The following is a 57671-nucleotide window of genomic DNA, read 5'->3' as shown; positions in this document are numbered from 1 at the left end:
TAACAAAATCGTTAGTTTCTCCCGTCAAACAGCACCAGTTGCCGCTTGATCCTAAAGGAGATGGGGTTATATCAGCCTTATCAACCAAATGATACGAGGAGTCTGGAAGGACTCCACTTTTTTAGATAACCAAGAAGTTGTAATAGATAATTTATTAGTTTGTAAATATTGCTGCAAATGCTTGTATTAAAAAGAATTTTTTTAATTTTATAAGTATAAATACTGAGAAGATAAGTTTTAAATTAATTTATCTTATTAAAAAATCGAATCTTGCAAAATGGAATCTAATAAAAAACTGAATGACCTGATAATAAATCTCAAACCAAAAGTTATTAGATTCACTGGCGAAAAATTTCCCAATGAACTATGGAATAGTGGTTTTCAAATAAAAAAAAATAAGAAAATATCTAGCTAAAAATTTAATTAAATGCTTGAAAAAGGATTTTTTGGCATTTTTTTTAAACATTTTTTTGACAATTCCTGAAGTACTTTAAATTCACTTTTATTTAAATTCCACTTGAATACATTCGATACATCTATAACTTGAGATTTTTTTCGCATTCCAACGAGCGGAATAGCTCCTTGATAACAACACCAATTAATTGCTACTTGCGCTTGGGAAACTGATCTTTGATTTGCAATTCTTTTTAAACACCTCCGCAATTCATATGTTGGTTTTTTATAGTTTTCAAATAATGCACTGCGAATAAAACTTTTTTCTTTATTCTGTTCTTTATCTGGATCAATACAAAGTATTCCAAAAGACAAAGGACTATAAGCAAAGAAATCAATATTATTTTCGTCGCAAATCTTTTTTACCTGATATTGTTTTCCTAAATCGGGGGCAAGCAAAGAAAACTGTATTTGAACACTTTTTAGGCTCTGATCTCTTTTTGCTAGGAAATTAATTAATTTCATCAACCTTTTAGGGCCTATATTTGATAAGCCTATTTGAAAATCAAAGCCTTCATCTTTTAAATCACAAAGATTATTCAACAGCCCTAATTCCTGCCAAGGATTGTATTTTGCAGTTGACCAATGTAATTGCACTACATCTAATTTGTTATTAAGTCTCTCTAAACTTTTCAAAAAAGGTTTATTCAAACCTCTGTTTCCTATTCTCCAGGGATAAGGTGCAAGTTTGGTTGCTACTTGAATTCGTTTTTTCTTTGCTGAAGGAGTATTTAGTAAAAATTTTCCAATCAACAATTCACTTCTACCCTGAAGATTCCCAGTACCGTAAGAATCTGCGGTATCAATTAGATCGAATCCCCTTCGTAACGCTTCATTAAATGTCTCACGTAAATCATCGTCATTTGTAGATTGGTAATTCCAGAAAAGCTTATTCCCCCAAGACCACGTACCTAATCCAATTCTTTTCTTCACTAGCAAATTTAAATAAAGAACTTTATTAGGTTATCTAAAAATATTAACTTCTTTAAAATATTTCAAAAAATAAGTTTTAAAGCATTAAAAATCAATTTCTCTTGACATTAGGAAATTATTCTCCAAAGTAAGAGAAATAAAAATAAAAAATTGTTCATTACCGTTTGCGGACAAAAAGGGGGGGTAGCCAAGACCTGTACAAGTATTCACCTTGCTAGTGTTTGGCATTCTGAAGGTAAAAAAGTTTGCATAGTCGATGCCGACAAGAATAGATCTGCTTTAGCATACGCATCAAGAGGCAATCTTTCATTTCCAGTTTTCCCCGTCAGTTCAGCTGCTAAAGCATCAAGATCATCAGAGATTGTAATAACTGATGGCCAGGCTAGCAGTGATCAAGAAGAACTTAAACACTTGGCGTATGGTTCAGATTTAGTTATCTTACCTACAACTGCAAAAGCAAGATCAGTAGAATTAACTGTTGAACTAGCTAATTTATTAAGCAACTTAAAAGTTAACCATGCTGTAGTAATAGTAAAAGTTGATTTTAGACAGCAAAAAGCAGCGCAACAAGCCAAAGCAGCTCTAGAAAATTTTGGTTTATATGTTTTTGATACATTTATACCCTTGCTTTCAGCATTTGATAAAGCAGAAGCCTCGGGGAATGCTGTATTTGAAGCTGTAGACGATTTAGGTAGATCAGATCCTCGTCGAATGACGGGCTGGTCTGCTTATTGTTCAATTGCCTCACAAATTCCATGCCTGATTTCGAAGCCCTCATCCGACACCAACAACTTAAACAACCAACAACAAATAAGCGCTTAAAAGTAGTTGATTCTCCTAATTTTGAAGAAGAAAAAAACGAAGAAGCAATAATTAGACAATCTGGATTATTAGTTAATTTTTTTGGAGGTTTTTTAGGCTCTGTAATTGGAACTTTAACAATACTGTTTCTTTATATGAATGAATATCTACCATTAGATTTACTAAAACTTAAGTAGTATATTCGCTATTTATTTCAACATATTTTTTAGAAAGATCGCACCCCCAAGCTGTGCCTTTCGATTCGCCAGAATTTAGATTAATCATAATTTTTACAATATCATCTACCAAATATCTACCTTTCATTCTGGACTTAATATAGTCTGTGACTTTTTGTGGATCATATTTATTTAACTTGCCTTTTTCCAAAATGTGGGCGTTTCCTATATACAAGTCAACCTCATTTAAACTAAATTTAACTCCAGAATTACCTGCAGCAGAAATGATTCGTCCCCAATTTGGATCACAACCATGTATCGCAGTTTTTACCAAGGCAGAATTACAAATAGATTTCGCGAGCATAATTGCATCATCTGTATTTTTTGCTCCTTGAACCAAAACTTCTAATAAACAATTTGCTCCCTCTCCATCCCTTGCAATATTTTTTGCCAAGTTCTGACATACAATATCAATCCCTTGTTGGATAATTGGAAAAAACCTTTTTTCAATTTTCTCTCCTGCATTTATTCCAACAAAAGAATCATTTGTGCTTGTCTCTCCATCAACTGATATTGCATTAAAAGATTTTTGAACCGCAATAGCAATCATTTTGTCCCATTCTTCTTTTTGAATACCCGCATCACAGGTTAGAAAAGCAAGCATTGTAGCCATGTTGGGGTAAATCATTCCTGAACCTTTTGCAAATCCTGCTATTTTTATTTTTCTACCTTGAATAATCGTCTCTATTGACACTTTTTTCAAAGTCAAATCAGTAGTTAAAATTGCTTCTGCTGCATTTTTAAAATTAATACTTTTTAAATCACTAACTAAATTCGGTAAATTTTTTACTAAATCATTTATTTGTATTGGAACACCAATTACACCAGTTGAGCACATTAAAACTTCTTCTTCTTTTATTCCTAAAAGTTCCGCAATCTTTCCTGTAGCAATTTGAAAATGTTGAATACCAAGATTTCCTGTACATGCATTTGCTTGACCAGAATTAATTAGTATTGCTCTTCCAAAACCTGAAGTTGTTTTAATCCTTTGCTCACAAATATCCACACAAGAAGCTCGAACTATTGATTGAGTAAACATCCCACTAAAAATACTTCCTTCTGGAGCGAGTATTAGTGCTAAATCTTTTTTATTAGAAGCTTTTAAACCAGCAGATATCCCAGCAAAAAGAAACCCCTTGGGTGTTACCTTACTGTCATCAGCAAACGACCAATTGGAATCTAACTGGCTCAAACTTTTTGGTATTTTAATTCATACTAACTACTCTTTAATACTAAAGAAACTAAGTAATTAGATTATTATTAATTATATGGATATTCTTCAAAAATTAAAAAACAACCAAAGAAGGATTGGTTTAACAGGAGGTATTGCAAGTGGGAAGACAACCATAACTAATTACATAAGAAAACATAAAAACATACCAATATTAGATGCAGATCATTTTTCAAGAGAATTAATCAAACCAAACACATATGGATATAAGAAAATTTTAGATTATTTTGGAAATAAAATTATTGATAATAAAAGTAATTCAGCAAGGGAAATAGACAGAAAACTTTTAAGGAACATTATTTTTAAACATTCAGCAAGCAAGGAATGGATTGAAAAACTACTTCACCCCTTAATTAAAGAAAGAATGATAAAAGAATGCAGTCAATACAGAAATAATCAAACTATAATATTGGTTATTCCATTATTGTTTGAAGCAAAATTTGAAGATATTTGCACTGAAATATGGTTAGTTAAATGTCCTAAAGAAATACAAAAAAACAGACTTATCACAAGAGATAAAATTAGCGAAAAAGAAGCATATGAATTGATAAATTTTCAATTAAGTTTTGAAGAAAAAAGAAAACTCTCAGATATTATTTTAGAGAATTCGGATGATCAAAATAAATGGATCAATACGATAAAAGAGCTTCTTTAAGCTTTAGCTATTTAATTTTTCCATAAGAAGTTTATTTGCGAGTTTAGGGTCAGCTTTACCTTTTGTTCTTTTCATAAGTTGACCAACAAAAAAACCAAGTAACTTAGTTTTGCCATTTTTAAATGCTTGAACTTCATTTGGATGTTCATTTATAAGTGCATCAATTATTGGTGAAATACTTGAAGAATCAGATATCATTGCCAACCCTTTTTCTTCAACTAATTTTTTCGGGGAAATATTTTTTTGAATAAGTTCAGGTAAAATTTCTTTTGCAATTTTTCCACTAATTATATTTTTTGAAATCATGTTAATCATTTCAGCAAGATTTGCAGGACTAAGCTTTAATTCACTAAAACTTAGTTTGTTTGATTTTAAATAGCCCACAATATCACTTGTTACCCAATTTGAAGCTAGTTTAGCCTCAGCACCATTTGCTACTGTTTCTTCAAAAAAGTTTGCCATGCTTATTTCATCAGAAATTACCCTTGCATCATATGCAGACAACCCAAATTGACTTATGTATTTATATCTTTTCTTTGAAGGTAATTCTGGTAGTTCTTTAAACCATATTTCTTGTTGGGCTTTTGTTATTTCAATTGGACCTAAGTCAGGATCAGGAAAATATCTATAGTCACTGCTACCTTCTTTTAATCTCATACTTTTCGTTAATTGCTTAGCTTCATCCCATAACCTTGTTTCTTGGAAAATTTTTCCTCCATTTTCATAAACTTCTATTTGTCTGGCTATTTCATAATCACAAGCCTTTTGAATTGCAGAAAATGAATTCATATTTTTTATTTCCACTTTGGTACCAAAAGGAGCATTAGGTCCTTTTCTAACTGAAATATTGACATCGCAGCGTAATGAACCCTCTTGCATATTTCCGTCTGATACCCCTAGATATCTAACTGTTCTTCTAATCTCTGAAGCATATTCAGATGCCTCTTTACCTGATCGAATATCTGGTTTACTTACAATCTCACAAAGTGCTATTCCGGCACGATTGTAATCAACTAAAGAATACTTAGACCCAGCTAATCTATCACTTCCTGAATGGACTAGTTTTCCAGCGTCTTCTTCCATATGTAGCCTTTCTATACCAATTTTTTTGATATAAGGTTCTTTGTCCTTTTCAATTATTTCAACCTCTAACCAACCATTTTCAGCTAGTGGCTCATCAAATTGTGAAATTTGATAATTTTTAGGAAGATCAGGATAAAAATATTGTTTTCTATCAAATTTACAATGTTCTGCAACGTTTAAATTTAATGCTAAAGAAGTTTTTACAGCATACTCAAGAACGGTCTCATTCAGAACTGGAAGAGTTCCTGGCAACCCACAAACTACAGGATCTATATGGGTATTAGGTGCATCACCAAAAGCTGTTGACGCAGATGTGAATATTTTACTTTTCGTATTAAGCTGTACATGAGTTTCCAAACCAATCACAGCTTCCCAAGATTCCAAATTGTTCATTATTAAAAGTCTCTTTATTAATATTATTGGATATAAAGGAAAAGAGGACCAAAACACAAATAAAAATATTAATTTTTAAATGGCACAAGAAACCAAAAATTCAATATTAATAATTGGAGGCGGACTTTTGGGTTTATCTATTGCTTATGAATTTTCTAGAAATAACTTCAAAGTTTTAGTTTTAAGCAAAAACAGAAATGAATCGGCTGGATTTGTTGCTGCAGGAATGTTAGCTACTCATGCCGAAGGGCTCGAAGATGAATTACTAAAATTTGGCCAAGAAAGTCAAAATCTAATTCCAAAGTGGATACGAAGTATTGAACAAGATAGTAATATTAAATGCGGTTTAAAAAAATGTGGCATAGTAGTTCCTTTTAAAAACAAAGAAGATCTTGAAAAGTTTCCCACTTATGAATATGGAAAATATTTAAATCACAAAGATCTTCAAACAGAAATCAATGGAATGAATTCTATTTGGAAACATGGTTTACTTTTTGAGCAAGATGGTCAAATAGATAACCGAAGAAAACTGATGCGTGCTCTTGAGAGAGCATGCTCCTTGAATGGAGTCGAATTTCAAGAGGGATCAGAAGTAGAGGATTTGACATTCGAAAAAAACAAAATTACAGGTGCAACAGTTTTATGTGCCACTGGGGAAATAAAAAAAATTAACTGCGAAAAAGCAATTATATGCAGCGGTGCGTGGAGTAAAAAAATTTTTAATAAGATTCCAGTCTTTCCTGTAAAGGGACAAATGCTATCAATACAAGGTCCAACAAATTTTTTGAAAAGGGTTATTTTTGGTCCAAAAACTTATCTAGTTCCCCGTGATGATGGACTTATTATAGTTGGAGCGACAGTTGAAAAAGATTCAAAATTTAATCAAGGTAATACTCCTAATGGAATAAAACAACTGCAAGAAGGCATTCGCTCTTTATTGCCAGAAGCTATTAATTGGCCACAAATGGAACATTGGTGGGGCTTTAGACCTTGCACACCAGATCTAAAACCAATAATTGGAAAATCAAAAATTGAAAATCTTTATATAGCTACAGGACATTACAGAAATGGAGTTTTATTTTCTGCAATAACGAGTGATCTTCTTTTGAAAATAGTTCAAAATAAAAATCTCAAAGAAATAGAGAAAAGCTTTTTAGAAAAATTTAGTTTAGATAGATTTGCGATTTAAATTTTAATTTTCAGATCGCCATTGCGAATCAGAAGTTTCCCACTGACATAATTCCTCTTCGTTAAACCATAGATCAATTTCAAATTTTGCTGTATCTTCTCCATCAGAACCATGAATAATATTCCTCCCAATATCAATAGCTAAATCGCCTCTAATTGTTCCAGGCTCTGCTTCCAGAGGTTTTGTTGCACCTATTAGTTTTCTAGCACTCAAAATAACTCCTTCGCCTTCCCACACCATTGCTACAACAGGGCCGCTTGAAATAAAGTCTACTAAATCACCAAAAAAGGGTCTTTCTCTATGTACACCATAATGATTTTGAGCAAGTTCTTTTGAAGGAATTAATTGCTTTAATCCAACCAATTTAAATCCTTTTTTTTCAAATCTGCCAATAATCTCAGAAACATATCCTCTTTGAACTCCATCTGGTTTAATTGCAATAAAGGTTCTCTCTTTAGTCATTTAGTTAATAATCACTCTATGTATATTCAACTTTTGGGTGGTAACTTGGCAAGTAATCATTAAAATAAAAGATATTGTTTTAAGTTATTTTCAAAAACATTTATTAATCACTAAGAAATAAATTGACCAATTTTGAGCCGAAAAAATTAAAGAATATTTGGACTATTGAAGATAGTATTTCGACTTATAACATAGACAAATGGGGAGATAAATATTTTTCTATAAATTCCAAAGGAAATATATCAGTAACTAAAGATATAAAATCTGAAAATAAGATTGATCTTTTTAAGCTTGTCAAAGAACTTAAGAGTAGAGAAATAAATCCTCCATTAATCATAAGATTTAATGATATCTTGAAAGATCGAATAGATGCATTACATGACTCTTTTTTAAAAGCAATAAAAACCTATAAATATAAGAACATTTATCAAGGCGTTTTTCCTGTCAAATGTAATCAACAGAAAAATGTCCTAGAAAAGATAATAGAGTTTGGTAGCCAATGGAATTTTGGTTTAGAAGTAGGAAGTAAATCAGAACTATTAATTGGCCTTGCACTTCTTGAAAACCAAAATTCATTATTAATATGCAACGGATATAAAGATAAAAAATATATTGAGATTGCTACTTTGGCCAGAAAACTCGGCAAAAATCCAATAATAGTTATTGAACAACGAGACGAGGTAAAAAGAATTATTCAAGCAGTTCAAGAACTTAACGCGACTCCATTGATAGGAATTAGAGCAAAGTTATCAAGTAAAAGTAGTGGTAGGTGGGGTAAATCTATTGGAGATAATTCCAAATTTGGATTATCAATCCCAGAAATTATGTTGACAATAAAAGAACTAAAAGAAGCAAATCTTATCAACGAAATGAAATTGCTCCATTTTCATATAGGCAGTCAAATAAGTGATATTGCTGTGATCAAAGACGCATTACAAGAAGCGAGTCAAATATATGTTGAACTATGCAAACTAGGAGCCCCAATGCAATATATCGACGTTGGGGGTGGATTAGGAATAGATTTTGATGGAACTAAAACCTCCTCCAACACTTCTACTAATTATTCTCTCCAAAATTATGCTAACGATGTAATTGCAACTATTAAGGATTCATGTGAATTAAATAATATCAAGCATCCAACCATAATCTCAGAAAGTGGAAGAGCAATAATTAGTCATTGTTCAGTTCTAATTTTTAATGTCTTAGGAACAAGTCATGTCAGTTCCAAACTACAAATTTTTGATAAAAAAAATCAACAATTAATAATTTCAAATTTACTTGATACTTTCTATGAATTAAAAAAACTTAAAAATAAAAAAATAAATTTATCTCAAATAATTGAACTATGGAATGATGCAAAAAAGTTTAAAGAAGATTGCTTAGTTGCTTTTAGATTAGGATTTTTAAGTTTGGCAGAAAGAGCTTATGCCGAAGAACTTACTTGGGCTTGTGCAAAAGAAATTTCTAATAACCTGAATAATGATGAAATCAATCACCCTGATTTATCTGAAATTACAGAAACTCTTGCATCAACTTATTATGCAAATTTATCTATCTTTAAATCTATTCCTGATAGCTGGGCAATAAATCAGATTTTTCCAATAGTACCAATACATAGGCACTTAGAGGAGCCGTTCTGCAAAGGCAACTTTGCAGATTTAACTTGTGATTCAGATGGGAAACTAAACAATTTTATTGATAATGGAAAAATTAAATCACTACTAAATTTGCATAAGCCAGAAGAAAATAAAGATTACCTAATTGGAATTTTTATGACTGGAGCATATCAAGAAGCATTAGGAAACTTGCACAATTTATTTGGCAATACCAACATTGTTCATATAGACATAAATCAAGATAATTCATATAAGGTCAGAAATATTATTAAAGAGGACAGTAAATCTGAAATTTTACAATTATTAGATTACAGTTCAGCTTCTTTGGTTGAATCTATAAGAATTAATACTGAATCAGCAATTGATCAAAAAAAATTAACTATTGAAGAATCAAGGAAATTAATGGATCAAATCGAAATTAGTCTCAGAAAAAGTAGTTATTTATCAGAATGATTAGCTAATGTTTTTTGCAAATAATTTTTAGCATAATCTAAAGCATCACTTAACTTATCAATATCTTTAGCACCTGCTTGAGCAAAGTTAGGCTTTCCTCCTCCACCTCCTGAACAAATTCTTGCAATCTCATTAATTAATTTACCTGCATGCAATCCTATTTTTACTACATCATCACCTAAAGAAACTACAAATAATAACTTTCTATTTTCTGGATTTGGTATTCCCCCAAGAATCACTATTGCTTTATTTCCTAAATGAGAAGTTAAATTAAGTGCTGCAGATTGCAAAGAATTCCCATCTAAGCCATCAATCTGATTTACTAAAATTGAAAAAGAATTTACTATTTCTGCGGATGATTTTATAGAAGAGCATTTAAAATATGCAATTTCATCTTTCATTTTTTGTATCTCTTTATTCTTATTAATAAGCTCTGCTTGCAAATTATTAACCCTTTCAAAAAGTTGATTAGGATTTGCTTTTAACAAATCACTTAGTTGGTTTACTAATGCATTTCTATCACTGAAATAGTCTAATGCTGATTGGCCTGATAATGCTTCGATTCTTCTGACTCCAGCTGAGATTCCTTCCTCACTAATTATTTTGAAAGAACCTAATTCGGATGTAGTTTTAACATGTGTGCCACCACAAAGTTCCATTGAAACTCCTGGTACATTAACGACGCGCACTTCATCATCATATTTTTCTCCAAACATGGCGACTGCGCCCTTTTCAAGAGCCTCACTCTTGGACATATTTTTTATTTCTAGGGCATGATTTTCCATAATCCAAGAGTTAACTAAAGTCTCAATCTTAGAAATTTGATCTTTAGAAATAGGATTAGAGGAATTAAAGTCAAATCGTAATTTATTAAAGGCTACTAATGAACCTTTCTGTCCAACACTTTCATTAATAACTGATTTAAGTGCAGATTGTAATAAATGAGTAGCTGTATGATTTGCAGCAGCCTTAGCTCTATTAGAGGAGCTAACATTAGTCTTAACTTTTTGTCCAATAGTTAATTTTCCTTTTTTGATCGTTCCATAATGTAAAAAAACATTTTTCTTTCGCATGACATTATCAACCAAGACCTCAACATCGTTTGAAAATATCGTTCCAATATCACCAACTTGCCCGCCAGATTCTCCATAAAAAGTTGTCTGATCAAGAACAATTAAAACTTTCTGACCTTCATATGCTTCCTTAACTAATGTTGAATCCAAGAATATACCCTTTATTTCAGCTTCCGAAAGGAGTGACTTATAACCATTAAAAACAGTTTTGTTAAAAAGATCTATTTCTCGCTCTAATGATCCCTCTAATGTCAAATCAATATTGCTTGAAGCAGCTTTAGCTCTCTCTTTTTGTACATTCATTTCTTTTTCAAAACCCTTTACATCAACACTGATACTATGTTCTTCAGCAATTTCTACAGTAAGTTCTAGAGGAAATCCATAAGTATCATAAAGTTCAAAAGCTTTAAAACCAGAAATTAATTTCTGACCTGAAGAAATTAAATCATCTAGCAATTTCTCTCCTCTTTCAAGAGTTTCCCTAAATCTTATTTCTTCAATTTTTATCTCATTCAAAATTAAATCATTATTATTTTTTAAATCAGGATAATTATTTTGCATTAAGTTAATTCCGACAGTAGCAATATGAGGTAAAAATTCATTTGTTATACCTAATAATCTGCCATGTCTGACCATTCTTCTAATAAGCCTTCTTAATATATATCCCCTACCAAGATTACTTGCTGATACTCCATCAGAAATTAAATGAATAACAGCTCTTGTATGATCACCAATGATTTTTAAAGAAATTTTGTTTTTATCATCTGAAGAAAAATAATCAATATTTGCAATCTCACAAATTTTTTGAATAATAGGAAAAATTAAATCTGTCTCATAATTATTTTGCTTTTTTTGCAGTATTTGAGCCATCCTTTCAAGACCCATTCCTGTATCAATATTTTTACATTTTAGATCTGTCAATTTTCCATTAGGATCACGATTATATTGCATAAAAACAAGATTATAAAATTCAATAAAACGATCTCCATCTTCTAGATCAATATTCTGCAGACCCTTTTCAGGATGAAAATCATAATAAAGTTCTGAACAAGGTCCACATGGACCTGTTTTGCCAGATGACCAAAAATTATCTTCCTCACCTAGTTTGACTATCCTATCTGGATGAATACCAATTTCATCTCTCCAAATTTTTGCAGACTCTTCGTCTTCGTGAAAAACACTCACAATTATATTTTCAACAGAAAGTTGATAAATATTAGTAACTAATTCCCAAGCCCATTGAATAGCCTCTCGTTTAAAATAATCTCCAAAAGAGAAATTACCAAGCATTTCAAAAAAAGTGTGATGTCTAGCTGTAACTCCAACGTTTTCTATATCGTTTGTTCTGATGCACTTTTGGCTAGATGTAGCCCTTTTTGATGGTCTTTCTTTTAAACCTAAAAAAACTGGTTTAAAAGGTAGCATTCCAGCAATTGTGAGCATAACCGTAGGGTCATCTGGAATCAAAGATGCACTTGGAATGATTTTATGTAATTTTTCACTGTAAAATTTTAAAAAAGCATTTCTTATCTCATCTCCAGTAACTATTTTTTTAATTAATTGAGATGTCATTTATCCAGAATAAGAAGATTAAAAATTAAAGAAAAGCGTAATTTCGGTTATTTCGCAAAGATAATCACGCGAATTTATATTCTATATAACTAAAGTTAATTTATAAAGCTAATTATTCTATGATAGCCTCTGCCCAGACAAGTAATTCTAAATTGGCACAAACTAATGACAAGTTGACGGTTCAATCTCAAAACTTTGCTGATGATTCTTGTGCCATAAGATCTTTGGATTGGGATCGCAGTAGATTTGATATTGAATTTGGTTTAAGAAATGGAACTACTTACAATAGTTTTATTATTAAAGGCGAGAAACTAGCAATCATTGATACTAGTCACGCAAAGTTCGAAGAATTATGGTTTGAAGAATTACTGAAAAAGGTAAATCCGCAAGAAGTTGATTATCTAATTACTAGCCATACAGAACCTGATCATTCTGGTTTAATAGGTAATCTTTTAGAATTAAACCAAAATATCACAGTAGTTGGATCAAAATTAGCACTTAAATTTATTGAAGACCAAATACATATTCCCTTTAAACGTCTAGAGGTTAAGAGTGGAGAGTTTTTAAATCTCGGAACTAATCCTAATAGTGGTTTAGAACATAATATTGAATTTATAAGTGCACCAAATTTGCATTGGCCAGATACCATATTTTCATATGATCACAGCACAAATGTTCTCTATACATGCGATGCTTTTGGACTCCATTATTGTTCTGACGAATTTTTTGACACTGATCAAAAAGAAATATACGATGATTTCCGTTTTTATTACGATTGCCTTATGGGTCCAAACGCTAGAAGCGTTATGCAGGCAATTAAAAGAATAGATAAACTACCTGAATTAAAAACAATAGCTGTTGGTCATGGGCCTTTGCTCCATAATCAGGTCAATTTTTGGAAAGGAAAATATCTAGAATGGAGTAGCAATAAAAGCAAAGGCAATGATTTTGTGTCAGTCTGCTACATAAGCGACTATGGTTATTGTGATCGACTCAGTCAAGCGATATCTCATGGAATAAGTAAAGCAGATGCACAGGTTCAATTAATAGATTTAAGATCTTCTGACCCGCAAGAATTAACAAGTTTAATTTCCGAATCAAAAGCAGTAGTCATTCCCACATGGCCTGTAAACTCAGATAATGAATTAAAAGAATCTCTCGGTACTTTATTTGCAGCACTTAAGCCAAAACAATTTACTGCAGTTTATGATGCATTTGGTGGAAATGATGAACCTATAGATTCCTTAGCAAATAAATTAAGAGAACTTGGTCAAAAAGAAGCTTTCTCTCCCTTAAGAGTTAAAAATATTCCAGATCCGATTGTTTATCAACAATTCGAAGAGGCTGGAACTGATTTGGGTCAATTGATCAATAAAAAGAAGAATATTGCCTCTATGAAGAGCCTTGATTCAAATTTAGATAAAGCGTTAGGTAGATTAAGTGGAGGATTATATGTAGTAACAGCTAGTCAAGGGGAAGGTTCAACATTTAGACAAAGTGCAATGGTCGCAAGTTGGGTTAGTCAAGCAAGCTTTTCACCACCAGGTATTACAGTTGCAGTAGCAAAAGATAGAGCTATTGAATCATATATGCAAGTTGGTAAAGGTTTTGTTGTGAATATCTTGAGAGAAGATAACTATCAAAAAATGTTCAGACATTTTTTAAAAAGATTTGCCCCTGGAGCTGATAGATTTGCGGATGTAGATGTAATTAGCAACATCGCTGAAGGAGGACCTGTTCTCTCAGATTCACTCGCCTTTTTAGATTGTAAAGTCAGTTCAAGACTAGAGACTCCAGACCATTGGATAATTTACGGAATTGTTGAAAATGGTAATGTTTCTGACTTATCATGTAAGACAGCAGTTCATCACAGAAAAGTTGCTAATCACTATTAAAAAATAAGTCTTTGAAATGTCAGATATTAATATAGGCTTAGTTGCAGAAAATCAAAATTTATCAGAATTTGAAATTACTGAAAATTTTTCTTGTGTAAGATTCTTAGACCAAAATAAAGAAAGATTTGAACTTGAATTTAACCTTGAAAAAGGAACCTCTTTTAATACTTTTTTTATTAGAAGTCATGAGGAACTTTTTATTATTCATCCACCTGAAAAACAATATTTAAATACCTTTAATAAAGTAATCTCAAAGTTTTGCGATCAATTTAAATTAGATAAAATCAACTTCATTTCTGGTCATATTAATCCCCAAATTATTGAAACTATAAAAAATATAAGTACCCAATTTCAAAACACAACTATTACTTGCTCTAATCCAGGTTATAAACTTATTAGCGAACTTTGGAATCAAAGAAATCCTACCTTAGAAAACTTTATTGAAATTCAATTACCTGAAATAAACATAATCAAAAAAGAACATAATTTAGAATTAGATAACATTTCACTTGAGTTAATTCCTATACCAACAGCACGTTGGCCTGGTGGCCTGATAATTTATGAACGTAATCAAGAAATACTTCTTAGTGAAAAAATTTTCTCTGCACACATTGCAACTAAATATTGGTCTGAAACGAATCGAGTTAGTACAGAAATTGATAGGAAACATTTTTATGATTGCTTGATGGCACCAATGTCTAATCAAGTAGTATCAATAACTGAAAAAATTTCAGATTATGACATTAAAACTATTGCACCATTACATGGTCCCGCGATCGAATACAGCTTAAAAAGTTTTTTAAATGACTATATTAGATGGGGAGAGAATCTCTCAACAAATAATCCTAAGATCGCTCTGATATATGCAAGTGCATATGGAAATACAGCCTCAATAGGTGATGCATTGGCTAAAGGGATAAATAGAACTTCTGTAGAAGTTGAAAGTATTAATTGTGAATTTACACCTAATGATGTACTTGTAAAATCTATCCAAAATGCTGATGGATATTTAATAGGCTCACCAACATTGGGTGGTCACGCTCCAACTCCAATAGTTAGTGCACTAGGAACATTATTAGCAGAGGGTAATAGAGATAAGCCAGTGGGGATTTTTGGGAGTTTTGGCTGGAGCGGCGAAGCTATAGATTTACTTGAAACAAAATTAAAAGACGGTGGTTTTAAGTTTAGTTTTGACCCTATAAGGATTAAATTCAGTCCAAATAAACCAAAGATTAAAGAGTTAGAAGAAATAGGAACTCACTTTGGAAGAAAAATCATAAAAAAAGCAAAGAAAAAACCCAGAAAATCAGATACTGGAATGATTACAAGCAAAACTGATCCAAAGCTACAAGCTCTTGGGAGAGTAATTGGTTCTCTTTGTGTCCTTACAGCCTCTAAAGGCAAAGATGAGAATAATATTAAAGGAGCTATGCTTGCATCTTGGGTTAGTCAAGCAAGTTTTTCTCCGCCCGGGTTAAGTATTGCAGTAGCAAAAGATAGATCGGTAGAGTCTCTTCTGCAAATAGGAGATTCATTCGCATTAAATATTCTTAGTGAAAAAGATTTTAAAGAACCTTTAAAAAGATTCACAAAGCCCTTTGCACCTGGAGAAGATAGATTTGAAGGAATAAATATTGAATTAACTCCTAATGAGCAGATAATCATTCCTGAATCGCTCGCATGGTTAGATGCTTCTGTCAAAGAAAGAATGGAATGTGGGGATCATTGGGTAATTTACGCCGAAGTACAACACGGTAATATACTAAAATCCGATAGTCTAACGGCAGTTCATCACCGCAAAACAGGTGCTAACTATTAAATTATTTTATCTAATTTATGACTGAAACAAAAGATCTAATAATCATTACGGCTAGTTGTGGTAAAAATCTAGAACTTTCTGAAAAATTTCTTGAAAAAAGTAATGAACTTAAAATAAGTTCTGAAATTTTAGATCTTACCACCCTTGATATTCCATTATTTAATCCAAGAATTCACAGCAAAGAAAATATTCCGAATGAAATAAAAGATTTAAAAAAAAAGCTTTTCAAGATTGAAAAGTGGGTGATTTGTGCTCCTGAATATAATGGATCTATACCTCCCATTCTCTCCAACTTCATAGCATGGCTTTCTATTTCTGGAGATGACTTTAGGAATTTATTTAATGGTCAACCGATTGCAATTGCAACATTTTCTGGTGGCATAGGGTTAGAACTACTTACCTCATTACGCATTCAATTAGTGCATTTAGGAAGTCAAGTATTAGGAAGACAACTTTTATCCTCATATAGTAAACCTATAGATACAAAAACTATTGAAGATATTATTCAAAGACTTGTACAAATGAAAAAACTAAAAACATAAAGATTTAAAACCTAATAAAATTTCATTCTTTTTCATTCCAAACTTTCAAAATTTCTCTAGCCATAGGCAGTGCATGAACAGATCCTCCACCAGGAGTATTTTGTGCAAAAGCAACTATAAGTAATTCGCTTTTTTCAGAGGGAGTAAAGCAAACGAACCAAGCGTGATCTAATCCGCCTTCACCATCTTCAGCAGTTCCTGTTTTGCCTGACACTGGAGGTAAATTTGAAACTCCGTAATTAATTGATACTCCTGTGCCAGACTCTACTACTTTCCTGAGACCACTTTTAATCAATTGAATATTTTGTGGATCAATGTCAATTGGAACACGTTTTTTATCCAAACGACTTTCTACATCTTTTTTAGTCAGATGTGGAGTAACTAGATAGCCTCCATTAGCAATCGCTGCATATGCTCTAGCTATTTGAATTGGAGTTACTTGAACAACAAATTGTCCAATAGACATACTCGCAATATCTTCTGGAACCCAAGGAGTTCTCCCTGGTTGCCCCCATCCTCTACCTTCTTTAGCCCATTTACTACTAGCTACTAATCCTATATTTTCTTGTTCAGAAATTTCAATTCCAGATAAAGAATTAAAACCAAGCTTTCGAGAGACCTTATAAATTTCATCAACTCCTGCTCCATAACCTATTTGGTAAAAAAATGTATTACTAGACACTCTTAAAGCATCTTCGTAACCTATTACCCCAAAACCTAAATCATTGTGCTCTCTAAAACATTGACTCCCATAAGTTATACATGGTTTTGTATCTAACATGGTATCGCTAGGAAATTTTCCGCTTTCCAAGCCAGCTAAAGCTGTTACAATTTTCCAGACACTCCCTGGATCATAAGCATTTAATGCTCTATTAAAAAGAGGTTTTTCAGAAGAATTAAATATATTATTGTATTCTTTTTCAGGCTTAAAATCCTTTGAAAAAAAATTCAAATCAAAATTAGGCCTACTTACCATCGCTCTTATTGCACCATCTCTTGGATCCATCACTATTATCGCTCCAGCTTTTTTATCTTTAAGAACATCCTCAGCAACTAATTGCAGATTAAGATCTATTGTTAGTTCAATATCATTACCTTGTACTGGAGGTCTTATACCTAATGATCTTTGAAAATTTCCTAATGAATTTACTTCAACCATTTCGCCGCCCCATTCACCTCTTATAAAATCTTCGTAAAAATATTCAATTCCTGTTCTTCCTATTAAGTCATTTAATTTATAACCCTTCTTAGATAAGAATTTATATTCTGATTCAGTAATTGGCTGAGTATAACCAATTACATGAGCAGCAAGGGACTTATAAGGATAATTTCTAATTACTTTGGTAGCTATTTCAAAACTTTTTAATTTACTTTCATTTTCCTTGAACTTTATTAATTGATCAACATTTAAATCATCAAGAATATTTACTGAGAGTTTTTTATTTTTTTGACCATCTGAATACTTTTTTTGAATTATATTACTATCAATATTTAACAATTTAGAAATACTTGATTTATGTTTTTCCCAATTGTTTTTTTTAATAGATTGAGGCTTTATTATTAAAGAATATTTAACTCTACTATCTGCCAAAACATTACCATTTTTATCTAGTATTCTTCCGCGTATTGGCTGTGAAGCAATAAGTCTGATCCTATTCTCATCTGACATCTTCTTAAAAGATTCATAATTTAAAAGTTGTAAAAAAATTAACCTAAATAGAATCAATAAAAACGAAATAGAAGAAAAAATAACTAAGACTAAAGGTTGCCTCTTTAATGAAATGATTTTTTTATTAGGACTTGTTTTTATCAAAAATATAAAATTTATTTAAATATTTTTTTTTCCAATAAAGCAATAGTTAATTTTATCTCTTTAAGCTTTGTGATTAAAGTGTTATAGTCACCATCTTCAGTGTTCAAATTAAACTCATCATTATCAATATTATTTGAATCTAAATTTTCACTCATAAAGATTATATTTTTTAAGCAATTATACCAATTAATTTAATCTTAAATAAGAAATTTATTTTTTCAAATTTCTATTAACTAAAGATACTTAAAAAATATCAAGAACAGATTAATTTAATTGATCTATATTTTGTTCAAAATAAGGATTACAACTATTCTTTGATATCCCTAAAGACCATCCAATAAATGAAGAAATAAATATTGTAACGATTAACGGCAATATTGCTTTTTGAGTATTATCAAGACTCAACCATTCCCTCCAGCTGCTAAAAAATCTTTCTCTTTGAAATTTTCTTTTTTCATTTTCTAATAATCTCGCTTTTTTGGCGAAAGATTTTTTTACCCACTTTTCGAAAGGAATCTTTTTTATAATCGCCATTTTCCTCTCCACTTCTAATATTTGTCCAGAGCTAAGATTAGGATGAAATGTACTGATCAATTCAAGAGTTTTTAAAAACATCTCAACAGTTGCATCTTTTATGAGCTTTTGCTCATGACTTAAATCAGCCCATTCTATTTCTGGATAAAAACGGTTCCTATTTGGTGAAATTTGATCCTCTGACATTTGACCAGGTTCTCGAAGCCATCTATTAGTATTTTCGTCAAATCTCCGCCAATATAAAAAAGGATTAATAAAAATTGTTTTACCAGAAACTTTGACCACATCTTGTTGAAGATGATTAGTTATCTTTCTTTCAGAATTTTTCGATTTTATCAAAAGTCTAATTTAATAATCTTATTAAAGATTATCTTTTATTCACTATTTTTCCAGAAATTTGAAAAATTATTTTATGTATATTCAGTTATCGATAACTGCCAACGCTTCTTTAAATAATTACAGTATTCGCAATTTGAGGAGGGTTTTGGAAAAACATCCGAACTCAATAAATTAACGGTATCAATTATCTTCTTTTCTACCCATGAAGTAGAACAATCTAATTTAATTAGATGTACGTCAAAATTTAATTGGTTATTAAATAACTCTTCATTTTTTTTTCCATTAAAATATAAAAGAAAAGCTTCTTTAGCTACTTGAAAACCGTTTTTTTTAAAAAGCCACTGATACATTTCTAATTGCCTCTTATAAGCTTTTGCATATTCGTATTTATTAAAAGTCTCAGACCAATCAAAATTATTTCTAGATGTTGCTTTTACATCAACAATAATAAGATCACCATTTTTTTTCTGCCAAATATCATCCACAGCTCCACCAAAATCATAATTATGTTGATTTGACTTATACCTTATCCCTTGAAAATTACTTCTCCAACGTTCTAAATCTTTGTGTTTAAAAGGAACAGCATCAATACCATGTTCAATAAACAAAGGGTGCGGCTCCTGAATTTTTCTGTAATAATCAAATTCATTTTTACACAAATTATCTACAGCTATATTTAAAGTAAATGGTAGTGATGGCGGTTTTATTTTATATTTTTTGTCAAGTACGCAACATCTTGGACAACTTATATATTTTTCAACAGTAGATCTACTTAATTTAATAATCTCGTTCATTACAATTTATATCTCATTTAAAAATATTTTTTACATACAATATAAAGTATTAAATTTTTTTAGAAAATTTGTTAAGTTACTCCCATTAAATGGTGCTAGTTTTAAAAGAAAAAGCAAACATCAGTTTTTGAAAAGGTTGCTTTGGGTCATACTAACAGACATTTCTTGGGCGAGCATGAAATGAGCATGAGGTAGGCATGGATGTCTAATAATAACAATATTTGAACTATTCAAAAAACGATAAATCTATTGAGATATCTTAAATAGTATAAAAATTACCTTTTTTACTAATAAAATTTAAAAATAAATCAACATTAGCGCAAGGCAATAATATATATTTTTATTGTCCATCAAAAAAAAAGATGATAATTTTATATATTAATTTGAAATTTATTTAATGAAAACAGATCAAGAAATTTTTTGGGCAGGTGATTTCGGTAATAATTATGTTGAGAGGAACTCAGACCATTCCTGCGTAAATAATTTTTCTAAAATTTTAATTGCAAATAAAATCAGCATTAATAGCGCACTTGAAATTGGCGCCAATATTGGTTTAAATCTTGATGCAATCAAGTCAATTTTTCCAAAATCAGAAACCTTTGGAATCGAAATCAATAAAAAAGCATTTTCAATTCTCACCAAAAAACATCAAGGTTGGTGTGGATCCATTTATGAATGGAATTCAAATAAACAATACGAACTTACCATTTCGAGAGGTGTTCTTATTCATCAAAATCCTGATCTCCTGCCAGAGTTTTACGCAAAATTGTATAAACATTCAAGTAAATATATTCTGATAGATGAATACTTTTCTCCTTATCCAACGGAAGTGACATACAGAGGTCATGAAGGTAAATTATTTAAACGAGACTTCGCTAAAGAGTTTTGGGACTTATATCCATCTGCGCGACTTATTGACTATGGTTTTTTCTGGAAGCATGATAGTTGTTTGAAAAGCGATGATTCAAATTGGTTTCTCTTTGAAAAAAACAAATATTAATCTGAGCAATTTTTTTATTTAACAGTCAAAGAAATTAGATACTCATAATTCATATCGCAATAATATTTACTAAGTTTGATTTTGAAGAGTTCAAATCCTCAGCATTAGAAAAAGTAAAATAATTGCCACTAAACTTTAAAAAAGAACTGTTTTTGAAAAGTTTTTTAATCTTGTCATAAACGCAATAAAAAAATTTAGGGTGAAAGTTCGCATTATCTTTTTAGAGAATAAAAGATAGAAATCAAAAATAAAAATGTAGAGAAAACCCATTTTTAAGACTTCTCCATAGACAGTCACATTTTGCTCAGAGTGATACAAAGGTGAGCAGAATCACGTCAGATCCATTGCAAATAAGTAAAAAAAGAAAAGTTATCTTCCGGTGAGCACACTTTTTTATCCTATAACTGAGTTCTCTACTTTTGGACTATTCCCACTCAATAGTTCCAGGAGGTTTACTTGTTATATCATAAACAACTCTATTAACTGAATCTACTTCGTTTACGATTCTATTTGCAATCCTCTCCAAAATCTGAAAAGGAATTTTTGACCAATCTGCTGTCATACCATCCTCACTTGATACACAACGTAAAACTATTGGCCATGCATAAGTCCTTTTATCTCCCATCACTCCTACAGTTTTAACCGGTAGCAATACTGCAAAAGCTTGCCAAATATCATTGTAAAGACCTGCTTTTTTAATTTCATCTCTTACTATCCAGTCTGCATCTCTTAAACAATTAAGTTTTTCATTATTTACCTCTCCCAAAATTCTTATAGCTAATCCAGGGCCTGGAAATGGATGCCTTTTTATAATTTCATCCGGCAAACCTAGAGCAGCGCCAACTTTTCGGACTTCATCCTTAAAAAGTTTTCTTAATGGCTCAACTAATTTAAATTGTAAATCTTTTGGCAAGCCACCCACGTTATGATGACTCTTTATTTTTACAGCTATTCTTTCACCAGTCTTAGGGTCTACATTAGTACCAGCACTTTCAATTACATCAGGATAAAGAGTACCTTGGGCTAAATACTGAAAAGGTCCCAATCTATTACTTTCTTCCTCAAATACTCTAATAAATTCTTCACCTATAATTTTCCTTTTTTGTTCTGGATCAGTAATCCCTTCTAATTTGGCAATAAACCTTTCTCTTGCATTAATATATTCAACTTTTATTTTAAATTTCTTATCAAAAAAATTCATTAAAAATTCTGGTTCACCTTTTCTCATGAAACCTTGGTCTATAAACATGCATGTAAGTTGATTCCCAATTGCTTTATTAAGAAGAAAAGCAAGAGTTGAGGAATCAACTCCTCCCGATAAAGCAAGCAAAACTTTTTTATTGCCAACTTGCGCTCTTATCCTGGGAATAGTTTCTTCTATATAGGTTTCGGTTGTCCAATCAGCCACACAACAAGAAATTTTATAAACAAAATTTTTAATTACGGTCATCCCAAACTCTGAATGAATAACTTCAGGATGAAATTGTACACCAAATAATTTCTTTAAATCATTTGAAATTGCTGCATGGAGTGTGTTCTCGGTATGCGCAATTTTATTAAATCCATCAGGCAAACAATTAATAGAATCACCATGACTCATCCACATAATAGATCCATCTTCTACATCAGAAAGGAGGTCAGATTCTTGGTTTAAATTTATTGGAGCTCTACCGTATTCAGCTTTTTTGGTTGCTGAAATAACAGACCCTCCAAGTTCTTTGACCATTAATTGCATTCCATAGCATATGCCAAGAATAGGAATACCTAAATTAAAAATTTTTTCATCACACTTAGGAGCATTTTGTTCATATACAGAATTTGGCCCTCCACTCAAAATAATCCCTTTAGGATTAATATTTTTAATTTCCTCAATTGAAATGTAATTACTTACTACAAGAGAAAAAACATTAGTTTCTCTAATTCTTCTTGCAATTAACTCAGAATATTGAGATCCGAAATCCAAAATTAATATTGAAGGATCTCTTTCTTTTTTTAAAATTATTTGACTCATGTATAAAAGTTAACTCAATTTATTTACAAAAGCATAATGCTTCACAAATTAATCTCATTGAAAATAAGAAATATAATTATTACCGTTAATTCCAGCCCACCTAATTTTCCTTTTTCTATCAAAAATAATTGATGCGATTTCCATATCGGTTTTTACATACCTATTTACATAAGTAGAAGAACGCTTTTCGATCGTATTTGATAAATTCTTGAATAATTTATCAGCTGAAGATTTATTAAATCTCTCAAGAAGTTGTAATGCATTCTCAAGATTATCTAACTGAGATAATTCAAGTATTATTTCAGGAGGTAACTTTTCTCGAACGGCTAAATAAATAAGAATCTCAATTCTTGCATCAGCCAAATGATTATGTGTATGAAAAATACCGCCTGCTAATTTAATTAATTTCCCGTGATAACCAAAAAGAATTACAGTTTTAACTTTTTTTATTGCAGCATCAACTAATAATGGTCCTATCCAATTTCCAACTTTGATAATTGGCAAATTAACATTATAAGTTTTAGCCAAATTTAACCCATTTTCACCAATAACAAATATCACTTCCCCTTTAAAAGGGTTTTGAATTAACTTAGCTAAATTATTTTTAGCTTCTGCTAATTGATCAGGTGAAGCACTCGAATAAGTCTCAGCAGAAGTCCCAATAATAGATAATCCATCAACAATACCAAATGACTTATTACTAGTTCTTTCTGCTAAAAACTCCCCATTTGGGAAAATAATTTCTAATTTCAAATTAAAACCGTCAGGAATACTATCTAACAAATTTTCATATAAAACTTCTTTAGCAAAATTAGAAATGCATATCTCTGATGTATCTTCTTTTATGCCTACACCAGATCCTGCAATAATATTTATTGGAATTTTTTGAACAGGATTATTAAAAGAAATTTTTTCTAAAGAGGCTATTGTCCATATCTCTAAGTTTTGTGTAATGTCAAGATCTAAGCCAGACTTTGCAAAAGTAATTCCTAATGAATGCGAGTCATCTTGAAGTAAACCAACAGAATGAATCTCGATTTTTATTTCTTTTTTTTCATTAGGAATTTTTATTAGTTCATAATTCTTAAATGGTAAACCTGCTAGTTTATTTAATGCTGACTTAGCAGCTCCAGCAACCCACAAAGGTAAAGAAAATCCTTTTTTCAAATCAAGTAATTGAAAAATATATAATGAGAACTAATCTAAGAATGACCTATTTAATAAAAAGTGGCCATACAACAAAAATTATCATTGATGATTCCTGGACCCACGCCAGTTCCAGAAAAAGTTTTACAAGCATTAAGTAAGCATCCAATAGGCCATCGCAGTAAAGAATTTCAAGATCTCGTAGAGAGTACAACTAAAAATTTACAGTGGCTTCATCAAACTCAAAATGATGTTCTAACAATCACTGGTAGTGGGACTGCCGCAATGGAGGCTGGAATAATAAATACCTTAAGTAAAGGAGATAAAGTAATTTGTGGAGAAAATGGAAAATTTGGCGAAAGATGGGTAAAAGTTGCAAAAGAATTTGGTCTTGAAGTAATAAAAATTGATTCTGAGTGGGGAACTCCACTTGATCCAGGAGAATTCAAAAAGATATTAGAGGAAGATAAGCAAAAAGAAATAAAGGCGGTTATTTTGACTCATTCTGAAACATCAACAGGTGTAATTAATGATTTAGAAACTATCAGTTCATATATTCGTGCACACAACACAGCTTTATCTATTGTTGACTGCGTTACAAGTCTTGGAGCTTGCAATGTACCAGTAGATGAATGGGAATTAGATATCGTTGCCTCTGGATCACAAAAGGGGTATATGATACCTCCAGGGCTTAGCTTTATAGCAATGAGCCAAAAAGCATGGTTAGCTGCAGAGAAATCTAATCTGCCAAAATTTTATTTAAATTTAAAATCCTACAGAAAAAGTCTTTTAACTAACAGTAATCCATACACCCCAGCAGTTAATTTAGTTTTTGCTTTAGATGAAGCTTTAAAAATGATGAGAGAAGAAGGCTTAAATAACATTTTCCTAAGACACAATAAACACAAATTAGCTATGAGCAATGCAGTAAAGGCTTTAAATCTAAAATTATTTGCTGACGAAAAATATTTAAGTCCTTCAATTACTGCAATAAAAACTGAAGGAATTGATGCTGAAGAATTTAGAAAAACAATAAAAAATAATTTTGATATTCTACTTGCCGGTGGTCAAGATCATCTGAAGGGGAAAATATTCAGAGTCGGACATTTAGGTTATGTGAATGATAGAGATATTATTACGGTAGTTTCTGCGATAAGTAATACACTTCTCAAACTCGGTAAAATTACAGCACAACAAGCAGGTGAAGCGTTAGTAGTAGCATCAAAATATCTAGAGGGAAATTAAGTTAAGTACCCGGCTCTTCAACATTTCCACCTAATTCAACAATCTTTTTTCTTAGAACGATTGATTGTTTTTCATCACCTTTGGTTTGAGCTATTGCTAGGGCAAACTCTAATTTTTCGAGCTGGTGGCCACCCTCAAAAAAAGATAATTTTTTCTTGATACGGTTTTTATTATCTTTATAAGAAATTTGTGAAGACATAAAAAATCATGCTTTAGTTAATATTATGCCAACAAAAGGGGACATTACGAGAGGAAACAAAAAATATTATTTGACTATAAACTTAAACAAAAAAAAAAATTTCTAATATTATGTTCAGAAATCCTTGAAATTTATGCCTAACATAAATTTAATCTATTACCTTTTTGCAGGTTGTATTTTTGGAGCTTTAGCTCTAAAAACAGGAATTCCTGCGGCTCCTCTAGCAGGTGCGTTAATAGGGGCAAGCTTACTTAGCATAAGTGGCAAAGTCGACATCGCAGAGTGGCCGATTGGAACAAGAACAATTTTAGAAATCGGCATTGGAACAGTCATTGGTACGTCATTAACAAAAGACTCATTAATTGATATCCAAAATTTATGGAGGCCAGCTATATTAATAACTTTTACTTTAGTTATTACTGGATTAGCAATTGGATTATGGACAAGCAGATTACTTAATATAGATATCATTACAACAATTCTAGGAGCTGCACCAGGAGGAATTAGCGGAATGAGTCTTGTAGGATCTGAATACGGAGTGGGAGCTGCAGTAGCAACTCTACACGCAGTAAGATTAATTACTGTGCTTTTAATTCTTCCTTTAGTTGTGAAATGCTTGAATATATTTGGAATAATTAAATCTTAAATTTCTATAGACATATTAATAATAAAAGATATTTTTAAATAGAAGTTAAAGGGCTAATGCAAAAATTTAAGAAGAGAAAACTGATTTTATTAGCTTTGGGAATTTTCACTCCTATAACCCTTACTACGTCAAGAGTAAATGCAAGTTCATTTGGAGCAGAAATTTTTTGTACTATGAGAGATGGCGGAAATGACCATGAAAGTAGTTGGGATGCAGCTTATTCATATATAAAAAAACAAAAAGGAGGAATTTTCAAAGTTTCACCTAAAAATGCAGCAGCGCAAATAACAGAAACAGTTATAAGAGAAAAAGAAGAATTGAGTTATTGCGTTGAATATTTAGATAATCTTCATCCCAATAGAAAACTAATACGAGATTTAGAAAAAGAAGAAAAAAGAAAAGAAAAAGAAGAAAAAGATAAAGAATTGAGAAGAAAAAGATTAGAAAAAGAATTAGAAGAAGCTAATGATGAAACATTTACTGATGAAACACTAGATAGATACAGTTATTAAGGCTTTGAAAAATAATAATTTTTTTAAAATTTAATAAATACTATTTTGTATCTAAACATACTAAATCGCATTCTTACTGGCAAATTTAGACTAATAAAGCATAAATAAATATTGACTTTTAATATATTCAAGCCATGATTTATTTAACTAAATGTTCTGAATGCATATTAATGATGCGGTTTTTTTAGAGGATTTATGTCCAAAGTTCAGATTTAGACAATGGCGAAAATCTATTCATAGGTTTACAGGAAAAAGTTGTATATATTGCGGAAAACCATCTGAATCTATTGACCATGTAATACCAAGAAGCCAAGGAGGCTTAAGTACAACAGAAAACTGCGTCCCTGCATGTCTTTCCTGTAATGGAGATAAATCAGATGAAAATGCTTTGTATTGGTATAGAAAGCAAAAATTTTACGATCCTCGACGAGCAATGGCTATAAGAGCTTGGTTAGAGGGTGATTTAAGATTAGCAATTAGATTATTACAATGGGCTAATCCAAATTTTAAGGTAAAAAATAAAAATTACTTAACAGATGAATCAGAATATAAAGCAGCTTGACTACCAAACATTACATATTTTTTTAGCGTTATAAATCTCACATATATTTTCCAATTCTCTTGGCGATTCTGGGAATATTAAAATTATGGAAAATGAAATAAGAATGACAAATAACTTTTGGTAGAATTTAAAATTAACTACATTTACTTCTTTCTCTACAAGACGGGGATAACTTTTGATAATATAAAAAGTTTTTGATTTTAAATCGGGCTCAAGAGCTGTCTTCATCGTCAATTAATACATATGTACTACTTTAACCCAGCATGAATAAACCTGCAAGTCAACTCGGAAATAAAAACAAATTTTTAATCTTTGGATGTGGGTTCAGCGGTAGTTTTTTTGCAAAAACTATTAGAAAATTTGGTTGCACTGTTTTAACAAGCTCAAGATCTGCAAGCAAAGATCCAAATAGTTTTATTTTCAATAGTGAAAACGGTGTAGTTCCTGATGAAGAAATTTTTGATGGAGTCACTCATATTCTTAGTTGTATTCCTCCTGACAGAAATGGCAGAGATCCCGTATTGGACAGTCTTCAAAGTAAATTACAAGATTTATCACTTGAATGGGTTGGATATTTATCTACCACAGGAGTATATGGAAACACCGAAGGTGGTTGGGTTTCTGAGATAGATGAGCCTAATCCTTTTCAAGAAAGAAGTTTTAATAGATTAAATTGCGAAAAAAAATGGATTGAATCTAGCTTGCCCGTGCAAATTTTTAGATTACCGGGTATCTATGGACCTGGAAGATCAACATTTGAAGCAATCAAAAATCAAAAAATTCGAGTTATTTTAAAAAAAGCTCAAGTATTTTCAAGAGTTCATGTAGCTGATATTACACATGCAATTATTTATTTACTACAAAATAAAAATTACTTAAAGTTTCACCAAATAATTAATATTGCAGATGATAAACCATGTTCTCAGATAGAAGTTATTCAATATTGCTACGATTTACTTGGTTTAAAAATGCCAAAGCCAATATTGTTTGAAGATGCAAAAGATGAATTATCACCTATTGCTCAATCTTTTTGGATGGAAAATAGAAGAGTATCGAATAAACTTTTATGCGAAACACTCGGATATAAACTAATTTATAAAAACTATAAAATGGGCTTAAGAAATTGCTATTTAAATAGTTAAAAAATAAATTTAAAAACTTTTTATGATTTTTCAAAATACAAATAAAAAATTAAAGGTAGTATTAAGCGTCGGAGATGAGTCAGGCATTGGACCGGAAATAATCTTAAAAGCACTTTTTTCTAATGAAATACCAGAAAATATTGACTATATATTAGTTGGATCAAAAAAAAATCTACAAAATACATTTACACATCTTAGGTCCTTAGGATTAGAAAACCTTGCAAATCCTGATAATTTAAAGATACATGATCTCGAAATTTCTTCATCTGATAATGACCCTAAATTAACTCACGGTAATTCAAGTTTTTATTACCTAACAAAAGCAATAGAAATTGTAAAACAATATCCCAATTCAGCACTTGTAACTGGACCAATTTGTAAAAAATCATGGTCTCTAGCAGGTCATTTCTTCACTGGTCAAACCGAAGTACTAGCAAAATCTTGTGGAGTAAAAAACGTTGGAATGTTGTTCACAGCAAAATCACCAATTACAGGTTGGAGATTTAATACTTTACTAGCTACAACCCACATAGCCCTTTGTGAAGTCCCCAAGAAATTAACTACAGAATTAATTCACTCTAAATTAGATCTTTTCAAAGATTTTTGTAATACCTATATTGATAGACCCACTTTAAAAGTAGCCGGATTAAACCCTCATGCCGGCGAAGAAGGTATCCTAGGCCATGAAGAACAAGACTGGCTTAATGATGCATTACTAACATGGAAAGAGAAAAATAAAAATATTAAATTATTAGGCCCTTTATCACCAGATAGTTGCTGGAATTCTTCCGTAAAAGCCTGGAATGACAAAAATGCTGAAAAGCATGATGGCATTCTTGCTATGTATCATGATCAAGGTTTAATACCAATGAAAGTAATAGCTCTTAATTACTCAGTTAATACCACAATCGGTTTACCTTTTATAAGAACATCTCCGGATCATGGAACGGGATTTGATATTGCTGGTAAAGGAATTGCTCAATCACAGAGTATGATTGAGGCTATAAAGGCTGCTATAGAAATGACTAACAATTCAAGACTGCTTAACACGCATTAAAACTTGACCAAATTCAACGGGTGTCCCATTTTCGACAAGAATCTCTACTATTTCAGCATTAAATTCAGATTCAATTTCATTCATTAACTTCATTGCTTCCAAAATACAAATAGTTTGACCAACCTTAACGTTATTTCCTACTTCGACAAATGGCTCCTCGTCAGGCGCTGCAGCCCTATAGAATGTTCCTACCATAGGAGAAGTAATTTCGACAAGGTCAGAACGTCCTAGGGGCGCTACCTGAGGCTCTTCAGGCTCATTAACGATAGGGATATTATCATTAATATTTTTTTTGTTAGCAATAGTTTGCCTGTCAAATGAGGTATTAGGAACTAAATTATTAGTAACTTGGTTCTGATCAAATAGATTCCTTTTTATTTCGAGTTTAAAATCTTCTCCCTCTAGAGAGAACTCTTGTATATCACTTGTAGAGATTTTCTCTATTAAGCGATTTAAGTCTTCATGATCTAATTTCATAGCCATTAATTTTCACGTCCAAGATAACTGTCATTACGAGTATCAATCTTAATCATTTCTCCAACAGAAATAAATAAAGGAACCATAACTTGAGCACCTGTCTCCAGAATAGCTGGTTTAGTACCGCCACTAGCAGTATCACCTTTAACTCCAGGATCAGTCTCTGTAACTTTCAAAGTAATAGATATTGGAAGTTCTACTTCTAAAACTTTACCATTATGAAAAATTACATTAACCTCCATTCCCTCTTTTAAGTACTTTGCGCCTTTACCGATTTGTTCCGAGGTGAGTCTTGTCTCTTCAAAACTTGTCATATCCATAAAAACATAATCACCAGACTCCACATAAGTATGTTGCAGGTTAGACTTCTCTAGGATAGCCTGCTGTACTGATTCTCCGGCTCGAAAAGTTTTTTCAACCACGTTGCCGCTTTGAACTGATTTTAATTTTGTTCGCACAAAAGCAGAACCCTTACCAGGCTTGACATGTAGAAATTCTACAACACGCCAAACTTGCCCATCAATTTCGATGGTTGTACCTGTGCGAAAATCGTTACTGGAAATCATTCCTGTATTACATCCCCAAGGATCATAAACCTGCAAGAGTGCTATGCAAAAATTCTTATCAAATCAGAACAAACTTTTCTTAATTCTATCAATTGTATTTTTACAGTTTTTTCTCTTCAAACCGATTCAAGTATTAGCTGATTTACCTACTGGAAATGCAGTAAAAGACCCTAATGCAATCCTCAGAAACGCACTCCCTATCAAGCAAGTTGAATTGCAAGAAATTCAACACAAGTTGGAAGAAACTAGTGACCTTGTAAGAGGAGGAAGATGGCCCGCTCTTACGAAAACTGTTACAAAATGTCAATCTTTACTAAAAAAATACCAAAGTAAAATTATTAAAGAATTACCAAATGATAAAAAGAAAATTGCAGAAAAAACATTTTTAGAGCTCAAAGAAAATTTTGATAGCCTTCAAGATTACGCCAAAGCAAAGGATAAATATTTATTTATAGCGACCCGGAGAGATGCTTTAGATAAAATAGGTGGACTAGAAGAATATTTTCTACCAAATGAATTTCCATACTCTATTCCCCAGGAATTTGATAATTTACCAAGATTACTAGGCAGAGCAAAAGTCAATATAAAAACCTCCAAAGGAGATATGCAAGCTATTGTGGATGGATTTAACGCTCCACTTACAGCAGGAGCATTTATAGATTTATCTTCAAAAAACTTCTATAAAGACTTACCTATAAACAGAGCAGAAGAATTTTTTGTACTGCAAACAGGTGATCCAATAGGTGAAGCTATTGGTTATGTAGATCCTGAAACAAACGAAGAACGTCACGTACCCTTAGAAATTAGAATTCCTGATGAAAAGGATACTTTTTATAATCAAACTTTCGAAGATTTAGGTTTTTATACAGAGACTCCAACCTTACCTTTTGCAACACTCGGAACTCTAGGATGGTCCCATTCGAATACCGCAGTTGATGATGGTTCGTCGCAGTTTTTCTTCTTTTTATATGAGGCAGAATTAAATCCAGCAGGTCGCAATTTAATTGACGGAAGGAATGCTGCTTTTGGTTACGTTGTAAATGGATTTGATGTATTAGAAGAGCTTACTAAAGATGACAAAATAATTTCAATTGAAGTTTTAAAAGGGATTGAAAACCTTAAATTAAATGCATAAAGAAACGTTAGAAGATATAGGAGAAAAAGAATTAATAAATAGGCTAGGAAAATTTATGCCTAAAAATCAAGTTTCAGATGATTGCGCTTTAATCAAATCTAAAAATGAAAATTTACTTGTTAATACTGACTCTTTAGTAGAAAATGTTCATTTCAATGATATTACTATTTGTCCTCAAGACCTTGGTTGGAAAGCAGTTGTTAGCAACATATCTGACTTATTATCAAGTGGAAGCAAAAAAACTATAGGTATTACTATAAGTCTGATTTTACCTGCTAGAACTGAGTGGATCTGGGTTGAGGAACTATACAAAGGAATAAATAAAGCATTAAAAAAATATGGCGGGATTATTCTAGGAGGAGATTGCTCTAAGGGGGGTGAAAAAATCATTTCAGTAACTGCATTTGGGATTCAAGGTGAGCTTGAATTACGAAGAAACGCATGTAAATCAGGAGATATAATTTTAACTACAGGAATTCATGGTCTTAGTAAACTAGGATTTTTGATACAAAATAAATTTAATTTCGATAATCAATTTTCTCTTGATGAAAGATTAATCAATAAGTCCATTGAACATTTTTGTCGCCCTAAAGTTTACCCAAATTTTCTAAATAATCTCCTCAAATCCCGTTCCAATAAAAAAATAAGGAGAATAGGTTGTACTGATAGCAGTGATGGTCTATTTCAAGCCTTACAAGATTTATCTATAGCTAGCAACTGTAAAGCGATCATAAATTATGAACAAATGCCTAAAGATAAGGATTGGCCCAAAGGAGATAAATGGGACGAATATTATTTATTTGGGGGTGAAGATTACGAATTAGTCTTCTCATTGCCAAAAAAATGGGCAAAAAGTTTGTCTAGACTCGATAAAGATATTTACGAGATTGGTTTTTTTGCTGATGGTGAACCATCAATAGAATTTAAAAATAATAAAAAAAACAAATTATTTAATAAAATGCCTTTCAAACACTTTTAATTATTCCCAATTTTTAGCAACAATCTCTGCTAAATCTACAACTCTCTGACTATAACCCCACTCATTGTCATACCATGCAAGGACTTTGACAAGGTTATCTCCGATGCACATAGTGAGATCACTATCTACAATTGATGATTCATTAGTACCCGCATAATCGCTTGACACTAATGGTTCATCTCCATACTTGATAATACCTTTCATTGAACCTAAAGATGCCTCTTTAAGAGCATTATTGACTTCTTCGGAAGTGACAGCTTTAGAAGATTCAAAAACGAAATCTACTGCTGAAACGTTAGGAGTCGGAACTCTCATTGCAATTCCCGTTAATTTGCCTTTCATTTCTGGGTATACCAGTGCTACCGCTTTTGCGGCACCAGTAGAAGTAGGAACAATATTTGTAGCAGCGGCTCTAGCCCTTCTTAAATCTCTGTGACTATTATCTAAGATTCTTTGATCACCTGTATAACTATGAATTGTAGTCATCAAACCTTTGTTAATTCCGAAAGTTTGGTCTAGAACTTTAACCACTGGAGCTAAACAGTTAGTTGTACAACTAGCATTACTCAAAATATCATAATCTTTGTGTTTATATTCATCAGCATTAACACCAACAACATAGGTACCAACACCATCACCTTTACCCGGAGCAGTTAGGATGACTTTTTTTGCTCCTACATCTAAATGCTTACTTGCACCTACGTCGGTATTAAAAACTCCAGTTGATTCAATGACCAAATCTACTCCCCAATCTTTCCAAGGAAGATTAAGTGGGTTTCTATCGGAGAAACACTTAATTGTCTTGTTATTAATTACAAAAGTATCATCAGTATATTGAATATCAACACCATCAAGTTGACCAAGAACTGAGTCGTACTTTAATAGATGAGCATTAGTCTTTGGATCAGAGGTAACGTTAATTCCAACTACTTCAATATTGGTGTAAGCCCCTCTACTAAGCCAACAACGCATAAAGTTTCGACCAATTCTGCCAAAGCCGTTAATTGCAACACGCAAAGTCATAACTAATAATTTCTAATGATTAACCTAAGTTGCTGATCATACTGAATTTTGTGCAATAACGTAAGGTTTTTTTGATTTATTAAGCAAATAAGTTTAGTTTTGTATTAATTCAAGGAAAAAAAACTTTTTTTTTTAAGAAAAAATAGCAAAATTTTATCTAGAAGTTATTTTGATTTAAGAAAAAGATAAACATTGGATAAAGAATTGCTGTTGAAAAGTCATTTTCATTTTATTGGGATCGGAGGTATTGGAATGTCAGCATTAGCAATAGGTTTACTTAAAAAAGGTTGTTCAGTTTCAGGATCTGATTTAGTTAAAAACAATGAAACTAATAAATTAGAGCAATTAGGTGCAGTAATCTTTACTTCTCAAGTTCGACAAAATATTGAATTTGTAATTTCAAAATTTACCAACAAATTGATTAATTTTGTTGTAAGCTCCGCGATTAAACCAAAGAATGAAGAATTTTCTTACTGCAGAGAAAAAAATTTATCAATAAAACATCGCTCAGAGATACTTGCAATGCTAATGCGCACATATACTTCATTGGCAGTAGCAGGGAGCCACGGAAAAACATCAACCAGTACATTTCTTTCTACAATCCTTGAGTTATGTACGCATAATTCTTCTTCAATAACTGGAGGAATAATTCCTATCTACAACTCTAATTGCCATTTAGGAAATACAAAATACTTAGTAGCTGAAGTTGATGAATCTGACGGAACAATTAATAAATATCAATCTGATATTGGAATAATCAATAACATTGATTTTGATCATTGCGATCACTTTTCTAATTTAAATGAAGTCGTATCTTCTTTTAAAAGTTTCGCTACAAACTCTAAAAAATTATTACTTAATTTTGATTGTGAAACCTCAAGAAAAAATTTTTATTCTAATTTTAAGTGGTCAAACACCACAGCCAAAAACATAACTTATGCCATAATACCGACTCAAATTAATTCAAAATATACGATTGGAAAATATTATGAAGATGGAAATTTTATTAGTATTTTAAAAATTCCAATTCCAGGATTACACAATCTATCTAATGTCACCGCAGCAATAGCAGCTTCAAGAATGATAGGTGTAGAGTTTATAGAAATTAAGAAAAATATAAAATACCTTAAACTACCAAAAAAAAGATTTGAATTCAGAGGCCAAATAGATGAAAGACGTTTATATGATGATTATGCACATCACCCAAACGAAATAAAAGAGTCGATTAAATTAGGAAAATTAATTATTAAGCACAAAAATAATCATGAATGTCAAAAAAGTAGATTAATAGCAATATTTCAACCTCATAGATACTCTCGAGTAAAGCAATTTACTAAAGAATTCGCTGAAGAACTATCAAAAGCAGATGTTATTTATGTAACAAGTATTTATGGAGCAGGAGAAAAAAACGAAGATAAAATTTCTTCGAAAATTATCACTGATCTAATTTATAAAAAAAATAAAAATGTTAGTTACATCAATAATCATCATGAAATTACAAAGAATTTCTACGAATTAACTCAAAAAGGAGATTTAATTTTGAATATGGGAGCTGGAGATTGTCATAATTTCTGGTCGCTTTTAAATGGGAAAAACAATTAAATAAATAATTTCATGAATAAAAACATTTTTTCTGAGAACTGTAATTTATGTAGTTATACAACTATAAAAGTGGGAGGAGTAGCTGAATATTTTGCTGAGCCAAAAAACATTGACGAATTTTTATATCTAATAAAATGGGCTAATTTAAACAAACAAAGATGCCAAGTAATTGGGGCTGGTTCAAATATTTTAATAAATAATATTTTCATAAAGGGTTTAGTTGTCTGTACAAAAAAAATGAAGTCATTAATGATAGAGCCTTATTCAGGAATTGTTGAAGCGGAAGCAGGTGTAATGCTCCCAAAATTATCTAATTCTCTTGCTAAAAATGGATTAAAAGGAGGTGAATGGGCTGTCGGAATTCCAGGAACATTAGGAGGAGCAATTTATATGAATGCTGGCACAGGTAATTTTTCACTAGCAAAAAATCTTATTTCTGTAAAAGTTATAAATAATAAAACTAATCAAAAACTTGAAATTGAAAAAAAAGATATCAATTTTAAGTATAGATTTAGCTCTTTTCAAAGAAATGATTTGACAATTATTAGTGCAAAACTACATTTTGAACCAAATGGGAATCTAGAACAAATAATTCAAACAACCAAAAATAACCTTAAATTAAAAACAGAAACGCAACCATATCATCAACCAAGTTTTGGAAGTGTTTTTAAAAATCCTGAAAATAATTATGCAGCAAAATTAATTGATGAAATGGGTTTAAAGGGATTTAAAATTGGTGGTGCAGAAATTTCTAAAATGCATTCAAATTTTATAATCAACACTTCTTCAGCTAGTTCAAAAGATATTTATGAATTAATAACAGTAATTCAACAAAAAGTACTACAAAAAAAAGGAATTTTTTTGCAACCGGAAGTAAGAATGATTGGTTTTGACTATCCTAACTAAAGAAACTTATTTAAAAAATGGCGGGTTTTGGACTTCCTAACTTTGGACAACTTACAGAAGCTTTTAAAAAAGCTAAACAAATTCAGCAAGATGCTCAAAAATTGCAAGATGAACTTGAAAATATGGAGATTGAAGGAAAAAGTGATGATGAAATGATAAAGGTCTGGATAAGTGGAAACCAACTTCCTTTAAAGGTAGAAGTGCAGGAAAATATTTTAACTTCAGATAAAGAAAAAATAGAGCAAAACATTTTACAAGCTATTCAAAAAGCGCATGAATTATCTACTACAACAATGAAAGAACGGATGAATGATTTAACTGGTGGATTAAATCTTAATCTTCCTGGTTTTGATAATAGTGAGTCTTAGCAGACTCAATCATATCTTTATAAAAAGGATATCTTTCGAAAGATTTATTTAAATTACAACCCTCATCATTTAAATGTAAGCAGTTACGAAATTTACACCTAATTTCTTCATCGATTACCTGTTTATATATTTCTGAATAAAGATTTGGTAAAAATCTTATATCAACATCTAGAGGTTGCATATTAAAGCCAGGAGTGTCAACAATATAACTTTGATTTGATATTGAAAATAACTCAACATTTCTAGTAGTGTTTTTACCTCTTTTAATTTTACTGGAAACTGGAGCAGTACTATTTTGAAGACCTGGAATTATCATATTAAGCAAAGTAGTTTTACCAACGCCGGATGGGCCCATGAAAATTGAACACTTTTTTTGGTTTAACTCAACTAATAAATTTTGTAGATAATCAGAATTCTGTAAATTTAAAGTTGTTGCTTCATAACCCCATTGCCTAAATTTATCAAGTAAAAATAATCTTCTTTTATCTGAAATTAAATCACACTTTGTCAAAACTAATGACACTTCAACTCCCATTGATTCTGCTGAAATCAAAAATCTATTCACTTGAGATAAATTCAACTCTGGCTCTTCAACAGAAAAAGTAATGTATATGTTAGAAATATTTGCAACTGAGGGCCTAGCTAACAAATTTTTTCTTTTTTTTAAACTTGTAATTACTGCTCGCTTGCTTCTTAAATCAATATTTTCAATAACTACTTCATCTCCAACATAAATTAATTGATCTTTGAAATTTATAGACTTCCTCACCTTACATAAAAATCTCTCACTATTTTCAAAGTTTTCTTGATTTTTTAAGTCAACTAAGAAAAAATCATTAAATTTTTTCGTAACTAAACCTAAATTTTTACTATGAGTTTTCATTTAAAATTTTTATTTTTATAAATTTTTCATTTTCTTTGATTTGTTTGAACAAACACCTCATTTCTTTTAAATTATTTAATACCATTTCTTCTGGTTCACCTTTATCTATTTCAACTATAAGTTGTTCATTTTTTGATAAATTCTCTAAAGCCAATTTAATTTTGACGACGTTTAAAGGACATGGAACAGATTTAAGATCCAAATACTTTAAAGGAGTCATTAGGATTCTTTACCAAATAATTTACTAAATAGTCCACTATTTGAATTGATATTTTTATCTGAATATTGAGAAGCTAAACCCTCTAAAAGCTTTCGCTCTTCGTCAGTTATACGGGTTGGCAATTTTACCTTTACTAGAACTTCATGATTACCTCTAGCAACTGGATTTCCAAGTCTAGGTACGCCTTTATTCTCAAGTGAAAGAGTTGTATTTGGTTGAGTGCCACTTGGAATTTTTAAATTAACATTTCCATCAACTGTAGTAATTTCAACAGTATCTCCTAATATTGCCTGTAAATAACTCACAGCAATTTCTGAGTAAATAGTCACACCATCTCTTTTAAGTTTTGAATCATCTTTAACTTTAATAAAAACATAAAGATCTCCAGGTGGACCTCCTTTTAAGCCGATATTTCCCTCTCCAGAAACCCTTAATTTAGTACCAGTATCAACTCCTGCAGGAATATTAATTCGTAATTTTTTTCTAACTTGCTTAACACCATTACCTCCACAACTTAAACATGGATCTGCAATTATCTGACCAGCTCCATTACATGAAGGACATTCAGCAACTTGTGTGAAATTACCAAAAGGTGTTCTTGTAGCTCGTCTAACTTGACCACTTCCACCGCATGTTGAACAAGTTTTTGGACCAGTTCCAGGTTTGGCACCAGTTCCCCTACAGACTTCACATTTCTCAAGATGAGGAATCTTAATTTCTCTTTGTTGCCCAAATATTGCATCTTTAAAGTCGACATTAAGGTCATACCTTAAATCATCTCCTTGTTGAGGGCCTCTTCTTTGAGCTCTTCCTCCCTGTGGATTTTGTCCCCCAAAGCCATTAAAAAAGGTTTCAAATAAATCTGCAAAGCCTCCCATATCTCCCATATCGGGCATTCCAGCTGCACCTCCAAGGCCTGCCTCTCCAAACTGATCATATCTAGCTCTTTTTTCAGGGTCCGCTAATGCTTCATAAGCTTTGCCAATTTCTTTAAATTTATCTTCAGCACCTGGTTCTTTATTTACATCAGGATGATATTGCCTTGCTAATTTTCTATAAGCCCTTTTTAAGGTATCTGCATCAGCATCTCTTGAAACTCCAAGTATTTGATAGAAATCAGCCATTAAATAATGCTCAAGTAAAAATTTGGAATTTATACATCTTCAGAAGTATTTTCCTCTGAATCAATATCCACTTCAACTTTATCCTTTTCTAATTGCTCTTGTGAATTTTGTTTTCCAGGTCCCATAGAAACTTTAACCAAAGCATGTCTCAAAACCTTACCTTCAAGATGATATCCTCGCTGCAATTCTTCAATAATAAAATCTTCTTTAAACTCTTCACTAGGCTCTCTTAATACAGCTTCATGCAAGCTTGGATCAAATTGCTGACCAACAACTCTCATAGGTGAAACGCCCTGTTGTTTTAAAACTTCTACCAATTGTTTATACAATCCTTGATAACTTCTATGAAGAGCTTGAGCTTCTTCACTTTCAGGTTTAAGTTGTTGTCTTGCTCTCTCGAAATTATCAACAATAGGGAGTATTGAAGTCAAAGTCTTTGAAACAAGTTGAATTTTTAAATCGTCCTGATCTCTCGACTGCCTTTTTCTAAAATTATCAAAATCTGCTGAGATCCTTACATATTGATTTTTTAATGTTTCATGCTCTTTTTCTAGTTGCTCTAATCTTGCATCATTATTAGAAATAGAATTTTTTAATTCTTCGGTATTTATTTCTTCTATTTTATGAGAAGAAAATTCATTATTTTCAGCAGCTAATTCTTGCGCAGGTGATGAATCTCCAAGAGCATTATCCTGATCTGAAAGATCATTTTCTTTATTCTCAATATTGTCTGATTGATTTTCAATCATTTCACTAAAATTTAATAAAACTATTCTCCAATAAAGTGAAGCACAAAACAAGTTGCGGAAGGCCGCACAAATATTTAGTCAGGAACAAACCTTAATGCTAATCCATTGTTACAGTATCTTTTGCCAGTAGGCAGTGGCCCGTCATTGAAAACATGTCCTTGATGACCTCCGCATCTAGAACAATGATATTCGGTTCTGGGGACAATTAACTTAAAATCAACCTTCATTTCTACTGATCCTTGAATTGAATCCCAAAAACTTGGCCATCCTGTACCACTATCGAACTTTTTATCTGAAGAAAAAAGCGGCAAATCGCAACCTGCACAGTGAAAAATCCCTTTTCTTTTCTCATTATTTAACTGGCTACTGAAAGCTCTTTCAGTCCCTTCCTCCCTCAGAATATAATAAGATTCTGGACTAAGCCTAGATTTCCATTCGTCTTTTGAGAAATTCCACTCTTCTTTAGAAGCCAGTGAAGAAGCTAACACTTGCATAGGTTTAAAGATTATTTTTAAGATTGACATAGTAGGAATTAGAATAAAAGTTCTTCTTGATAGAAATTGATTCATATATTTAAATATCAAAAAAGTAATGAATTTCATTCAGCCTAATTCTATTAAAAATATTCATAAATTAAGTATTGCTCCAATGATGGATTGTACTGATAAACATTTCAGAATGATAATGAGAAAAATAAGTTCTGAAGCTCTTCTGTATACAGAAATGATTGTGGCCCAAAGTTTAGTGCATACAAAAAATAAAGAAAATTTTCTAAATTTTAATGGTGAAGAACACCCAATATCGATTCAATTTGGTGGGGACGATCCTAGAATTCTTAAAGATGCAGCCCGAATGGCACAGGAGTGGGGTTACGACGAAATAAACTTTAATGTTGGTTGTCCTAGCCCAAGGGTCTGTTCTGGAAATTTTGGCGCTTCACTTATGAAAGACCCTGAAAAAGTAGCAAAATGTATAGAATCCTTAAAAAATAATTGCAACTTACCGGTTACGATCAAACATAGAATCGGTGTAGACAATGATGATAGTTTCGTTAACTTGAATAATTTCGTAAGAACTATCGCAAATGCTGGTGCAGACAGATTTACGGTTCATGCAAGGAAAGCCATACTAAAAGGTCTAAATCCAAAACAAAACAGGACAATACCTCCATTAAATTATGGAATGGTAAAAAAATTGAAAAAATTAAATCCAGAAATATTAATAGAAATCAATGGGGGCTTAACAAATATCGATGAATCTTTAAAAGCTTTAAATGATTTTGATGGGGTCATGATTGGACGATCAATATATAAACATCCCTTAAGATGGTCTGAAATTGATCAAAAGATTTATGGAATCAATACAAAACCTAAATCTGCATCAAAAATTATATTCTCCTTAATTCCATACATAGAAGCTCATTTAAGTAATGGGGGAAAATCTTGGGATATTTGTAAACATCTTATAAATTTAGTTGAAGGTATACCCAAAGCTAAAATTTGGAGAAATCAAATTTCAAATAAATCTATAAAAAAAGAATTAAATATTGAATATCTATTTAAATTAACAACAGCTCTTGAAGAAATGGGCTACTAATTTGTATCGTTTGAAGCATTGCTCTCATTGGAGACTCCCCTTTTTCTCCTGCTCCTACCGCTTTCATATTCAGAATTTTCAGAAGAATTTCCATAGCTTCTGTCTTCCCAACCTTCTGCTCCAGAAGATTTATTAGTATAAGAGCTATTGGATTCAGCATTACCGCCGCCGTAGCCGCCGCCGTAGCCGCTACCACTATTACCGCCGCCGTAGCCGCTACCACTATTACCGCCGCCGTAGCCGCCGCCGTAGCCGCCACCACTATTACCGCCGCCGTAGCCGCCACCACTATTACCGCCGCCGTAGCCGCCACCACTATTACCGCCGCCGTAGCCGCCGCCGTAGCCGCCACCACTATTACCGCCGCCGTAGCCGCCGCCTCTTCCTCCTCTACGTGAGCCACCAGAACCTCTTGGCTCAGCTTTATTAATTCTTAATGGCCTACCCATAAGTTCCGTGCCTTGCAAACCATCAATAGCTGTTGACTCAATCGCTTCATCAGCCATTTCAATAAATGCGAATCCTCTTTTCCTTCCAGTGTCTCTCTCCAATGGAAGAGAACAATTTAACACTTCACCAAAAGGGGCAAACAACTGTATAACATCTTCACGCTCTGCGCGGAACGGCAAATTGCCAACAAAAATACTCACTTTAAACTCAACAAAGAAAATTTACCTTATAAAAAAACTACAGTAGGTAGTCTCATAACGTTGCCTTGTTATTCTACTTCAAAGCATACCCTTGTTGTAGAAAAATAATTGAGATTCAAATTGACAATTTTTTTTTCCAATTATTTACCTCTTTTTCTACCTGAACAAAACCTGTACCACCTTCGCTATTTCTTGATTTAACGACATTCAGAGGTTTAAGGTCCACAAAAACATCCTCATCAAATTCGGGATGAAAATTTTTAAACTCGTCAATTTTGAGATTTTTAAGTAACACTTTTCTCTCCAGGCAATATTTAACGATTTGACCAACAACTTGATAGGCGGTCCTAAAAGGAACATCTTTACCAACTAAATAATCTGCTAGATCAGTAGCATTTGAAAAGTCGTTTTCTACAGAATCAGATAGATTTTTTTCATTAAATTCAATACCCTCATTAATTAAAATAGTCATCGCTTTAATACAAGAAGATATTGTTTCTGCAGTATCAAATATTGGCTCTTTATCCTCTTGAAAATCTTTATTGTATGAAAGTGGTACCCCTTTGACCATTGTTAATAACGCCTGGAGATGCCCATACACTCTTCCTGTCTTACCTCTTATCAATTCTGGAACGTCAGGATTTTTTTTCTGCGGCATTAAGCTGCTTCCTGTGGCACATTTATCTGTTAATTTTGCAAAAGAAAATTCATCAGTTACCCATAATATTATTTCCTCTGAAATTTTACTTAAATGAGACATCAACAAAGCAGAGGCAGAAACAAACTCTATACAAAAATCTCTATCACTAACTGCATCAATACTGTTTTTATAAATCTTTTCAAAACCCAATTCTGCAGCTGTAAAGTGCCTATCTATTTTTATTTTTGTTCCAGCTAAAGCTGCAGCTCCTAACGGAGAAATATTAACTCTTGAGCGTACTTCTTTATACCTTTCACGGTCTCTTTGGAGCATTTCTATATAAGCCAATAAATGATGGGCCAAAGATAAAGGTTGAGCTCTTTGCATGTGGGTATATCCAGGAATTAAGGTATAGATATTGGATTTCGCAATATTTAAGAAGGATTTTTGTAAATCAGTTATTAAAATTTCAATATTATCAATCTCTTTTCTTAGCCACAATCGTATATCTGTGCCAACTTGATCATTTCTACTTCTACCTGTATGTAATTTTTTTCCAGTTTCACCAATTAAACTTATAAGCTTTTCTTCTATACAATAGTGAATATCTTCAGAAGGTGGGCCAGGACTAAATTTACCCTCCAAATACTCAACTTTTATTGATTCTAATCCATTTATAATTTGCAAAGCTTCAGAAGAGGATAAAACTTTAGTTTTGCCAAGCATTTTTGCATGAGCAATCGAGCAATCTATATCTTCTAAAATAAGCTTTCTATCAAAACCAATTGAGGCATTAAACTTTTCAATAAAAGGGTCAAGTGCATTATCAAACCTTTTACTCCAAACTTTTGCCATATCAATTAGAAATGTTAAGTATCTCTACTAAAGCATTTTTTTATATAAGTGACAAAAATATCTATTTCAATTGAAAAATAACCATTGAGGCATCATCTTCAAGATGTCTATTTTGACCTGTAAAATCGTCTAGCTTTTTAAATATTTTATTTAATATTTCTTGGGATGTATAAGACTGTTTGCACAATTTTGTAAGAGTTTTAATTAATCTTTCCTCATCAAATCTTTGTCCTAAAGAATTAGAAGTATCAATTACTCCATCTGTATAGTAAAGAACTAAATCATTTTGATTAAGCTTGATTTCGCCACAATGATATTCAGCATTTTTTTGTAGTCCAAGTACAAATCCTTTTGCATCTAGTCTAATAATTTTCTGATCTGAACTTTTCCAAAGCAGAGGGGGATTATGTGCTGCATTAGCGAATCTCAATTTTCTAGTTCTAGGATCATAATCTGAGTAAAATAATGTCACAAATCTATGCGATTGATCTAAATCATTTATTGCTAATTGATTCAAATCATGCAAAATTCTATCTGGAGGAAGACCTGTAAGAACCTCTGCACGAAGCATGCCTCTTAACATAGTCATTAAAAGACCGGCTGGAATCCCTTTACCCATGACATCACCTATTACAAAGGCCCATCTTGATTTTTCTTTCCTTTTTTCAGAAATATTAGTCTTTAAGCACATAAAATCATAGTAATCTCCACCGAGCTGAAGAGCTGGTCTACAATGTGCAGCTAAGTCTATACCATGGATACTTGGACAATAATCCGGGAGTAATTGAGATTGAATTTCAGCACCAGTGGAAATTTCTCTATCTACATTCTCATGCTTTTTCTTTGTTTTAATTAAGTAGTAATTTTCTAATCCAACAGCTAGACAATTTTCAATAAAATTAAAATTACTGTCTTCAGTGATCGACGGTCTAGAAATATCTTCGCTAAAAATATAAATAAATCCTCTACATTTGCCTCTGGATATTATTTTTTTTGCTTCAATTTTATATTCTTTAAATTTATTTTTTAAAGCATTTTCAAAAGTTACAATTTCTTTTATTTTAAAATTTTTTGAAAAATGAAATTGATCCAAAAAACCATTAATCGCTTCTTGAGTTGTTGAATATTCATAATTAACAGAAATTTTAATATTTTCATTCCATATCTCCCCCTCGTAATTTAAAGGAATAATTAAAATTATATTCTCAGAAAAAATATGTTTAAAAATTAAGCAAACATAATCCAATAATTTATTTATGTTGGAAAATGATTTTAAATAATATGCTAAAGAAGATGCAATTTCAGCAAATTTATATTTATTTTTTTGGGTGAATTTAGGATCATTTTCTAAAAAATTTTGGACAACTTTATTCGAAAATATTTTTTCTTTTTGATTATTTGCCAAAACAAATCTAATAGATAAGTATGTTTTAACATTAAATTTAAGTTTTTAAAAAAAATTAATTAAATTTTTATTTATCTGCAAGCATAGCCTCTACAAATTCATAACTATTAAATGGTCTCAAATCTTTTATACCTTCTCCAGCTCCAATAAACCTTATTGGTAAATTTACTTCTTCAGATACTGCTAAAGAAACACCTCCTCTAGAAGTGCCATCTAATTTAGTAATAATTGCCCCACTTAAATCTGCTGATTTAGCGAAACTTTTTGCTTGTTTTAAGCCATTTTGTCCCTGACTTGCATCTAAAACTAATAATGATTCAACAAGTGCATCAGGGACCTTTTTATCAATAATTTTTTTTATTTTTGCTAATTCATCCATCAAATTATTTTTTGTTTGCAATCTACCAGCTGTATCAACAAGTAATAAATCAACATTTCTTTTTTTTGCAGAATTAATTGCATCAAAAACTACAGCAGCTGGATCAGCATTTTTTGATTGATTAGATATAACGTCAACATTACTTCTATCTCCCCACACTTTAAGTTGTTCTACTGCGGCCGCTCTAAAAGTATCAGCAGCAGCAATCAAAGTTTTATAATTACTTTTTGATGACAAATATGCTAATTTCCCTAATGTAGTGGTTTTACCAACACCATTAACTCCCACTAATAACCAGACATTTAATTTACCTTTTTGGGGAACTAAAAGATCAGAACCCGAATTTTTTATTGGTTTATCGATAATTAATTTTAATTCCTTCTTCAAAAATTTTATTCCTGCTTCTCCACCCACGACTTCCTCATTTAATTTTGTTCTAAGAGAACTTATAACTTTATCGGTTGAATCAATCCCTACATCAGCTCTTATTAATAGAGTCTCTAAATCATCAAGAGATTCAGGAGTAAGAGGATCATCTCCCAATTTATCCAATAATTCAGTAACAAATCCTTTGCGGGTTTCTTCTAATCCTCTCCGTAATTTAGTTAACCAATCAATTTCATCAATCGATATTTGATTTAATTTTTTTCCTTGAGCAGCTAATACCATTGCCGACCAAGTAAAATTATCATCAAATTCTCCTAATTCTGGTTCAGCAATAGTTTTAGACTGTTCATCAATATTTTCTTTATTAGGAATATCAATTGAATCTTGCTTTTGTTCTTCCTGTTTCTCTAATTCTTGCTTTTGTTCTTCCTGTTTCTCTAATTCTTGCTTTTGCTCTTCCTGTTTCTCTAATTCTTGCTTTTGTTCTTCCTGTCGTTTTTTTAAAAGCGCATAAGCTTGTGCAGCCCATTCACGAGAATTATCAGAATCAGTATTAGTCATTATTATCTATTGTCCGTAATTAAAATTTTCTAAATACTATTTATTTATATCAAATAATTATGACAATTAAATTGTTTGTAATCTCCTTAAAACTCCATTAATAAATTTTCTTCCTTGCAAATCACTATATTTATTAGCTAAATTAACAGCCTCATCGCAAGCAACGGCGACAGGTGTGTTCAAAAAATTGATATCCACGTAGGCTAAACGCAAAATATCCCTATCAATTCTTGGTAATCTTTTTAATCTCCAGCCATCCATTACTTGATCAATATCAGAATCAATACTTTTAAGATTATTTATTATATTACAAATCCTTTGATTTACATCCTCTCTAATATCTATTTGACCGCTGGAAACAATTAATTTTGGAAAGTCTAAAGTAACAGAAAGTGTATTCATCACGGTTTCAATTTTTTTTAAAGATTTTTTTAAATCATCTCGAACATTTGAATAAGAGGAATCAACACCTTCTTGTAATTCACTATCTAATATTTTTTGTGAAGCATTCTCTAACTCTGACTCGCAATTATCTAATTCCTCTCTGCAATGGTTTAAAAGAGAATCCAAAGCAGATTCAAAAATTTCTTCTATCTGAAATTTATTTAACTTAAAATTACCTTTATCTTTTATAAGACCAAGAGAAATTAAAGATAATTCTCTAGAAAGGGATCTATTATGCATCAATTAAGAGGAAGTATTAGTGGAAGCTCGTAATTGAGAAAACAATTTTGAAAATGTTGGATTTGTCGTGTTATTTTTTTCATCTGGATTTACTATCCCAGCAGAAATTATTGTTCTAAAAGCATCTTCAACCGAAATATCCAAATCCTTAACAGAAGACTCAGGAACGAGTGTATACCAACCAGTAGTTGGGTTTGGTGCTGTAGGGATAAAAACACTAAGTAACTTTTCTTTCAATTCTGGCTGTAGGGAAGGCCCTACGTCACCAGTTACAAAGCCAACACTATATAATCCCTCACGAGGATATTCAACTAAAACAACTCTTCTAAATCTATTAGATTTATTACTTAAGAAAGTTTCTAGCAATTGTTTAAGAGTTTTATAAACGGCTCCAGCTACTGGAATTTTTGATAGGGTACCCTCTCCAAACTCTAATAACCATCTTCCTACAAAATTTCTCGCCATCAAGCCTATAAGCAAAATAGCTAATAAAGGAACAGTTAAACCTAAGGTTAGATTGATTAAATCTTGTAATAAGGGATTTAAAGTAATAAAAGGATTTAGTTGCTTTGGAACTGAAGTAACTAAAGTTAAAACAAATTTACTAACTAATGATGACAGCCAGATTGTTGTTGCTAAAGGAATTACAACTAACAAACCCGCAATAAGATCATTTTTGAGATCTTGTTGAAGCCTAGATCCCAAATTCGAATCTTGATTTTGATTAGATTCAACCAAAATAATGTATTAACTATATTAACTTTACTAATAATTTAACTGTTTTTACTAAGTTAGGATATATTTTTCTTAAATATATCTAATTTATTTATAAGTTTTTCTCCAAAATAACTTTTACAGGAAATGCTATAAAGAAAAAAGAAATGATTGATAACATTCAAAACAAAAAAGAAATAAGTAAAAAATTAAAAGAACGAGCTATTTTTGAGGGTTTTACAGTTGCTGGATTAGCTTCAATACCAGGTAGTTCGCGCTTAAAATTAAGAACTAATGCATTAGAAAGATGGTTATCAAATAACTACCATGCTGAAATGAAATGGATGGAGGCAGAAAAAAGAAAAAATATAGGCTCACTTTTTGAAAATGCAAAAAGTATTTTGAGCGTTGGATTTACTTACATTAATTCACAAAACAATAACAATAATTTCCTCAAGGTGGCTAAATTTAGCCAGGGTGAGGATTATCATAAAGTAATTCACAAAAAATTAAAAAATATTGGTAAGTGGATTAACCTAGAAATCCCTGATTGCAAATGGAAAATATGTGTTGATACCTCTCCGCTTCTTGAAAAAGCATGGGCAGAGGAGGCTGGGATTGGTTGGATAGGTAAAAATAGTAATTTAATAAGCAAAACAAATGGTTCTTGGTTGACTTTGGGTTTTATGATTCTCACAAAAGATTTAATACCAGATAAACCTCATCAATCACTTTGCGGAAAATGTGAAAAATGTATTGAACATTGTCCCACAAAGGCAATCGTGGAACCCTTTGTGATTCAGTCAGATCTATGCATTGCATATCACACAATAGAGAACAGAGATAAAACTATTCCAAAAAAAATAGAGAAAAATTTAAGTGGATGGGTTGCAGGATGTGATATTTGTCAAGATGTATGTCCATGGAATAAATCAGTACCATATAACAATAATTTTGAAACTACACCGAAAGAATGGATTAACAATCTTAATATTGAATCCCTCAATTGGGACAATAAAACATGGCAAGAAAATCTTAAAGGAACCACCTTAAAAAGAATTAAACCATGGATGTGGAAAAGAAACATACAAGCAAATATAAATAACAAAAAGATAAAAATATGAATAAGTTTTTAAAAAAAATAATCTGGATCTCCTTTATCTGTTTTTACTCTCTTCAAATAAAAACAGTTCAAGCAATAGTTCCCTACTATTATTTCCCGACTATAAAAAATTTACAAAAGCAAAGTTCATATATTGGCAATAATGCATATCAACTACTTTATTTTGGACAATATAAAGATAGTCTTAACTTAGCCAAATTAGCTGTAAAAATAAATTCGAAAGATGAAAAACTATGGTTAATTTTGGCTGAAGCACAAATAGCTAACAAGCAATACAAAAATGCATTAAATTCTCTTAATAAAGCAGAAAAGATAAATTCAAATATTAGTGAAATATATTTTGCCAAAAGTAATATTTACTTAAAAATTTCCCAACAATCAAAGGCAAAAAGTGCTTTAGAAAAAGTAGTAAAGATAGAACCCAATAATCACAAAGCTATTTTTCAATTAGGAAATATTTTATTGATGGAAAAAAATTACTTGGGAGCTATCAAATTGTTTGATAAATCAGTAAAAATAAAACCTGATTTCTGGCAAGCTATAAATAATCAAGGTTTAGCTTATTTTGAGAAAAACAATATAAATTTATCAATCAAATTATTTAAAAGTGCAATCTCAATTCAGGAAAATGCGGAACCATTACTAGGATTAGCCTCATGCGTAAGAATTAATGATCCTAAATTAGCAATCCAGCTAGCAAAAAAAGCTTTAGCTAAAGATCCCAAATATGTGAATTATGACTATAGAAAAGAACAGTTATGGGGCGAAAAATTACAAGTCTCTACAGAAATTCTTTTACAAAATGAACAACTAAAAAATGATGTAATGCTTGCAAAATCCAAAATAAGTGAATCATCTTAATGTTCAATACTGGTAATTATTGTTTTACCTATTAGTCTTAATTTAGTTAATTACTAATTATTCAATTTTGCGCTCAAATGGATAAGAAAAACTTCACTTCCATCTCGCTTCAAGAAGAAATGCAACGTTCTTATTTGGAGTATGCAATGAGCGTCATAGTTGGACGAGCATTGCCTGATGCAAGAGACGGTCTTAAACCTGTACAAAGAAGAATCATATTTGCGATGTACGAATTAGGTTTAACACCTGATAAACCATTTAGAAAGTGTGCTCGTGTTGTAGGAGATGTACTTGGGAAATACCATCCTCATGGTGATCAAGCAGTATATGATGCATTAGTAAAGCTAGTACAAAATTTCTCCACAAAATATCCTACTCTTGACGGTCATGGAAATTTTGGATCTGTGGATAATGATCCGCCGGCAGCAATGAGATATACTGAGACAAGATTAGCTCCAATAGCTCATAAAGGATTTCTTGAAGAAATTGCATCAGAAACAGTAAAATTTTCAAATAACTTTGACGGTTCTCAAAAAGAACCAGATGTTCTTCCAGCGCAGCTTCCATTTTTATTGCTGAACGGCTCATCAGGTATTGCTGTTGGTATGGCAACAAATATTCCACCTCACAATCTAGGCGAGATTGTAGATGGTTTAGTTGCCTTAGTTAAAAATAAAGATATTAGTGATAAAAAACTTTCTAATATTATCAAAGGACCTGATTTTCCTACAGGCGGAGAATTAATTTATAGTCGTGCAATAGAAGAACTTTATCAAACGGGAAAAGGATCAATAACAATAAGAGGAGTTGTAAATACAGAAGAAGTAAATTTAGGCAAAGGGAAACATAAAAAGAATGCAATAATCATTACTGAACTGCCTTACCAAATTAATAAAGCAGGTTGGATTGAAAAACTCGCAGAACTTGTGAATTCAGGCAAGATTATTGGGATTTCTGATATTAGGGATGAGAGCGACAGAGATGGAATGAGAATTGTAATAGAACTAAAAAAAGATTCTAATTCTGAACTTGTTATTTCTAATTTATATAAAAAAACAACTCTCCAAACAAACTTTGGCGCAATATTCTTAGCTTTAATTAAAGGCAAACCTGTACAACTAAATCTAAAAAAATATCTCAACTATTTTCTTGAATTTAGAGAAGAAACAATTAGAAAAAGAACTTTTTATTTTTTAAAAAACACTCTTGATAAACTTGAAATATCAGAAGGTTTATCAAAAGCTACAAAAAATATAAAAAAAGTTATCGCCATTATTGAAGAATCAGAAAATTCTGTACAAGCTAGATCAAAATTAGTAGAAAATTTTTTCTTAAGTGAAAAACAGGCAAATTCAGTTTTGGATATGCCGCTAAAAAAATTAACAAATCTGGAAAAAAATCAAATTGATAACGATATAAAAAATTTATTAGAAAAAAAGAATTATTTTCAAAAATTATTGAATGAAAGAGAATTATTACTTGAATTACTTATAGAAGAATTATTAATATTGAAGAAAAAATACAATGTTATACGTAAAACAAAAATAATTAAAAATATAAATCAAAATGAAGAATTAGAAACGCTTAATAATCAGATATTAGAGGACTTTATAAATAAAAAAACAAAATTATACATAGACAATAGACTTTATTTAAAAAAGATGATTTTAGGTCATTACAAGAAATCATTTGAGGTTGTAAATAAAATCATAGATAATAAAAATATTCAAAAATTTATATGTAATATTGAAAAAAATATAAAGTTAATTGGAATCACTAATACGGGAAAAGTATTTCACATAGATTGGGAATCAAATATTAATAAAGACTATAAATTAGATAATAAAATTATTGGGAATATTCATCCTAGCGAAATAATAAATTTTCATTCAATTAAAAAAGAAATTAGAAATTATTTATGCATATTAAATTCAGATGGAAGGTTTAAAAAAGTTTTATTTGATGAAGATATGATTAAAAGCAATAGATCTTTCACTATTACAAAATTAAAAAATAATTTAAAAACAATTGATTCTTTTATTTCAAATGAAAAAAAAGATTTAATAATATTAACCTCGATAGGAAGAATTTTTAAATTTAATTTATCAAACAAATTTTTAACACCAACTTCTAAACAATCCCAAGGATTAATAATTGCAAAACTTTTACCATCTGAAAAAATCGTTTCTTGTTGTACGTTTAATGATGGAGAAAATATTTTTTTAATCTCTAAGCAAGGAAGAATCTTTTGTATAAATAGTAATGAAATTTACTGCTCAAATGAATACAGTTTGGGATATTTGAATGAAAAAACCCAACTTAAAAACGATTACTTCCTCAAAATAATGGCAAGTAACCATTACCTTGATATTGAAACTAATAAAAATAAATCTGCAAGATTAGACCTAAATAAATTAAACTTCAAATCCAAGAAATCAAACTTTTTAATTGATTTTTTAAAATTAGATAATGATGAATACCTTGAAAATTGTTTCCGACTTGAAAACTTTCTCGACTAAGATTTATATTCGTTTTCAACCCAATTTAAGTATTCTTGATTTACTGTTCCAGTTACATAATCACCAGTAAAACAACTCATCTCTAAACCTTTAATAGAAGAATCACCAATTATAGATTTACGCAAACTTTCAACACTTTGATAAACAAGGTTATCAATTTCAAGTTTATCGGCGATTTCACTTATTGTCCTATTATGAGCTATTAATTCATCTCTATTAGGCATATTAATTCCATAAACGTGAGGATAACGAACAGGAGGCGCTGCTGATGTGAAAAAAACTTTATTTGCTCCAGCATCTTTAGCCATCTGGACAATTTCTTTTGAAGTAGTACCTCTTACTATCGAGTCATCAACAATTAATACATTTTTATTTTTAAACTCTGCACTCATGGCATTTAATTTTTGCCTCACAGATTTCTTACGTTTCTGCTGACCGGGCATTATGAATGTTCTGCCAACATATCTGTTTTTAAAAAAACCTTCCCTATATTCTATCCCTAACTGTCTTGCAACTTGCATTGCCGCGGGTCGAGAAGAATCAGGAATAGGCATAACTACATCAATATCTCCAGAATTGATCGTTTCTTTTATTGTTTCTGCTAAATAATCTCCCATCTTTAGACGAGCTTTATAGACTGAAATTCCATTCATAATTGAATCTGGCCTAGCTAAGTAAACATATTCAAAAGCACAGGGAAATAACATTGGATTTTCAGAACATTGCTTAGAGAAAAACTCCCCATCAAGATTTATAAAAACAGCTTCTCCTGGATCTACATCTCTCACTACTTCATAATCATTATTCTCAAGTACTAAAGATTCGCTTGCAACCATCCATTCTTCTTTTTTTGTAGTTAATGAAAGTCTTTTCCCTATGACTAAAGGCCTAATACCAAAAGGATCTCTAAATGCTAATAAACCATGTCCTGAAATTAACGCAATTGAAGCATATGACCCCTGAATTCTTTTATGTAAAGATTTGACCGCATTAAAAATAATATCAGGCTCTAATTTTTGATTATGAATTTGTTCTTGTAATTCTGTCGCAAATACATTTAACAACATTTCAGTATCACTTGAAGAATTTGTATGCCGCTTGTCGACATTAAATAACTGTTTTTCTAAATCTCTGGTATTCGTCAAATTTCCATTATGTATCAAAACAATTCCATAAGGAGCATTAACATAAAAAGGCTGTGCTTCTTCTACACTTTCTGCTGATCCCTTTGTTGCATACCTAACATGACCCAATCCAATTTTGCCAATTAAATTCCTCATATCTCTAGTTCTATAAGCAGTATTAACCTGACCTTTAACCTTATGTATATGAAAAACAGTATTTTCCATTGTTGCTATACCTGTTGAGTCTTGACCTCTATGCTGCAAAAGCAAAAGACTATCGTAAATTTGTTGATTTACATCATTTGAAGAAACGATTCCAACTATTCCGCACATAACCTAATATCTTAAATTGGTTAATAGTTGAGAAATGTTTTTCATGTTTAAAAGTAATCTGAAATACTATTATTAAATTTTTCGGTTAATTCCTCAACCCTAATATTGCAAATATTTTTTTCGTTGATTTTTATCTTCAGCGTGTCACTAGATACATATCCTATTTTTTTTAGATAAACACTTGATGGGAAATTTATTTGATTTTGTTTTAAATAATTAAACCATTCATTTTCTTTCATTTTACTAATTGAAAAAATAATTCTTGACCCCCCTTCGGCAAACAATAAATTATCAACTCTATTTAAATCTTTCTCTAATTCTATATTTGCACCCTTTGAGGACAAAATACAAGACTCTGCTAAAGCTATAGCTAAACCTCCGTCGCTTATATCGTGAGAAGAAACTACTAGACTGTTTAAAATCGCATTTCTTAAAAAACTCTGGCAAAACTTTTCATCAAACAAATCTATTTTTGGAGGCCGACCTGTAATTTCTCCATGAAAATATTCAAGATAAGAACTAGCTGCAATTTTTATTTCAGATTTGGAAGAACCAATTAACCAGATTTGATCATCAATATTTTTCCATTCACTACTTATAGCTTTTTCAACATTATCAATCTTTCCAACCATTCCAATAACAGGAGTAGGATTGATAGGAGTAATTAGATTTTCTTTATTTTTAGATTCATTATATAAAGATACATTACCTCCTGTAACAGGAGTTTCTAAAGCTTTACAAGCTTCAGCAATTCCATTACATGAAGATGAGAGTTGCCAATATCCTATTTCATTCTCAGGGGAAGAAAAATTTAAATTATTTGTAATTGCTACTGGTTCAGCACCAACACAACTAACATTTCTAGCGGACTCTGCAACGGCAGCGATAGATCCTCTAAAAGGATCAAGAGCAACCCATCTACTATTACAATCAACTGAAGCAGCGACACCAGAAAATACTTTGCTTTTATTTTTTTTATTTTGTTCCCTTAGTCTTACTACGGCTGCATCTGATTTTCCAGGTTTAAAAACTGTATTTGCCTGAACTTGAGAATCATATTGTTTATAAATCCATCGTTTAGAAGCTATTGATGGATTAGAGAGTAGTTTTAAAATGATTTCTGAAAAAGAAAAATTCTTATTTTCCTTCAATGAAAATATTTTTTGCTCATGAATTTCTGGCAAATCATTTTCTTTCCATTCCCATTTATTTAAAAGATCATCGGGAGGATTATTAATCACATTGTGAAAATTTACGGGAGTATCATCAGATAAAGCAGAAGTAGGTATCTGAGCCACAATTTTACCTTTATGAGAAATAATTACCTCATTAGTTTCTATAACTTCACCAATAATACTGGCATATAATCCCCATTTTTTAAATTTTTCAATAAGATCATTAATTTTTTCTTCTTTAACGACAAACAACATTCTTTCTTGCGATTCAGATAATAAATATTGGTATGGGGACATATCATCTTCTCTAGAAGGAACCAAATCTAAATCAATAGCTATCCCTAAATTTCCATTTGCGGCCATTTCTGCACTACTACATGTTAAACCTGCAGCACCCATATCTTGAGCTGCAATGACATCCCCTGTCTTGAAAGCATCCAAACAAGCTTCAATAAGACTTTTCTCAACAAATGGATCACCTACCTGAACTGCAGGTCTATCATCCAATGAAGTTGTAGTTAATTCTGAACTGGCAAAACTAGCACCACCAACTCCATCTCTGCCAGTTGTATTACCAACATATAACACTGGTGATCCTACATTTTTAGCTCCAGAACAAACAATTTCCTCTGTTTCTAAAAGTCCTAAAGCCATAACATTCACTAGAGGATTTCCAGAGTAACTATCATCGAAGTCAATTTCACCTCCAACAGTCGGCACGCCCACGCAATTTCCATAATGTGAAATACCAGATACAACTCCTCGTAGTAAATCAACATTTGATGATTTATCAAGGTTGCCAAATCTCAATGAATTCAAGACTGCAATTGGCCTTGCACCCATTGTAAATATATCTCTTAAAATTCCTCCTACACCTGTAGCTGCGCCTTGAAAAGGTTCAATAGCAGAAGGATGATTATGACTTTCTATTTTAAAAACAAGTTTTTGATTATTTCCAACATCAATAACGCCAGCATTTTCTCCGGGTCCAACTAAAACATTTTTACCTTTAGTGGGAAACTTAGATAGTAAAGGTTTTGAATTTCGATAACAACAATGTTCTGACCACATAACGCCAAACATGCCTAATTCCGTTCTATTAGGTTTTCTCTTTAATCTTTTGCAAATTTCTTCGAAATCATTAAGTGTTAAATTTTCAACCTGTAGTGCTTCATTAAGATCATATAGATCATTATTTTCTTGATTTATCATTATTTATATCCAAGGGTCATCTTCTTTTTTTTCACTAAACGGTATAGATGTTCTGTCATTATTATAAAAACTTTTTTGTTTAAAATCTAAGTTTTGGCTAATATCTTCATCTTCTTCAAGCCAATCCTCTAATCTATTTGAGGCTAAATTTTTCATATCATCAAATCTATCAAAAATTTTTTTTCCTTTTTGCAAAAATTCATTTTTAAAACTTGATTTTAATATAAGTAAATCATCTAAAGAATTGACCTCACAAAAAACTAAACCAGGTTGTTGATCAGTAATATTTTCAATATTTAATTTCCATCTACTAGAACCTGGAATATTAGGATTTGATCGAGACACTAAATAATATTTAATATTACCCGTTTTTATTTCAAATAAAAAATCTGCAATGACTCCTATTTTTGAGCCATTAATATTTATCAAATTAGCATCTATTAAAGTTGGGAATCTATTTAAAGTTGCTAAATCAGAAATGGCTGGATCACCTTTGACATAAATTTCGGAATCAATTATTTGACTTATTTGATTTAACCGCCAGACATTTCTTTTTAAATCGAAATTTGAGGGACGCGAATACCATCCTAGGATTCGATGAACTGGAGGATGCATCCAAACATTTTCTCCATTTCCGTAATTAAGGACCATATTACCCTTAACACTATAATTCAGTAATTCACTTAATAAAATTTCTTTAGGTAATTTCAAATTAAGAACGAACCTGAACAGGCATGACTAGATAAGTAAAAGAATTGAGATTATCTTGTGGCACAAAAACGGCTGGAGTAGTTGCTTGGTTACACTTTAGGAGTACATTTTCAGAAGTTATAACTTTTAAACCTTCTAAAAGATATCTCACATTAAATGCAATATCAAAATTTTCTCCAGAATAAGAGACAGGTATTGATTCATTTGCGTTTCCTATATCTTGTGCATCTGCACTTATTGAGGCCAAATCTGAATTATCTAATTTAAATTTAACTACACTACTCTGCTGATCAGCTAAAACAGCGATTCTTTCTAATGCATCAATTAATTTTTTAGTATTAAAATCAAGAATTTTAGAAAAACTATCTGGAATTAATTGAGAATAATTAGGATATTTACCCTCAAGAGTTCTTGTCGTAATTATTTGATTAGAAGAAATAAAAACTACTTGACCTTTATCATAAAAAAGCTTAATTGAATTTTCTGAGCTCCTAAGAGCTACCAATTTTTCAATTTCTCTTAATGATCGCGTTGGAATTGTTACTGATAAATCGCTTTCATTAGAAGTTAAGTTATCTTTATTTTCAATATGTTCTTCGTTACCAACTAACGCAACAGCCAATCTATGACCATCTGTAGAAGCAGACTCTAAGTAATTTTGTTTAAAGGTAAAGTTGACACCTGTTAGCAATTGCTTTGAGTCATCATTACTACTAGCAAAAACAGTTGATTTTAAAGCTTTTAAAAAAGAACTTGGGTCAATATTTAAAGAAGCACCACTTTCAACAAAAGGTAAATTAGGATAATCATCAGAAGCTAAACCTTTGAGATTAAAAGAACCTCTATCACTTTTTATTAAAATATTATCTGAATTTTCATCAACCTCTAAATTAACAGGAGTTTCATTAGGTAATTTATTGACAATTTCAGATAATAGTTTTGAAGGTATCGTAATAGCCCCACTATTTTTCACAGTTCCATCAAAGGAAGTTTGAATTCCTAAATTCAAATCAAATCCTGTTAAACTAATTTTATTTGTTCCTTGATCGGCAGTTAAAAGAATATTCGCAAGAATTGGATGAGTCGGTCTTGAAGAAACTGCTTTACTTACTAGTTGTATAGCATTATTTAACTCATTTTGATTACAAATAATTTCCATTGGATCTTGGAACTTTTTACAAATACAATATACTTTTTTCGTAAATTAAATTCAATCATTTATTTCATTCTTTATTTCTAATAAATAAATTAATAAATAAAAAAATTTTAGTAGTAGTAGTAACTGTGGAAACTGTGGAATTCTT

General features: G+C 31.3%; 54 protein-coding genes. 24 read left to right on the top strand and 30 right to left on the bottom strand.

Features of this window, described 5'->3' with window-relative positions; translation table 11 throughout:
- Positions 1-423 precede the first annotated feature (423 nt).
- On the bottom strand, positions 424-1386 hold the full coding sequence (locus HA148_RS00270) for an aldo/keto reductase (protein WP_209129171.1): 963 nt from the start codon (positions 1384-1386) through the stop codon (positions 424-426).
- A 150-nt stretch (positions 1387-1536) separates the two neighbouring features.
- On the opposite strand from HA148_RS00270, the gene HA148_RS00265 reads away from it, so the two are divergent.
- Together HA148_RS00265 and HA148_RS00260 are read left to right on the top strand one after the other, a co-directional pair.
- Positions 1537-2208: an AAA family ATPase gene (locus tag HA148_RS00265; RefSeq protein WP_209129169.1), complete on the top strand. Its 672-nt coding sequence runs from the start codon at positions 1537-1539 to the stop codon at positions 2206-2208.
- Entirely contained in the window at positions 2142-2384 is a 243-nt protein-coding gene (locus HA148_RS00260; RefSeq protein WP_209129167.1) for a hypothetical protein, read from the top strand. Before HA148_RS00265 ends, HA148_RS00260 begins: the two co-directional genes overlap by 67 nt.
- Here HA148_RS00260 and argJ read toward each other — a convergent pair.
- Entirely contained in the window at positions 2377-3615 is a 1239-nt protein-coding gene (gene argJ, locus HA148_RS00255; RefSeq protein ID WP_209129165.1) for a bifunctional glutamate N-acetyltransferase/amino-acid acetyltransferase ArgJ, read from the bottom strand. The two genes, HA148_RS00260 and argJ, sit on opposite strands and share 8 nt — an antisense overlap.
- Positions 3616-3691: 76 nt before the next feature.
- On the opposite strand from argJ, the gene coaE reads away from it, so the two are divergent.
- Positions 3692-4309, top strand: a complete 618-nt coding sequence (coaE, locus tag HA148_RS00250; protein WP_209129162.1) for a dephospho-CoA kinase — start codon at positions 3692-3694, stop codon at positions 4307-4309.
- Between the two features lie 3 nt (positions 4310-4312).
- Here coaE and gatB read toward each other — a convergent pair whose 3' ends face one another.
- Complete coding sequence (gene gatB / locus HA148_RS00245) at positions 4313-5785, bottom strand: Asp-tRNA(Asn)/Glu-tRNA(Gln) amidotransferase subunit GatB (RefSeq protein ID WP_209129160.1); 1473 nt, start codon at positions 5783-5785, stop codon at positions 4313-4315.
- A gap of 79 nt (positions 5786-5864) precedes the next feature.
- Between gatB and thiO the strand changes: the two genes are divergently transcribed.
- On the top strand, positions 5865-6974 hold the full coding sequence (gene thiO / locus HA148_RS00240) for a glycine oxidase ThiO (protein ID WP_209129158.1): 1110 nt from the start codon (positions 5865-5867) through the stop codon (positions 6972-6974).
- Positions 6975-6977: 3 nt separating this feature from the next.
- Here thiO and ndk read toward each other — a convergent pair whose 3' ends face one another.
- Complete coding sequence (gene ndk, locus HA148_RS00235; protein WP_209129156.1) at positions 6978-7436, bottom strand: nucleoside-diphosphate kinase; 459 nt, start codon at positions 7434-7436, stop codon at positions 6978-6980.
- Between the two features lie 122 nt (positions 7437-7558).
- Between ndk and speA the strand changes: the two genes are divergently transcribed.
- The gene (gene speA / locus HA148_RS00230; protein ID WP_209129154.1) at positions 7559-9505 is read left to right on the top strand and encodes a biosynthetic arginine decarboxylase; all 1947 of its coding nucleotides are present in this window, start codon (positions 7559-7561) and stop codon (positions 9503-9505) included.
- On the opposite strand, the gene alaS is transcribed toward speA, so the two are convergent.
- A complete protein-coding gene (gene alaS, locus HA148_RS00225) occupies positions 9490-12150 on the bottom strand; it encodes an alanine--tRNA ligase (protein ID WP_209129152.1) in 2661 nt (886 codons plus the stop codon). The two genes, speA and alaS, sit on opposite strands and share 16 nt — an antisense overlap.
- A gap of 119 nt (positions 12151-12269) precedes the next feature.
- Here alaS and HA148_RS00220 point away from each other — a divergent pair, with 119 nt between their 5' ends.
- Genes HA148_RS00220 through HA148_RS00210 form a run of 3 tightly spaced genes read left to right on the top strand, consistent with a single transcriptional unit; the run spans position 12270 to position 16406 of the window.
- The gene (locus tag HA148_RS00220) at positions 12270-14045 is read left to right on the top strand and encodes a diflavin flavoprotein (protein WP_209129150.1); all 1776 of its coding nucleotides are present in this window, start codon (positions 12270-12272) and stop codon (positions 14043-14045) included.
- Between the two features lie 16 nt (positions 14046-14061).
- The gene (locus HA148_RS00215) at positions 14062-15864 is read left to right on the top strand and encodes a diflavin flavoprotein (RefSeq protein ID WP_209129148.1); all 1803 of its coding nucleotides are present in this window, start codon (positions 14062-14064) and stop codon (positions 15862-15864) included.
- Positions 15865-15881: 17 nt separating this feature from the next.
- Positions 15882-16406 carry an NADPH-dependent FMN reductase gene (locus HA148_RS00210; RefSeq protein ID WP_209129146.1) on the top strand — a complete coding sequence of 175 codons (525 nt, stop codon included), beginning with the start codon at positions 15882-15884 and terminating at the stop codon, positions 16404-16406.
- Between the two features lie 22 nt (positions 16407-16428).
- Here the strand turns inward: HA148_RS00210 and mrdA are convergent, their stop codons facing one another.
- From mrdA to HA148_RS00190, 4 genes are all read right to left on the bottom strand, one after another.
- Positions 16429-18219 (bottom strand): penicillin-binding protein 2, encoded by a 1791-nt coding sequence (gene mrdA / locus HA148_RS00205; protein WP_209129144.1) that lies wholly within the window; start codon positions 18217-18219, stop codon positions 16429-16431.
- An 11-nt stretch (positions 18220-18230) separates the two neighbouring features.
- Entirely contained in the window at positions 18231-18374 is a 144-nt protein-coding gene (locus HA148_RS00200; protein ID WP_209129142.1) for a hypothetical protein, read from the bottom strand.
- A gap of 109 nt (positions 18375-18483) precedes the next feature.
- Entirely contained in the window at positions 18484-19092 is a 609-nt protein-coding gene (locus HA148_RS00195; protein WP_209129140.1) for a hypothetical protein, read from the bottom strand.
- 71 nt (positions 19093-19163) lie between these two features.
- Complete coding sequence (locus tag HA148_RS00190) at positions 19164-19886, bottom strand: PD-(D/E)XK nuclease family protein (protein WP_209129137.1); 723 nt, start codon at positions 19884-19886, stop codon at positions 19164-19166.
- A 397-nt stretch (positions 19887-20283) separates the two neighbouring features.
- Between HA148_RS00190 and HA148_RS00185 the strand changes: the two genes are divergently transcribed.
- Entirely contained in the window at positions 20284-20886 is a 603-nt protein-coding gene (locus tag HA148_RS00185) for a pseudaminic acid biosynthesis-associated methylase (RefSeq protein ID WP_209129135.1), read from the top strand.
- 424 nt (positions 20887-21310) lie between these two features.
- On the opposite strand, the gene guaA is transcribed toward HA148_RS00185, so the two are convergent.
- Together guaA and cbiD are read right to left on the bottom strand one after the other, a co-directional pair.
- Positions 21311-22897 carry a glutamine-hydrolyzing GMP synthase gene (gene guaA / locus HA148_RS00180; protein WP_209129133.1) on the bottom strand — a complete coding sequence of 529 codons (1587 nt, stop codon included), beginning with the start codon at positions 22895-22897 and terminating at the stop codon, positions 21311-21313.
- 54 nt (positions 22898-22951) lie between these two features.
- The gene (gene cbiD, locus HA148_RS00175; protein ID WP_209129131.1) at positions 22952-24064 is read right to left on the bottom strand and encodes a cobalt-precorrin-5B (C(1))-methyltransferase CbiD; all 1113 of its coding nucleotides are present in this window, start codon (positions 24062-24064) and stop codon (positions 22952-22954) included.
- Between the two features lie 87 nt (positions 24065-24151).
- On the opposite strand from cbiD, the gene HA148_RS00170 reads away from it, so the two are divergent.
- On the top strand, positions 24152-25288 hold the full coding sequence (locus tag HA148_RS00170; protein WP_209130217.1) for a pyridoxal-phosphate-dependent aminotransferase family protein: 1137 nt from the start codon (positions 24152-24154) through the stop codon (positions 25286-25288).
- Position 25289: 1 nt separating this feature from the next.
- Here the strand turns inward: HA148_RS00170 and HA148_RS00165 are convergent, their stop codons facing one another.
- Positions 25290-25487, bottom strand: a complete 198-nt coding sequence (locus tag HA148_RS00165) for a hypothetical protein (RefSeq protein WP_209129129.1) — start codon at positions 25485-25487, stop codon at positions 25290-25292.
- A 133-nt stretch (positions 25488-25620) separates the two neighbouring features.
- Here HA148_RS00165 and HA148_RS00160 point away from each other — a divergent pair, with 133 nt between their 5' ends.
- From HA148_RS00160 to pdxA, 5 genes are all read left to right on the top strand, one after another.
- The gene (locus tag HA148_RS00160; protein WP_209129127.1) at positions 25621-26133 is read left to right on the top strand and encodes an AbrB family transcriptional regulator; all 513 of its coding nucleotides are present in this window, start codon (positions 25621-25623) and stop codon (positions 26131-26133) included.
- Positions 26134-26189: 56 nt separating this feature from the next.
- Positions 26190-26645, top strand: coding sequence for a DUF6554 family protein (locus HA148_RS00155; protein WP_209129125.1), 456 nt, complete (start codon positions 26190-26192; stop codon positions 26643-26645).
- 160 nt (positions 26646-26805) lie between these two features.
- Positions 26806-27207: an HNH endonuclease gene (locus tag HA148_RS00150; protein WP_209129123.1), complete on the top strand. Its 402-nt coding sequence runs from the start codon at positions 26806-26808 to the stop codon at positions 27205-27207.
- 263 nt (positions 27208-27470) lie between these two features.
- Positions 27471-28349 (top strand): SDR family NAD(P)-dependent oxidoreductase, encoded by an 879-nt coding sequence (locus HA148_RS00145; protein WP_209129121.1) that lies wholly within the window; start codon positions 27471-27473, stop codon positions 28347-28349.
- A gap of 22 nt (positions 28350-28371) precedes the next feature.
- A complete protein-coding gene (pdxA, locus tag HA148_RS00140) occupies positions 28372-29406 on the top strand; it encodes a 4-hydroxythreonine-4-phosphate dehydrogenase PdxA (RefSeq protein WP_209129119.1) in 1035 nt (344 codons plus the stop codon).
- On the opposite strand, the gene accB is transcribed toward pdxA, so the two are convergent.
- Complete coding sequence (gene accB, locus HA148_RS00135) at positions 29383-29889, bottom strand: acetyl-CoA carboxylase biotin carboxyl carrier protein (protein ID WP_209129117.1); 507 nt, start codon at positions 29887-29889, stop codon at positions 29383-29385. The two genes, pdxA and accB, sit on opposite strands and share 24 nt — an antisense overlap.
- Positions 29889-30449: an elongation factor P gene (gene efp, locus HA148_RS00130; protein ID WP_209130214.1), complete on the bottom strand. Its 561-nt coding sequence runs from the start codon at positions 30447-30449 to the stop codon at positions 29889-29891. The genes accB and efp overlap by 1 nt, the downstream gene beginning before the upstream one ends.
- Before the next feature lie 43 nt (positions 30450-30492).
- Between efp and HA148_RS00125 the strand changes: the two genes are divergently transcribed.
- Positions 30493-31584: a peptidylprolyl isomerase gene (locus tag HA148_RS00125; RefSeq protein WP_209129115.1), complete on the top strand. Its 1092-nt coding sequence runs from the start codon at positions 30493-30495 to the stop codon at positions 31582-31584.
- Positions 31577-32563: a thiamine-phosphate kinase gene (gene thiL / locus HA148_RS00120; protein ID WP_209129113.1), complete on the top strand. Its 987-nt coding sequence runs from the start codon at positions 31577-31579 to the stop codon at positions 32561-32563. Before HA148_RS00125 ends, thiL begins: the two co-directional genes overlap by 8 nt.
- On the opposite strand, the gene gap is transcribed toward thiL, so the two are convergent.
- Positions 32564-33586 (bottom strand): type I glyceraldehyde-3-phosphate dehydrogenase, encoded by a 1023-nt coding sequence (gene gap / locus HA148_RS00115; RefSeq protein ID WP_209129111.1) that lies wholly within the window; start codon positions 33584-33586, stop codon positions 32564-32566.
- A 192-nt stretch (positions 33587-33778) separates the two neighbouring features.
- Here gap and murC point away from each other — a divergent pair, with 192 nt between their 5' ends.
- From murC to HA148_RS00100, 3 genes are read left to right on the top strand one after another with little or no spacing between them, the layout of a single operon-like run.
- Positions 33779-35188, top strand: coding sequence for a UDP-N-acetylmuramate--L-alanine ligase (gene murC, locus HA148_RS00110; protein ID WP_209129109.1), 1410 nt, complete (start codon positions 33779-33781; stop codon positions 35186-35188).
- Between the two features lie 12 nt (positions 35189-35200).
- Positions 35201-36094, top strand: coding sequence for a UDP-N-acetylmuramate dehydrogenase (murB, locus tag HA148_RS00105; RefSeq protein ID WP_209129106.1), 894 nt, complete (start codon positions 35201-35203; stop codon positions 36092-36094).
- A gap of 17 nt (positions 36095-36111) precedes the next feature.
- Positions 36112-36462: a YbaB/EbfC family nucleoid-associated protein gene (locus HA148_RS00100; RefSeq protein WP_209129104.1), complete on the top strand. Its 351-nt coding sequence runs from the start codon at positions 36112-36114 to the stop codon at positions 36460-36462.
- Here the strand turns inward: HA148_RS00100 and rsgA are convergent.
- The 5 genes from rsgA to msrB all read right to left on the bottom strand — a co-directional run bounded on the left by rsgA (position 36428) and on the right by msrB (position 40007).
- Positions 36428-37345, bottom strand: a complete 918-nt coding sequence (gene rsgA / locus HA148_RS00095) for a ribosome small subunit-dependent GTPase A (RefSeq protein ID WP_209129102.1) — start codon at positions 37343-37345, stop codon at positions 36428-36430. The genes HA148_RS00100 and rsgA overlap by 35 nt on opposite strands.
- Positions 37332-37565 (bottom strand): sulfurtransferase TusA family protein, encoded by a 234-nt coding sequence (locus HA148_RS00090; RefSeq protein WP_209129100.1) that lies wholly within the window; start codon positions 37563-37565, stop codon positions 37332-37334. The genes rsgA and HA148_RS00090 overlap by 14 nt, the downstream gene beginning before the upstream one ends.
- Positions 37565-38689: a molecular chaperone DnaJ gene (dnaJ, locus tag HA148_RS00085; protein ID WP_209129098.1), complete on the bottom strand. Its 1125-nt coding sequence runs from the start codon at positions 38687-38689 to the stop codon at positions 37565-37567. Before dnaJ ends, HA148_RS00090 begins: the two co-directional genes overlap by 1 nt.
- Positions 38690-38718: 29 nt before the next feature.
- On the bottom strand, positions 38719-39438 hold the full coding sequence (grpE, locus tag HA148_RS00080) for a nucleotide exchange factor GrpE (RefSeq protein WP_209129096.1): 720 nt from the start codon (positions 39436-39438) through the stop codon (positions 38719-38721).
- Positions 39439-39512: 74 nt separating this feature from the next.
- Entirely contained in the window at positions 39513-40007 is a 495-nt protein-coding gene (gene msrB / locus HA148_RS00075; RefSeq protein ID WP_209129094.1) for a peptide-methionine (R)-S-oxide reductase MsrB, read from the bottom strand.
- 22 nt (positions 40008-40029) lie between these two features.
- On the opposite strand from msrB, the gene dusA reads away from it, so the two are divergent.
- Positions 40030-41034 carry a tRNA dihydrouridine(20/20a) synthase DusA gene (dusA, locus tag HA148_RS00070; protein ID WP_209129092.1) on the top strand — a complete coding sequence of 335 codons (1005 nt, stop codon included), beginning with the start codon at positions 40030-40032 and terminating at the stop codon, positions 41032-41034.
- Here the strand turns inward: dusA and HA148_RS00065 are convergent.
- The 6 genes from HA148_RS00065 to HA148_RS00040 all read right to left on the bottom strand — a co-directional run bounded on the left by HA148_RS00065 (position 41031) and on the right by HA148_RS00040 (position 47333).
- Complete coding sequence (locus HA148_RS00065) at positions 41031-41684, bottom strand: RNA recognition motif domain-containing protein (protein WP_209129090.1); 654 nt, start codon at positions 41682-41684, stop codon at positions 41031-41033. The two genes, dusA and HA148_RS00065, sit on opposite strands and share 4 nt — an antisense overlap.
- A gap of 115 nt (positions 41685-41799) precedes the next feature.
- Positions 41800-43179, bottom strand: coding sequence for an argininosuccinate lyase (gene argH, locus HA148_RS00060; RefSeq protein WP_209129087.1), 1380 nt, complete (start codon positions 43177-43179; stop codon positions 41800-41802).
- Positions 43180-43240: 61 nt separating this feature from the next.
- A complete protein-coding gene (locus HA148_RS00055; RefSeq protein WP_209129085.1) occupies positions 43241-44584 on the bottom strand; it encodes a PP2C family protein-serine/threonine phosphatase in 1344 nt (447 codons plus the stop codon).
- A 67-nt stretch (positions 44585-44651) separates the two neighbouring features.
- On the bottom strand, positions 44652-45911 hold the full coding sequence (ftsY, locus tag HA148_RS00050) for a signal recognition particle-docking protein FtsY (protein ID WP_209129083.1): 1260 nt from the start codon (positions 45909-45911) through the stop codon (positions 44652-44654).
- 66 nt (positions 45912-45977) lie between these two features.
- On the bottom strand, positions 45978-46595 hold the full coding sequence (gene nusB / locus HA148_RS00045) for a transcription antitermination factor NusB (protein ID WP_209129081.1): 618 nt from the start codon (positions 46593-46595) through the stop codon (positions 45978-45980).
- A gap of 3 nt (positions 46596-46598) precedes the next feature.
- The gene (locus HA148_RS00040) at positions 46599-47333 is read right to left on the bottom strand and encodes a DUF502 domain-containing protein (RefSeq protein ID WP_209129079.1); all 735 of its coding nucleotides are present in this window, start codon (positions 47331-47333) and stop codon (positions 46599-46601) included.
- 143 nt (positions 47334-47476) lie between these two features.
- Between HA148_RS00040 and queG the strand changes: the two genes are divergently transcribed.
- The 3 genes from queG to HA148_RS00025 all read left to right on the top strand — a co-directional run bounded on the left by queG (position 47477) and on the right by HA148_RS00025 (position 51812).
- Positions 47477-48433, top strand: coding sequence for a tRNA epoxyqueuosine(34) reductase QueG (gene queG / locus HA148_RS00035; RefSeq protein WP_209129077.1), 957 nt, complete (start codon positions 47477-47479; stop codon positions 48431-48433).
- Positions 48430-49293, top strand: coding sequence for a tetratricopeptide repeat protein (locus tag HA148_RS00030; RefSeq protein WP_209129075.1), 864 nt, complete (start codon positions 48430-48432; stop codon positions 49291-49293). Before queG ends, HA148_RS00030 begins: the two co-directional genes overlap by 4 nt.
- A gap of 77 nt (positions 49294-49370) precedes the next feature.
- Positions 49371-51812 carry a DNA gyrase/topoisomerase IV subunit A gene (locus HA148_RS00025; RefSeq protein ID WP_209129073.1) on the top strand — a complete coding sequence of 814 codons (2442 nt, stop codon included), beginning with the start codon at positions 49371-49373 and terminating at the stop codon, positions 51810-51812.
- On the opposite strand, the gene purF is transcribed toward HA148_RS00025, so the two are convergent.
- Genes purF through dnaN form a run of 4 tightly spaced genes read right to left on the bottom strand, consistent with a single transcriptional unit; the run spans position 51809 to position 57526 of the window.
- Positions 51809-53269 carry an amidophosphoribosyltransferase gene (gene purF / locus HA148_RS00020; protein ID WP_209129071.1) on the bottom strand — a complete coding sequence of 487 codons (1461 nt, stop codon included), beginning with the start codon at positions 53267-53269 and terminating at the stop codon, positions 51809-51811. The two genes, HA148_RS00025 and purF, sit on opposite strands and share 4 nt — an antisense overlap.
- 47 nt (positions 53270-53316) lie before the next feature.
- A complete protein-coding gene (gene purL, locus HA148_RS00015; protein WP_209129070.1) occupies positions 53317-55656 on the bottom strand; it encodes a phosphoribosylformylglycinamidine synthase subunit PurL in 2340 nt (779 codons plus the stop codon).
- Positions 55657-55659: 3 nt separating this feature from the next.
- Positions 55660-56367 carry a PRC-barrel domain-containing protein gene (locus tag HA148_RS00010; protein WP_209129068.1) on the bottom strand — a complete coding sequence of 236 codons (708 nt, stop codon included), beginning with the start codon at positions 56365-56367 and terminating at the stop codon, positions 55660-55662.
- A gap of 1 nt (position 56368) precedes the next feature.
- Positions 56369-57526 (bottom strand): DNA polymerase III subunit beta, encoded by a 1158-nt coding sequence (gene dnaN, locus HA148_RS00005; protein WP_209129066.1) that lies wholly within the window; start codon positions 57524-57526, stop codon positions 56369-56371.
- Between the last annotated feature and the right edge of the window lie 145 nt (positions 57527-57671).

The sequence above is a fragment of the Prochlorococcus marinus XMU1405 genome (assembly GCF_017696275.1).
Lineage (GTDB): Bacteria > Cyanobacteriota > Cyanobacteriia > PCC-6307 > Cyanobiaceae > Prochlorococcus_A > Prochlorococcus_A marinus_AB.
The sequence above is the reverse complement of the archived record's forward strand: the minus strand, read 5'-3'. Positions and strand labels throughout refer to the sequence as shown.

Coding starts and splice junctions, on each gene's coding strand:
- HA148_RS00100 (WP_209129104.1), top strand. CDS start 36,112: ATGGCGGGTTTTGGACTTCCTAACTTTGGACAACTTACAGAAGCTTTT.
- thiO (WP_209129158.1), top strand. CDS start 5,865: ATGGCACAAGAAACCAAAAATTCAATATTAATAATTGGAGGCGGACTT.
- HA148_RS00200 (WP_209129142.1), bottom strand. CDS start 18,374: ATGAGTGAAAATTTAGATTCAAATAATATTGATAATGATGAGTTTAAT.
- HA148_RS00170 (WP_209130217.1), top strand. CDS start 24,152: ATGATTCCTGGACCCACGCCAGTTCCAGAAAAAGTTTTACAAGCATTA.
- HA148_RS00145 (WP_209129121.1), top strand. CDS start 27,471: ATGAATAAACCTGCAAGTCAACTCGGAAATAAAAACAAATTTTTAATC.
- ftsY (WP_209129083.1), bottom strand. CDS start 45,911: ATGACTAATACTGATTCTGATAATTCTCGTGAATGGGCTGCACAAGCT.
- guaA (WP_209129133.1), bottom strand. CDS start 22,897: ATGAGTCAAATAATTTTAAAAAAAGAAAGAGATCCTTCAATATTAATT.
- HA148_RS00030 (WP_209129075.1), top strand. CDS start 48,430: ATGAATAAGTTTTTAAAAAAAATAATCTGGATCTCCTTTATCTGTTTT.
- HA148_RS00155 (WP_209129125.1), top strand. CDS start 26,190: ATGCAAAAATTTAAGAAGAGAAAACTGATTTTATTAGCTTTGGGAATT.
- dnaN (WP_209129066.1), bottom strand. CDS start 57,526: ATGGAAATTATTTGTAATCAAAATGAGTTAAATAATGCTATACAACTA.
- HA148_RS00215 (WP_209129148.1), top strand. CDS start 14,062: ATGTCAGATATTAATATAGGCTTAGTTGCAGAAAATCAAAATTTATCA.
- rsgA (WP_209129102.1), bottom strand. CDS start 37,345: ATGAAAACTCATAGTAAAAATTTAGGTTTAGTTACGAAAAAATTTAAT.
- thiL (WP_209129113.1), top strand. CDS start 31,577: ATGCATAAAGAAACGTTAGAAGATATAGGAGAAAAAGAATTAATAAAT.
- argH (WP_209129087.1), bottom strand. CDS start 43,179: ATGGCAAAAGTTTGGAGTAAAAGGTTTGATAATGCACTTGACCCTTTT.
- HA148_RS00190 (WP_209129137.1), bottom strand. CDS start 19,886: ATGAACGAGATTATTAAATTAAGTAGATCTACTGTTGAAAAATATATA.
- HA148_RS00125 (WP_209129115.1), top strand. CDS start 30,493: ATGCAAAAATTCTTATCAAATCAGAACAAACTTTTCTTAATTCTATCA.
- nusB (WP_209129081.1), bottom strand. CDS start 46,595: ATGCATAATAGATCCCTTTCTAGAGAATTATCTTTAATTTCTCTTGGT.
- purL (WP_209129070.1), bottom strand. CDS start 55,656: ATGATAAATCAAGAAAATAATGATCTATATGATCTTAATGAAGCACTA.
- HA148_RS00165 (WP_209129129.1), bottom strand. CDS start 25,487: ATGTCTTCACAAATTTCTTATAAAGATAATAAAAACCGTATCAAGAAA.
- HA148_RS00090 (WP_209129100.1), bottom strand. CDS start 37,565: ATGACTCCTTTAAAGTATTTGGATCTTAAATCTGTTCCATGTCCTTTA.
- coaE (WP_209129162.1), top strand. CDS start 3,692: ATGGATATTCTTCAAAAATTAAAAAACAACCAAAGAAGGATTGGTTTA.
- queG (WP_209129077.1), top strand. CDS start 47,477: ATGATTGATAACATTCAAAACAAAAAAGAAATAAGTAAAAAATTAAAA.
- msrB (WP_209129094.1), bottom strand. CDS start 40,007: ATGAATCAATTTCTATCAAGAAGAACTTTTATTCTAATTCCTACTATG.
- alaS (WP_209129152.1), bottom strand. CDS start 12,150: ATGACATCTCAATTAATTAAAAAAATAGTTACTGGAGATGAGATAAGA.
- dnaJ (WP_209129098.1), bottom strand. CDS start 38,689: ATGGCTGATTTCTATCAAATACTTGGAGTTTCAAGAGATGCTGATGCA.
- gatB (WP_209129160.1), bottom strand. CDS start 5,785: ATGAACAATTTGGAATCTTGGGAAGCTGTGATTGGTTTGGAAACTCAT.
- gap (WP_209129111.1), bottom strand. CDS start 33,586: ATGACTTTGCGTGTTGCAATTAACGGCTTTGGCAGAATTGGTCGAAAC.
- HA148_RS00160 (WP_209129127.1), top strand. CDS start 25,621: ATGCCTAACATAAATTTAATCTATTACCTTTTTGCAGGTTGTATTTTT.
- pdxA (WP_209129119.1), top strand. CDS start 28,372: ATGATTTTTCAAAATACAAATAAAAAATTAAAGGTAGTATTAAGCGTC.
- HA148_RS00185 (WP_209129135.1), top strand. CDS start 20,284: ATGAAAACAGATCAAGAAATTTTTTGGGCAGGTGATTTCGGTAATAAT.
- accB (WP_209129117.1), bottom strand. CDS start 29,889: ATGGCTATGAAATTAGATCATGAAGACTTAAATCGCTTAATAGAGAAA.
- efp (WP_209130214.1), bottom strand. CDS start 30,449: ATGATTTCCAGTAACGATTTTCGCACAGGTACAACCATCGAAATTGAT.
- murB (WP_209129106.1), top strand. CDS start 35,201: ATGAATAAAAACATTTTTTCTGAGAACTGTAATTTATGTAGTTATACA.
- ndk (WP_209129156.1), bottom strand. CDS start 7,436: ATGACTAAAGAGAGAACCTTTATTGCAATTAAACCAGATGGAGTTCAA.
- HA148_RS00220 (WP_209129150.1), top strand. CDS start 12,270: ATGATAGCCTCTGCCCAGACAAGTAATTCTAAATTGGCACAAACTAAT.
- HA148_RS00150 (WP_209129123.1), top strand. CDS start 26,806: ATGCATATTAATGATGCGGTTTTTTTAGAGGATTTATGTCCAAAGTTC.
- grpE (WP_209129096.1), bottom strand. CDS start 39,438: ATGATTGAAAATCAATCAGACAATATTGAGAATAAAGAAAATGATCTT.
- HA148_RS00210 (WP_209129146.1), top strand. CDS start 15,882: ATGACTGAAACAAAAGATCTAATAATCATTACGGCTAGTTGTGGTAAA.
- HA148_RS00025 (WP_209129073.1), top strand. CDS start 49,371: ATGGATAAGAAAAACTTCACTTCCATCTCGCTTCAAGAAGAAATGCAA.
- HA148_RS00260 (WP_209129167.1), top strand. CDS start 2,142: ATGCCTGATTTCGAAGCCCTCATCCGACACCAACAACTTAAACAACCA.
- purF (WP_209129071.1), bottom strand. CDS start 53,269: ATGTGCGGAATAGTTGGAATCGTTTCTTCAAATGATGTAAATCAACAA.
- dusA (WP_209129092.1), top strand. CDS start 40,030: ATGAATTTCATTCAGCCTAATTCTATTAAAAATATTCATAAATTAAGT.